The sequence below is a fragment of the Lachnoanaerobaculum saburreum DSM 3986 genome (assembly GCF_000185385.1).
Taxonomy (GTDB): Bacteria; Bacillota; Clostridia; order Lachnospirales; family Lachnospiraceae; genus Lachnoanaerobaculum; species Lachnoanaerobaculum saburreum.
The window spans coordinates 1,403,949-1,461,619 of record NZ_GL622296.1; the positions used below are offsets into that span (position 1 = coordinate 1,403,949).

The following is a 57,671-nucleotide window of genomic DNA, read 5'->3' on the forward strand; positions in this document are numbered from 1 at the left end:
TGTCTTAAGGCTATCTATTTCCCGACAGCCCCTTATAGTTTATGAATTAAAATACTTGCAATTATTTAGTACCTATAAGTGCAGTACCACTTACATACAGTGTATGTCCATTACTTATGATATTTTGTGCATTACCATGGAAGCTTGTCACATAACTGTCAGCAGTTAATGTCCAAGTGCTTGTGTCATCTAATGTAACAGAAACATTTCCAACTTCAGTTGAAACGCTGATGCCGGAAGCATTGCTGATATTACCATCTATTGTACCTTCAAAATTTGAATTAGAACTTAGATTCATGGTGAGAGTTGAATCATTGCCTACTTTTACTAAGCCACTGAGTTTTTGAGATGTAGCATCTAATGTAGCAATATTAGAGCCACCACTCCAACCATCTGCACAAACAGAAAGTAATATATTATTGCTATCTTCATTCTGTATTGTGACATTATTTAGAGTAATGACAGCATCTGTATTTGTAACATGGAATACATGACCACTTTTGCTGGTAATACTTCCACCACTCATGCTAAAGCTACTTGTGCCGCTATTTGCATCTCCGGACATTGACTGGTAAATCATAATAGTATCTAAAAAAGTAGCATTACCATTTTGCTTTGTATTGTTAGCGGTAAGGTCACAGTTTTCAAGCTTTATAGAATTCAGACCCTCTATGCATACACCTTCTGAAAGATTGGATGTTAATGTGGCATTAGATACAGAAATGTCTGCTGTAGAATAAATAGCCGGAGAGCCAAGACCATTTGATGTATATGTACCGCCATCTACAGTGACACTGCCACCGCCTCTATCTGTACGAATAGCAGCAGATGATTGTCCGCTTGTAGTAACATCAAGATTTGATGCTTTTGTCACACCGCCACCTGTGGTCATTATACCACCTGAACCATCTCCTGTAGTAACAATTTTTGTATCGCTAATAGTAACAGTAGTTCCATCACCGCTGGAACCATTTTGTCCACCATTACCACCATAGCTGAATACACCATTTGAACCTTTAGCATCAGAAGTTATGTCACCACCTGTAATAGTAGTATTAGACCCATCTTTTACCAAAACTGCAGCATTCAAACCATAGAAGTTACAATTATCCCCACCATCTGAATCACCTGATTTTGTAACTGTAGGATTAGTGATAGGATAGATACATCATCAGAAGTAGAAACTAAAATAGCACTCTGATCACTTTCACTTGAAGTATAAGTTTTGTCACTTTGAGAGTCCTTCGATGTGATTTCTGTTGCTCCACTGTAGTTAATATCTGCACTACTGCTATTACTTGGAGCACCACTGGGAGCATCTTTTCCATTCGGAGCATTTTTTGGATCTTTAGATTTTGCTGTAGTGTCTGCTGTTGTAGTTGATTCTGTCTTTGTGCTATTTTTGTTGCAAGCGACAACACTCATTGTCATAGCAGATGCTAGTAACATAGCCATCATAAGTTTCTTTTTTCTCATATGTACCTCTTTCAGGTATGAGTTGTGAAAGCAAATCAAAAGATTTACTTTAGAATAAGAACTGATTTTACTATTTATTATGTACAGTTGTCAATTATAGTTTGAAAATTCAAAAAATATTTAACTGTAGTTAAGATTTTACATAAGTATCTATTTATATCTTTTTTATCTGCCTATTGTCTACCTTATATATTGTAAGCAAATCAAATAAAAGATTGCTGTCCTTGGGGTATGAGAGATATCTGGCTTCCCATGACGGTGAAAACTTTTCCTTATATTTTCTCAGTCCACCAAAGGAATAGAAGCGTGTTGCAAAGGTATACACCAAAAAAGCAAGTTTTTCTTCTACAAAGCTGTGGTCATTTTGACCCACATTTGAAAGAGGTGCCATCCCAAGGTCAAAGTATACCACATCATTTTCTTTCATATAAAGAAAAATCTGTACAAACAGATAGTCCATGATTCCGTTTCTTTCAGTCAGTGGGTCATATCTCATTAAGTCTATGCTTGATTCGGTTTTGGTATTACATACCAGAAAGTTTGCAAATGCCTGAACCTTGCCTGATTTATCCAGCACACAGGCAACAGGTGCAAGTGAGAGGTAGTCTCTGTCAAAAAATCCAAGTGAAAATCCCTTTTCCTCTCGACCTGAAAGCCAGTCATTGGAAATATTTTCAAGTTCATCCATAAATTCCTTTGAAAAAGGTGGAGACATTATCTTAAAACTGTAGCCGCTGTTTTCACCTCTGTTTATAACGGCACGAAACTTTCTTCCCGACTTTCCTACCAGTCCGAACTCAGTCAGATTTACTTTAGCAGTTTCTCCGAATTTCATAAACTCATAGCCAAGCTCATGAAGAAGTAAAGTCAATTCCTGTCCGATTTCATAAAATAGCGGGATAAGGTTTTTTGACTCCGCCTCTTTAATAAACTCGTTAATTGCTTTCGGAAAATACTCTTTTGGTCCTATTGGATCTCCCATAACGATAACCTTACCGTCCTCTAAGGCAAACTGGAAAACAACCAAATCTTTTTCATTTTCAATATAGTAATAGAGCAGCTTGTCATTAAGAAAGGCAAGTGAAGCATTCAGGTTTGTATTGTTAAAATTTTTAAGAAAAGTTTCAAATCTGACTTTATCAAACTTCTCTCCGAAGGAAAAATGTCTGTCCCTTGCAAATGACTCCACTACAATATAAAACAGTGCTATTATAGCAAGATAGATAAACAGATGAAAAAAACGGTTTAAAAATATATTAAAAAAATGTACTTTTAAAGAGGTACCGTAACCTGTTCCGCCATGAAAGATAATGTAACCAAGACTTTCATGTCCTGTATTCTCACTTGAAATATACATAAGAAAGAATGTGATAATAAAGCTGCCTGCAATATATCCGATATCCTTTAACCTGTCTTCCACAGGATAGAAAAATGATCTTCTGTCCAAATCCTCTCTCCGTAAAAACACCAAAATAATGAACAGTATAAGGTATATACTGCTAAAAACGGAGACTTCTCCAAGGTTTATATATACCAGACTTATAAAAGACATTATAGCAGCAAATCCAAGTGCAAACTGTGAGCGTCGCTTCAGCAGTCTTCCAAGCAGGAAAAACAAGCTGCCAAGTAAAAAGCTTGGAAACTGAAACAGAAGCTGACCATGTATAGGGTCCATCTTGCCTATAATAGGTATAGAATGTATCTGATCAGGAAGTATGGCGGTTGCCATCAAAAAAAATCCGAAAAAGTTTGACATAAAGTGGCTTACACTCTGCTTTATCAGCTTTGAAAGTTTTTTTGGAATACCTGAAAACTTATCATTGATTTGACCGCCCATACTTTTTAAAAATAATATAAGTCCGATAAAAAACGGAACTATATAATAAAAAATACGAAACAGCAAAAGCCAACTTGCAGCTTCATTGTGATTTATTGACAGGTGCAAAAGTCCGCCAATCATCATCAAATCAAAGCTTCCGAGACTTCCGGGTATCATAGATACCATACCGATACATATGGAAATAAAATACAGTGGAAGTATATTTATCAAGGATATATCGTATCCAAGGGTTTTTCCAACATAGAAGAAAAATATTGAAACAAAGCTCCAGTCAAGAAGAGATGTTAATATAAGTGCAAACATTTTCTTGCCGCTTAGGTTTCCGAAGTAATCCATATTTTTTCTGGTGGAAAGTATCAGCAATATAGGAAGTATAAGTGAAGCGATGATAAGCACGAAACTATAGGGTTTCAGTGTGTCATTTTTATGTGACAGAAAAATTGAAAACACAGACAACAGTGACAGTAAAGACAGTCCTGACATAAAGTACGGCATCACCTTAGAGATGCTTTGCATTGTCTTTCCCTCTTTTTCTTTTTCACTGAAATAGCTGTAGCGAAGTCCCACATCTACAATTCCGGCAAATCCTATAAGATTGTTCAGACTGTTAATAGTCCAGCTGTTTTCTATAAGCTTTCCGACAGAAATTTTCTTGCCGAGTTCTTTGGTCAGTATATAGTCATACAGCACCATCGGAGATACTGCGATTATACCGAAGATAAACAGACCAAATACCTGAAGTGGTGAGAGATGCTCTATTATCTTTTTTACGACACTAAATGATATAGTCTTTCCGATATGGAAAAGTTCTGTAAGTACCAGAATAAGTATGGTTATAAAAAGTATACCCTTTAGGATATTTTGGTATTTTTTTAGGAATGAGATTATACTACGCATCCTGCCTCCTTGAAATATATTTAACTAATCTGTAAACAGTCTTATTAAAGTATCTGCTGTCATTCTTTGGGATATTGTGACCTTGATTTTTTCTTTCTATAAACTTTCCTTTCGGGAAAAGTTTTGAGACAAATATACTATGGCTTCTTTTAATCATATCATACTCGCCTACCATTACAATGACCGGATAGTCTGTATTTGCAAAGGTATCTGCCGATATATCAAGGCTTTCATGGAGCAGGGGAGATACCATAGACTTTCTTTTGAAAACCGGAAAAAATATTCCAAGAGCTTTGTACAAGTATTCTTCAAAAAAGCAGGCATATCTTGGAAGAAACTTTAAACCGTTAAACGAGATATTGCCGCTGTTTGCAATAATACCTGCCACCCTTTTTCCATGCAACTTTGCATACTCTATTGCAAGATTGGCTCCGTCACTGTGACCTACAAGTAAGCATTTTTCTATATTCAGATATGAGAGCAACTCCTCAAGGCTGTCTGCAAGGTATGAGAAACTTACCATTGTAAGCAGGTTGCCTGATTTGCCATGCCCTAAGCTGTCAACAAAGATAAGTTTACAGTATTTACTGAGAATTCTTTGCCTCTTAAAATATCCGCTCTCAAGGTTATTACCATGTAAGAATACAACCGGAAATCCGCTTCCTAAAATCTCATAATGTATATATTCACCGTTCTCTCGATAAAACTTCATATCAGCACACTTTCATAGCTTTATTTATGAACAAGTTCTAGCACAATGAAACAAAAAAGTCAAACAAAAAAGGACTTATATAAAAGTCCTTTAAATAATCAGCTAAAGTTTAGTGCTCTGCCGTTTTTATGTCTAAGCGACAGGGCGGCACCTATAGCACCTGCATATCTGCCAAATGGGTGAGTGTGGATTTTTTTATCAAGTTTAGCTGACATAAGTTCTATAAAGTATGGAGTGAAGCTAAGACCTCCTGTCAACATAACCTCACCTCTTATACCATGTTTTTTCGCCAAAGATACTACCTTATTGGCGACCGAGTCTATGACTCCGGCGGCTATATTTTCTCTTTTTTCACCTGAGCCTATATAGCTTATTACTTCAGATTCCGCAAATACGGTACACATAGAGCTGATAGACAGTGCATTTCCACATGATGCAAGTGCATATAATTCGTCAAAGTCCGTGCCCAGTCTGTTTGCCATAACTTCTATAAACTTTCCTGTACCTGCTGCACATTTGTCATTCATCAAAAAGTCTTTTACCATACCGTCTTCAAGCGTAATAATCTTTGTATCCTGTCCGCCTATATCTATAACAGTACCGTCCACTCCAAACAGTGCATAAGCCCCCTTGCCATGGCAGGTTATCTCTGTGATATTTTTAGCGGCATAGTCTACACATATTCTGCCATAACCGGTGGCTGCACAGGTCATATCTTCGTTAAAGCCTTTTTTTATAAGTTTTTGCATTATAGTTTGGGCAGTTTCCTTACTGTTCCAACCTGTCGGCATACAAAATGAGTCAAGCAACTTTTCATCATCAATAATTACAACCTTGGAAGCGGTAGAACCTATATCTATGCCTATGTAATGTTTACAATCCATCAAGATCCTCTTTATACAGCTATTGTTTCAAGGAATGCCTCAAGTCTGGTATTTATCTGACCTGCATCCGCCTTTGAATAGTCTGTTTCCACCTTCAGATACGGTACTCCTTTTGCAAGCACCGCCTTTTTGATATTGTATGACTCTATAGAAAATGTGTGGCAAGCCTGAAGTATTATTTCAAGTACTCCGTCAACCTGATAATCGTCAATCATATCTGTGATAAACTTTATTCTGTTGGTGTTCGGACTCATAACGGAGCAGTTGATATTCAGATACTTTTTAGCGAGAGCCTTGGTTACAGGCAGTGTGGTATCTACTTTTTCAATCTTTTCTCTATTACTGTTGCAGGCATCAAATGCGACAACATCTGCACCAAGTTCTTCAAGGACTTTGATAGTTTTATCTCTTACCCCGCCGTTTGGACATCCTGTTATCAATATTCTGGGTTTTCTGTTTATCTTACCTTTATAATTAGACTCCCAGTCTGCCTTAACCTCATCTATTCGTTCTCTAAGCTGCTTACAACGTTCTTCCATACTCGGTATAAAGCTCAGTGTATCAAGCTTGGTTCCAAGTTCATAGCCTGAGATAGGAGACGGGTTCAACTTACCAAGGTCAAGATATTCAAGTACAAGGTCTCGTTCGGCATTTTTTATAAGAATTGCTTTTTTAACATCTTCTTCGGTTATGGTGACACCATAGAAGTCTTCAAGCTTTTTCCAAAACCTTTTAATCTCAGATTCCCACATTGTAAGTGCCGCTTCATCTCTTGAAGACGGCAGCTGCATAACATAGGTATCCTTGATGTCGTTCATAAGCTCAAACATCTTCTTTTTGCCGTCACAGGTGGTCTCACCTACTATGAAGTCAGAGAAGTAAAAGTACGGGCAGGTGTCTGTAAGTGCAAAACCGTAGCTCGCTTTGATAAGCGGGCATAGATTACTTGGCAGATGCTCCTCAGCCGCACTGATAGGTTCTTCGCTTGTAGCACAGAGTGTAACAGGGATTGCACCCGCAGCAATAATAAGTTCTGTAGGAATAAATGAGCAGTATGTTCCTACTATTTTGCCTCCATTGTCCTTGTGAGCTTTCATCTTCATAAAGCCTGATTTTCTTGCTTCAGGAAAACTCTCGAAATTTTTTGGGAGTCGTAACATAATGAAATCCTCCATAAAATGATGTATTTGTATAAATTGTATATAAAATAGATAGGATTTACAATAAAAATATTAGAAATATTTATTTTCTGTATAATTAGATAGAGTTTATTTGTTTTCTCAATAGCTATACTTCTATTTTTAAAACTTTATATCTATACTCTTTAAAAAATATTTTATTATAAAGATATTGTAAAATAAGTATTTGTAATATTTGAAAAGTATTCTTTTACTTAATAAAGTATTTATATTATCTTTAAAATATGATAATTTTTATCAAAGTATTAGATTAACAATATATGCAAAAGGTAGAAAATTATGCAATAAACTTGACTTTTGTATATGATTTGTTAAGATTATGCTATATTTTTGATATATAAATGAGGGCAATGATATATAATGGTGATTCGCCATTGCCTTTTTTGTTTGATATATGATATATATTTAGATTCGGCAAAACCGTTGGAGGTATTAAAATGGGATTAATAGAAAATGAATTTATAAAGTTTATGCAAAAGTTTGATGAGCATCCGTTTGAAATTACAATAAATGGAAATAAGCATATGATTGGAGAAGGGGATCCTACATTTTCTATTAAGGTAAATAAAGTACCGTCAGTTGTAGATATGCTTACAAGTACATCTATAACCTTGGGTGAAGCATATATGAACGGTGATATTGAGATAGAAGGCGACCTTTACAAGGCACTGAATATGTTTCTCGGACAGATGGGCAAGTTTTCAACTGATCAAAACAAGCTGAAGAAGCTTATCTTTACTTCACTTTCAAAGAAAAATCAGCAAAAAGAAGTTTCTTCACACTACGATATAGGAAATGACTTCTACAGTCTTTGGCTTGATGAGACTATGAGCTATTCTTGCGGATATTTCAAGAATGAAGATGATACACTTTATCAGGCACAGGTCAATAAGGTTCATCATCTTTTAGACAAGATGCATTTGAAAGAGGGTATGACAATACTTGATATAGGTTGTGGATGGGGATTTTTGCTTATTGAGGCTGCAAAGAAATATAAGGTAAAAGGACTCGGTATCACTTTAAGTCATGAGCAGAAAGCCAAGTTTGAGCAGAAAATCAAAGAAGAAGGTCTTGAGGATTACCTTGAAGTAGAACTTATGGATTACAGAGATCTTTTAAAGACTGACAGAACATTTGACAGTATTGTCAGTGTGGGTATGCTTGAGCATGTGGGTAGAGGTAACTATGCCGAGTATTTGCAATGTGTTAAGTCTGTGCTTGTTCCGGGAGGTATATTTGTGCTTCACTTTATCAGTTCTCTTAAGGAATATCCGGGTGATGCATGGATTAAGAAATACATATTTCCGGGCGGCGTCATACCAAGTCTTCGTGAGATTATATCTGATGCCGGTGACCTAAGACTTTATACAATAGATGTGGAGAGTCTTAGAAGACATTATAATAAGACTTTGCTTTACTGGAATGCAAACTTTCAGGCTCACAGAGATGAGGTCGTTGCAATGTTTGATGAGAGGTTTGCCAGAATGTGGGAGCTGTATCTGTGTAGCTGTGCCGCTACTTTTTGGAACGGAGTTATCGATCTTCATCAGATTATATTTACAAATGATGTCAACAATGAGTTACCGATGACCAGATGGTACTGATATAATAAAGGATTGCAATACAATATTTTGTTGAAAAATTGGAGTAAAAAACTCTCAAACCGGTTTTACCGGAATGAGAGTTTTTAACTTTTTTAAGGGTTGCGGTTTATTTCTTAGGATAGAATCCGCTTGGATTCTCATTAAGATTGATGAGTATGTTCTTCATCTGTGTGTAGTGGTCTAATATAACCTTATGTGTTTCTCTACCGATACCTGATGTTTTATATCCGCCAAACGGAGCACCGGCAGGGATAGCATTGTAAGTATTTACCCAGACTCTACCTGTTTCAATAGCTCTTGATACACGGAATGCACGGTTTAGATCTTTTGTCCATACACCGCCGCCAAGACCGTATACACTTTCATTGGCAAATTTGATTACCTCATCTTCAGTCTTGAACTTTATGATAACTGCAACCGGTCCGAAGATTTCTTCCTGAGCCGCATATGAGTCATTAGTTACATTTGTGATAAGTGTAGGCTTGTAGAATGAACCCTTAGCCAGCTCACCCTCAGTATAGCGTGAGCCTCCGCAGGCAACAGTAGCACCGTCGGCTACAGCTTTGTCTACACAGGCTTGAATCTTAGCCACCTGTCCTTCGTTAATTTGTGAACCCATCTGTGTATTGATATCAAGAGGATTTCCTACCACGATCTTATTGAACTGGTCTACAGCTCTTTTTACAAACTCATCATAGATACCCTCCTGTACAAATACTCTGGAACCTGCACAGCAAACCTGTCCCTGATTAAATAGAATTCCAAGCTGTACACCGTCTATTGCAAGGTCAAGGTCACAGTCATCAAAGAAGATATTTGCCGATTTGCCGCCAAGCTCAAGTGTTGCAGGAATAAGTTTTTCGGCAGCCGCCTTTGCTACAGAGTAGCCTACTTCTGTAGAGCCTGTGAATGCAAGCTTTCTAAATCCGTTGTGATCAAGTATATATTGTCCGGACTTGCTGCCTGCTCCTGAGATAACATTGAATACTCCCTTTGGAATGATATCCTTAACAAGCTTTGCAAGCTCAAGGATGGAGAGCGGAGTGGCAGAGCTGCTCTTAAGTACTGTACAGCATCCTGATGCAAGTACGGGAGCAAGTTTCCAAGCCGCCATAAGGAAAGGAAAGTTCCATGGAACTATCTGTCCTACCACACCAATAGGCTCTCTAAATACAAGAGAGAGTGTATTCGGATCAAGGAAGTTTGAAGTGTCTTCCTCTGTACGGATAGCTGAAGCAAAATATCTGAAGTGATCTGCAGCAAACGGGATATCCACATTTAATGTCTCACGAATAGGCTTACCATTGTCAAGACTCTCAATATAAGCCAAGTCTTCCTTGTTTGCATCTATAACATCTGCAATCTTTAGAAGTATTTCAGCCCTTTTGATCTTATCAAGGTTTTTCCATGAATCAAAAGCCGCCCAGGCAGCATTTACAGCATCATCTACGTCTTCCTTTGTAGCTTCTGCTACACTTGCAATCTTTTCCTTGGTTGCAGGAGAAAATGTATCAAAAAACTTGCCGTCTTTTGAATCTCTGAATTCTCCGTTTATAAAAAGTCCATATTTGTTGTCCGGTTTCTTTGCCATGTTTTACTCCTTTCGAGTTGTTAATCTATAGTAAATTACTATAGATTGATTCTAGCATAAAATAAAAATAAAAGCTATAGTTTTTATAAAAGTAGATAATTTAACAAATATAGATTGCTTACAACCCAATAAAAGAGGCAAGTTTTATATCATATATAAAGAATGTATAATGATATTCGTCATATTTTTATCAAAGAACATAAAGATTGTATAAAATTTAAAAGATTGAATTTATAAAATACCGGTTAATATAAAAATGTATCTGATTTTTTATATCTCTTAAAGTTTTTGTAACTACCATTTTTTTTCATTATGTCGTATATTAATATAACACAAAAGATGGAGGAAGATATGCAAAAGAAATATATTTGGACAGTGATTACACTTAGTGCATGTATTACAATGGTACATGTGATGCCGGTTTTGGCAGGTAAAATAATAGGACATGCTTCGGCTTCGGCAAACGCAAACTATAATAATACAGTACAGACTGTAAGCACAAATTTTGATTTCTTATCAAGTGAGATGTATACATATCAAAAGATGGAAAGTGATATAGAACTTTTAAAACAAAGATATGAGGGAGTTACTTCAGATTCTATCGGTACAACAACGGACGGCAGAAATCTATACAGAATAGTTATCGGTAATAAAGATGCAAAGAAGAAAATTTTGGTAGTCGGTGCAATACATGCCAGAGAGTATATCACCACTCCGCTTGTAATGCGTCAGATAAAAGAGATGCTTGACAAAAGAGCGGACGGCGATAAGAGTTTGGATGAGAGCTGTATAGAGTATGTGCCGATGGTAAATCCTGACGGTGTTGCGATATCACAGAGCGGTATAAACGGGCTTAATAAGGAAGAGTCAAAGAAAAAATTGCAAGAGATTATTGACAGTTGGTCGGAATGGGGACTTAAGGAAAATCAGGATAAGTACAACTGGTTTTTGAACAAGTGGAAGAACAATTTAAACGGTGTGGATATCAACCACAATTTTCCGACACAGGGTTGGCCAAACAGAGCGGACAGTAGAAAAAGACCATGTAATGAATTTTACAAGGGGGCAAGTGCGGGTTCTGAGAGTGAAACACAGTATCTTATCACTTTGGTAAATAATGAGAATTTTGATGCGGTGTTAAATTATCATACACAGGGACAGATTATATATTGGTCAAATCAGCATGCATCAGCTGATGTACTTGCCAAAGACAGAGCAATGGCTGATATAGTTGCAGCACATACAGGCTATAAACTTGTAGCACCTGAAGCTGACGGTTCCAAGTATGGTACAGGTTTTAAGGACTGGCTTGACTGGGAAAAAGGTATACCGAATGTTACGGTAGAGGTAGGGATCGGCACTTCACCTGTCCCTGAGACACAGATTGAGAGCATCTGGCAACAAAATACAGGTGTATTGCCTGATATAGTAAAATATATTCTTGGTAAATAAATTTATTATAATTTCAGTAGTTCCATGATATTAATAAGTATATAAGCCCTGTACCGAACATATCTGTCAGTGCATGCATCAAAAAGAACGGCAATAAGTTCTTTACCACATTTTTATACATAAAGTAGTAGAAGAGTCCGAATATGACTCCGATAGCGATTGCCCAAATTATTCCCTGATATGTGTGGAACGATATTCTGACCAAGGTTGAAAATATAAGAGCATACCACTTATTTTCTTCTTTTACGGAAGTTATAAGTCCAAGGAAGAAAAATTCTTCATAAAATCCGTTTAGAAGCCCATATGCAATCGCTATGGGGCTTAGTGCAAAGAACTTGTTTATAATTTCAAGCGGGTTTATGTACTGTATCAGTGACGGGTCAAAATAGTTATATTCTCCGGTTATGGTGGTTAGAAAATCTCCACATAACCCGACTATACAAAAGAGTACAAGCACCCAGATAAGTACTGACAGGTGAAATTTTATCTTTAAAATTTTAAAGTCAAAGTTTCTTATAAGTAGGTACAGCAGTACTATGACAAGCATTATTACTTGAAATGTAAAGTTGCTTGAGTAGGCGGCACCGTCACTTGCAGATGACTGAGTATGAGTTGTGACGGTTTGCAATCCTTCTATAAAAAGTTGTGTTGACCTGACAGCGAAGTAACCGAACATTATGCCTGCAATAATTAAAATATCAAACAGGTTTAAGTATCTAAGCTTTTCTTTCGGATGTATTCTTTCTATAAAATTCATATATATCCTTTCATTATAATTGGTTTATAGGGGAATATAATATATTAGAATTGTGAAAAATAAGTGAATGATATCTTTAAAGAAAGGATTGTTTATGAATTTTATTAAAATTAGAAATATTTTCCTTATATTTATGGCCTGTTCATTTTTGGGCTGGATATATGAAGTATTGGTAGGCATATTTGAGACTCATGTAGGCTATGTAAACAGAGGGTATTTGTTTGGACCGTATCTGCCGATATACGGATTTGGCGGTTTGATGCTTATAGCACTGCTTACCAAGGTACGAGATAAAAAGATTTATATAGGAAGTTTTCCGCTTTCATTTATTTCGGTCTTCTTGATCACAATGTTTATCACTACAGTAATTGAACTCTTCGGAAGCTATTTTATGGAATTTTTGACAGGGGATTGGCTTTGGGACTACAGCAATTATTTTTGCAACTTTGAGGGAAGGATAGCACTTTGGAGCAGTGTAAAGTTCGGCATCGGTGGACTTATAATAATATATATTGTTGAACCTCTGATAAACTTGTGTATCAAAAGAGCCGGTAAAACAGCAATAAATGTATTTTCTTTAGTACTTGCTGTAATTTTTTTGATAGATTTAAGTTTTAGACCATTTTTAGGAAGTAATTTTCTCGGAAAGTGATATAATAAGACATAGCGATGAGGGGATCTTTATTTTTTACAAGTTGTTGTAAATAAACTTAGATCTTTATTTATCAGGTTAAATATATTTTGACACAATATTAATTGATGTTTAAGTAAAGGAGTAAATATGTCTAAAGGTATTGGATTTATTGGTGGCGGAAACATGGCTGCGGGAATCATTGAAGGTCTTATAAAGAGAAGGGTTTTCTTGCCGGAAAATATCTATGTAAAAGAGGCTATTACAAAGAGAGAGTATGAACTTAAAAGGGGATTCGGTATCTCAATAGTAGACAGTGCGGAGGATTTGGCATCCAAGGTAAATTTGATTGTATTTGCGGTAAGACCTCAGGACGGTGAAGCGGCTGCAAAAGAGATTTTGCCATATCTTGATGAGAAGAAGATTATCGTATCTTTACTTGCGGGAATATCAATAGACAAATTACATAAATGGTTTGGAGAAAAGACAAATATAGCCAGAGTGATGCCGAATACAATGATAGAGTCTCAAAGAGGGTACAGTGCTTTGGTATTTGACAAGGAATTTCCAAATGATAAAAAAGAGAAGGTAACCGCTATTGTAGAAGCTATCGGAAAAACTATGGAAATGCAGGAAAACCAACTTGATGCTTTTACAGCCATAGGCTGTGCAGGTCCTGAATGGTTGACACTTATTACAGCTTCCTTGGTAGATGCAGGTGTAAAGATTGGACTTTCAAGAAGTGATTCAAAGCAGATTGTAATAGAAAACTTGATAGCTACAGGAATGGTTTTGGAGAAAACCAAAAAGCATTTTTATCAGATTATTGATGAGATAAATGCACCGGGCGGAATAAGCATTGAGGGCTTACATGTACTTGAAAAAGCCGGGGTACAGGGCAGTATAATGGAAGCTGTAGAGGCTGCATACAAGAAGACAACAGAAATCGGTAAGCAATAGTTTTATACTCCTCAAGGTAAGTACACAGACCTTGAGGATTTTGTTTTAAAAGGAGAGTTTATGAATAGAGTACCTTTTCTTAGCATAATTTTTATGGGAATATCCGCTTTTGCAGGTTTTTTGATACCGATTGTTCTATGTATCTATTTTAAAAAGAAAAAGAGGGCTGATATACCGCCGTTTTTTGTAGGATGCTTTATATTTTTGTTATTTTCTATGATACTTGAAACATTAATTCATAGAGTAGTGTTCAGTTCGGCTGTCGGTACCGGTATAAGGAATAATGTTATATTGTATGCAATATATGGAGGTTTAATGGCCGCCGTATTTGAAGAGTTCGGCAGGCTGTTTGCATTTAAGATAATACTTAAAAAGTATAGAGATAAAAATATAAATGCACTGATGTACGGTGCCGGTCATGGCGGTTTTGAAGCGGCGGCTGTTCTTGGATTTACTATGATAAGCAATCTGATGTTGGCTATGATGATAAACAGCGGCAGGATAGAGTCTCTTTTAGGTACTTTAGCAGGTGGTACACTTACACAGCTTCAAACAAGTATCAGTATATTGACTTTGTCATCACCATATATATTTTTGCTTGGTATAGTGGAGAGGATATGTGCCATAGCCATTCAAATTTCATTGTCGGTATTGGTTTGGTTTTCTTTAAAGAGTAATAAATCATTATTTGTAACGGCATTGTTAATTCATTTTATAGTAGATGCAATTACTGTTGTTCTTGCAGGAATACATATGCCTGCTGTTATAATTGAGGCGGCTTTAGTAATTATAGCAACGGTATTAGCTGTATTTGCAGGAAAAGTATATAGAAAAAATATGGTAAACTTAATGTAATATGATATAAAGGAGCGGGAATGAAGAAGTTTTCATTGACATTATCTGTATTTTATCTTGTTTTTGTATATGGATGGATAGGCTTTGATGTATTTTTATTTAGTCAAATGGGGAGTGAGTCAGGGGTTCATATTCCGGTTTTAATTGTTGTGTTAGTGAATATTTTATTCTTTATGGCACTTATCATATTGTTGATAGTGCAAAGTATAAATATCATATCTGCAACAAGAAATAAGAATATAAATTATTGTATAAACAGCTATCTTTTTTATAAATATACGGCAACTCCGATTATATTGACTGCTATATTTATATCTATATATGTTATGCTTGGAGTGATGATAATAACTCCGATGGCATTTATAATGCCTATGTTATTGATTATATTACCTTTTTTATTGGGTTTTGCATTTATAATACTGCCTATATTATGGATATTTGCGATTATAGCGGATATACCAAGCTTTATAGCGGCTGTTTGTATACTGGTACTTACCAAGAGTGAGAATAAAACAAGTTTCGGGAAATGTATATTGCATTTTATTTTACAGATAATTCCGGTGATAGATATTATAGACGGGTTGTATATAAGCATAAAATATTGGAAGAGAGGTAAGATAGCAGCCGTTATAACGGCAGTTTGTGTGATTTTCGGAATAGCGGTCTATATACTTGTACCGGGAATTACCGGGTAGCGGTATTAAAAAGTTGAAATAATAACTGACTGATTGAATGAGTAACACTCATGCGTTTGTCCCGGTTTTAATGACTTGGGTGTTGTAAAAAACGAAGAATATGCTATAACTTAAGCAAGTAATGTTAGCCGTTTCTCATATGACGGGATATAAAATTATGAGGTGTAATTTAGCCACTTGCCGATGGTGTGGGATATAAATAATTCGGTGTGTAAATGTGGCCACTTGCTATATGGGTGGGATATAAATAATATAGTGTGTAGATCCTTCTAATCAAAATGATAGAGGGATTTTTTTTGGAGGTTTGTATGGAGGTAAAACAAGTGAAATTATCATATCTAATGTATGCACATACTTTAACCTTATATTTTTGATTATTTCAATATTGCTGATAGTGGTCGGATCATTTAGAAATCTTACATTTCTTCCAATTATTATAGGAAATACCGTGATCGGAATAGTGCAGGAGCTGCGTGCAAAAAAGGCACTTGAGAAAATGAGTCTTCTAAATGCTCCACATGCAGATGTAATAAGAGACGGTAAGATTAAAAATATTTTATCACAAGAACTGGTAAAGGATTATATAGTTTTATTATCAGCCGGAAAACAAATCTGTGCGGATGCTACTGTTATAAGTGGGAGCATACAGGTTAATGAATCGCTATTGACAGGTGAGGTGGATGAGATTGAAAAAAACCGGGAAGCACTTTGATGTCCGGAAGTTTTGTAGTATCAGGGGAGTGCTATGCAAGACTTGAAAATGTAGGTGCAGACTCCTATATTTCAAAGCTTAGTATAGAAGCAAAATCTATGAACGGTAAAGAACAGTCACAGATGATACGTCAGATAAACCTTATTGTAAAGACTGTGGGCATTATAATAATACCTATTGCAATAATTTTATTTTGGCAGAGTTTTTATGTAAATGATGATACATTCAGTAAAAGTGTGACATCCACAGTGGCGGCGATTATCGGTATGATTCCTGAGGGGATGTATTTGCTCACTACATTAGCACTTGCAATAAGTACGGTGAAGCTTGCAAGCAAGAAAGTTTTGTTACATGATATGAAGCAATGTCATTTAGGTAAGATTAAATAGGTGGTAAGTTCTTATGGAACAAACCACAGATGGGTTTTAGTGGAACCGTTTTACAGATATGTTTACGATTTATTCATGGAGGAAGGTACGACAAAAAGACAGATTGTAAATCTGCCTCAAAACGGGTTATAATGATAAAGGTGTCTATGCTGCCCGATATATAAAATATCGTGGTCTTCGGAAATGAGCCGTTTGGAGCCTTGGGTATTGGCGTCCATTCCTGATTGGGATCAATTCCTTTTTTGGCAAGGACATCACATCAAAAGTGCCGGAATACAGCTTCCAGTGCCTCGGGTTTGAGTTTTGCCCGCTGCTGGCTGAGAGCAGAAGCGGTTGGCATGAAAGAATCCAGCCCCCAGAAGTCAATCATTTCAACCCTGGTGGATGATGAGCCTTGTGAAACGAGAAAGGAAATAAGCTTCTGAGCAGAGATTTTTTTGCTTCTCCGGAAATCAGAATCGGGATGGACAGCATACTGTGAAATATCAGAAACAACGTGTTCCACAGCAGAAAAAAACAGGTTTTTGATTTGTTGATGGTTCATAATCATGTGACTCCTTGAAAAAGTTATATACTACTAATTCAAGTGGCAGCTCTCTATGTCAACCCCCTTTAGTAACTTTTTTTGAAAAAATTTGGGTTAGACCCCCGGTTCGAATCTAACCCTGTAACTTAACTAAATGATATTGTGTAGTAAATTAGAACAATTAGGAGTAATTAGGCAGGTAGAGGTAATTTAGTATGAAATATTTTTTTATGATTGTTGATTATATTACACCTATTCTAATGATTATTTCACCTCCATGGTGGAAAAAAATAGCCAATGGTGGTATTAACAGGTATTCAGGAATGAGGACTTCTTTGTCAATGAAAAACGAAGAAAACTGGAAGAAAGCCAATTTGTTATGTGGAAAATATTATTTTAGAGTGGGGATAGTTTTATTTATTTTGGTTTTTTTAATAAGATACATTAAAGTAGTTCCTATGGAATGGAATTCTCTGATTACTACATCTATTTGTATTGTTAGTATAATTGCATTAACGGTGTTTGTAAATAATAAGATTAAAGAAGGGTAGTTTTGTATTAAATGTGATTACTGATTTTTGAAGATAATTAATAGGATTTTGTATCAAAGCATTATATGGAAGGTGATGATTAAACTGTGAGAAACAAAATTGAAAAATATAGAAAACCACTAGGGTTATCACAACATCGGTTGGGGAAAAAGGTAGGAGTTTCCAGAGTGAGCATAAATAAAATAGAAACTGGTAAAGTTATTCCGAGCTTGAAACTAGACCATGATATATCAGAAGCACTAGGCGTGTGTATTTATAAAATATTTGATTTGGATGGGAAAGAAACTTCTTACTTAAAAGCAAAACAAATTAAAAAGAAGTGCAGATTTCAAAAGAAAAATAGAAAAAGGTGGAGTATTTGAAGCCTTTGAAAGAAAAATTACAGTTAGGCAGGAAGATACAAATAACGGTTTAATTTATGCCTATTTAGACTATGTCCTATTGGATAACAGATATAGAGAAAAGCTAAAGGAACTTACAGAAAACAATTTGAAAGATAGAGGAATTGGTATAGAAGAAGCTGAAAATCCTGATGATGAAAATGACAACTTAGATAATCTAAAAGAGGAAAACTTAACGGTGCAAAGTGAAAAGATTTTTAACACTTTGCTTTTTTGTGGATTTAAAAAATCTACAAAAAAGCAAAGTATACAGGGGTTAAAGGGGGAGTAGCCCCCTTTAATTCAAACAGGATTTATCCTATTGGATTTCTTAGCGAAGCGATAGGCTTTCCGCAGGAACGCAAAGAACCGTAGTCAAACGGTATATCCTTGCGCCCTTGTAAACAAGGGAGCGAAGGTACCTATCATCATAAGGATACTAAAATATGAAAACTAAATATCAGATAAAGATTAGCAGATAGAAAATTTTGGTCGTCTTTTCTTTTTTTCTTTGTTAAAACGTAGAAAATAATTATAAGTTTTGTCTGTATTGTAAAACTGTCTTTCCAGTCCATATTTTAAATGCACGCTGAAAGGAATTTATCTCGCTGTAGGAGAGTAGAAATGCAATTTCTTCTGCTGAGAAGTTAGTGTTTTTTATGTAATGAATAGCCAAGCTTTTTCTTACGGAGTTAAGCTGCTTTTGAAAACTTGTATTTTCTTCTTGAAGTTTTCTTTGAAGGTTGCGCTTTGATATGTTAAGTTTTTTGGCAACTTCATCAATACTTGAATTTCCGCCTGATAAAATCTCAGAAAGTACAGTACGAACTTTGCCTGATACAGACTCATCAAGCTCCAAGTCTGACAGCCTTTTGTTAAGTTCAGGTTCCATGTATTCAAACAGTGAGGAATTCTCACTTATAAATGGCTTTTCCAAATCAGACTTTACAAATACAATAGCATTGTCGGCACCAGAAATTATATTACATTTTGAATACTCTGAAAATAGTGTATCATCTTTTGCCTTTTGCATATATATAACTTTCGGAATAATATCCTTCAAAGTAGAGCGCCTTAACAGTGCAATAAGAAATAAAAACTCCGATTTAACAAAAAACATAGGTAATATATCGTTTTCGTCACAATCAAGTGATATAGATACTTCAGTATCAGATTCAGATATTGACCAGTTGACCGGCCCTATCAGTTTTTTATATGTGGAAAGTCGCCTAATACATTGCAAACCGTCTTTACTGCAACTTGCGGCAAATATCGGAGGAGAAGATGTGGTGATACTTTCTTTTGTAGCAAGTTTTATGAGTGCGTCATCTGATAAAACTTCACCAAGTGCATTACAAAAACTGTAATATTGATTCTTTTTCATTGTGACAGGTTCAAAGTCGAAAATATCCGGAGGAAGCTTTGCCTTTTTTAGTATCATAGGCAGTGAATATCCGTTTGAATCCAGTATTTTCTTATACTGCACATCTACAATAAAATTTGTCATATTATTTTGTCTTTTGCTGCTCATATACAAAGTCAAGCATCGGTGTTTTAGGCATAATAGGCATTAGCGGATATCCTATCTTTTGTACTCCTGCAAGTCCGCTTATAACATTAAGTTTTCCTTTCAGCATACCCATATATCCTGCGAGTGCTACCGCCATAGGATCAACGGCATGTGCAAACAGCGGAGTTTTGTCAAGTCCGCCTGCCTGTATAAATCCGGTCTGCATAGCGCCCGGCATCAGTGCGGTCACCGTTACACCTGTTCCTTTAAGTTCTCTCCATATGGCATTGCTCACACTTGTAAGGTAAGCTTTGGTAGCATAGTAGACTGCCTGTAGAGGTCCCGGCATATTTGCGGCGGTTGAGCTTACATTCAAAACTTTTCCTGAACCTCTTTTTACCATATCAGGAAGGAAAAGATTCATAAGTCTTGTAGGAGTCTCCATATTCACTCTCATCATCTGTATATCCTGCTCAAGTGTTCTTTCTCTTGTAAAGTCACCCTGACCGCCAAATCCTGCGTTGTTTATAAGATAGTCAACAGTCCAACTGTTTCTCTTGCACTCATCATATATTGCCTGTGGTGCATCTTCATTAGACAAGTCGGCTTCAATACATTCTATTTGTATATTATATTTTTTTGAAGTTCGCTTTTTTGTTTTTCAAGCTTTTTTATACTTCTTCCGACCAGTATAAGGTCACCTCCGCGCTTTGCATGTATCTTTGCAAGGCATGAACCCAGACCGCCATATGAACCTGTAAGTAACGCTGTATTTTTTCATTTTTATTCTCCTTTATTAACTAAATAAAAGTCTTTTGATATGTGGATACTATACCTTAAAGTAAAAGATTATACAACATCAATTCGTGCCGACTGAAAATCAAATTACGCCAAAGATATTCAAATAATCATAGTATAAAGTTAAGATGTATTTTTATAGGGGACGTGTTATAATTTTGGCAGATAAGCAGTAGGGATTTTGAAACTGATAAAAATTGGAACCGGATATGAGTGAAGATATGGATTTTGAGAAAAAAGATGATATTGAAGTAAAAGAGATTTTGGATGATATGAACAGCAATGTTCAAGTGAAAAAAAGTAAACTGCCGATTATATTGTTGGCACTGCTATACGGAATGGCATTGTATGGTTTTATATTTTCGTTTATAGCAAACATTATATTGTTAGGTTTGGTAATGGCCTTTGCAGTTACTTTATTTATAATGTTTTTTGTTGTTATGATATTACAGGTGCAAGGTATTGAATATGCTAAAAAGATAGAAGATATAGATTATTGCCTGAATACATACTTTCTATATAAGTATATAACGGCTCCCTTTATATGGAGTTGTGGAATAATAGTGGCATCTATGGTTTTAATAACCGTTAAGTCGACGGATGATCCTATAGGTATTGCTGCAGCTTTTGGTTTATTACTTGTACCTTATATATTTACAGTATCTGTCTTAATAGGTTTGCCATGTATTATAACCATAAATTTCGCCTTGGATATTGCAAGAAAAAAATTCGGAATGAGTTCTTTTAAAAAGATGATACATTTTTTCTTGCAACTGATACCGATATTGGATCTTATAGATGGGTTGTATATAAGTATAAAATATTGGAAGAGAGGTAAGGTCGCAGCTGTTATAACTGCTCTTTGTGCAATTGTCGGTATGGCAGCATATTTTATTGTACCAGTATTGTAGGTCAGTAGTATTTTTGAAACTGATAAAAATTGGAACGGGATATGAGTGAAGTATGGATTTTGAGAAAAAAGATGATATTGATACAAAAGAGATTTTAGAGGATAAGAACAGTGATGTTCAAGTGAAAAAAAGTAAACTGCTTCCTATATTGTTAGCACTGCTATACGGAACAGCATTATATGGTTTTGTATTTTTTATTATAGAAAATAATAGGTTGGGCGGATCGGCGATAGTTGTTGCACTTGCTTTATTTATAATGATTTTTGTTGTTATGATATTACAAATTCGAGGTGTTTTATCTGCTGCAAAGATAGAAGATATAGATTATTGCCTGAATACATATTTTCTATATAAGTATATAACAGCGCCTTTTATATGTGGATGTGGAGGAACACTGACCTATATTATTTTCGAGTGGATTTCAATGACGATTAAATCTAACTATCAATTGGTTACGTTTCTTTTGATATTTTTATTTATTGCGTTTATTGTAGTGATAGTACCATATATATTGGTATCATATGCTTTGATAGGATTGCCATGTACTGTAGCGGTGAATTGTATGCTGGATATTACGAGAAAAAAATATGGAATGAGTTTCGTGATAAGGACGATACATTTTTTCCTGCAAATGATACCGATAGTGAATATTATAGACGCTTTGTATATAAGTATAAAATATTGGAAAAAGGGTATGGTATTGGCTATTTTGACAGTTGTATACAGCTATATCACAATGGCCATATTAGCGTTTACATATTTGGTAATAAAGTCTTTAGGGTGGTAATATTATGGAGAAGATGAGTATCTGTGACGGCATACTTTGTGATATAGTAGGAGATTGGGAGTGCAAGCTTATGAGTATAAACGATGAAGAAATAATATAAAGGACAGTTTTATGGATAGTATTGATGAGAATAATTCCATGCCGGTCGGGCTTACCGGGGCGGAAGTAGCAGTCAGAGTGGATAGCGGTAAGGTAAATAAGGCGGATATAGGGACAGATAAGACAAAAAGGGAAATTATCATATCTAATGTATGCACATACTTTAACCTTATATTTTTGATTATTTCAATATTGCTGATAGTGGTCGGATCATTTAGAAACCTTACGTTTCTTCCGATTATTATAGGAAATACAGTGATTGGGATAGTACAGGAGCTTCGTGCAAAAAAGACACTTGAGAAGATGAGCCTTCTAAATGCTCCACTTGCAGATGTAATAAGAGACGGTAAGCTTAAAAATATTTTATCACAAGAACTGGTAAAGGATGATATAGTTTTATTATCAGCAGGAAAACAAATCTGTGCGGATGCTACTGTTATAAGTGGAAACATACAGGTTAATGAATCACTCTTGACAGGTGAGGTGGATGAGATTGAAAAAAAAACGGGAAGCACTTTGATGTCCGGAAGCTTTGTAGTATCGGGGGAGTGCTATGCAAGACTTGAAAATGTAGGTACAGACTCCTATATTTCAAAGCTTAGTATAGAAGCAAAGTCTATGAACGGTAAAGAACAGTCACAGATGATACGCCAGATAAACCTTATTGTAAAGACTGTGGGCATTATAATAATACCTATTGCAATAATTTTATTTTGGCAGAGTTTTTATGTAAATGATGATACATTCAGTAAAAGTGTGACATCCACAGTTGCGGCGATTATCGGTATGATTCCAGAGGGGCTGTATTTGCTCACTACATTAGCACTTGCAATAAGTACGGTGAAGCTTGCAAGCAAGAAAGTTTTGTTACATGATATGAAGAGTATTGAGACTTTGGCAAGAGTTGATGTACTATGTGTGGACAAGACGGGAACCATTACAGAACCTGATATGAAGGTGGAAAATGTTTTTTTATGTAAAGCGAACAATACAAAACTGTATGAGGAAGATTTTAAGAGATTACTGGCTGATTATGCATTTGCTTCTAAGGATAATAATGCAACAATGAAAGCATTAAAGTCATATGCAAGTAATATAAAGATATATGGAAAAAAAGTACCGCTTAAGATACTGGCATTTTCATCTACACTCAAATATGGAAGTATCACCTTTGATGAGGGTTGCTATGTACTTGGAGCACCTGAGTTTATTTTAAAAGATAATATAACAAAATATGAAAATGATATTTTGCCATACAGTGAGAAAGGCAGTCGTGTATTGCTTTTTGCAAAGTATGAAGGTGATGATATTGAAAACGGAATTGTAGGAAATGTAATTCCTCTTGGATTTATAGCATTTGCCAATCCCGTTAGGGCAAATGCAGTGAAGACTTTTAATTACTTTAAGAGTCAGGATGTAGCTATAAAGGTAATATCGGGTGATAATCCACAGACAGTTTCACAGATTGCCGTTCAGGCGGGGATAGAAAATGCACAGCAGTATATTGATGCATCTTTACTTGACAGCAATAAAAAGATAGAAGAGGCTGTAAATAACTATACTGTTTTTGGGCGTGTGACACCGAAGCAAAAGCAATTACTTGTAAAGGCATTGCAAAATGGCGGTCACACTGTAGCTATGACCGGTGACGGTGTAAATGATATTCTGGCTATGAAGGATGCCGATTGCAGTGTAGCAATGGCATCAGGAAGTGAGGCCGCCGCACAGGCTGCACAGGTTGTACTTTTGGATTCGGACTTTGCACATATGCCGGAACTTGTATATGAGGGTAGAAGAGTTGTCAACAATATTGAGCGTTCAGCCAGTTTATTTCTTGTAAAGAATATATTTTCACTGCTTTTATCAGTGCTTTCCGCTGTATTTATGTTTACATATCCTCTTGAGCCTGCACAGATTTCATTTGTAAGTATGTTTACTATAGGTATTCCGGGATTTTTGCTGGCACTTGAACCTAATAAACATAGAATTAAGGGTGATTTTCTTAAGAATGTTCTGATAAAGGCATTGCCGGGAGGTCTGACAGATGTTATTGCAGTGTTTGCAATAGTAATGTGTGGAAGTGTTTTTGATATATCTAATGACAGTATCGGAACTGTTGCGACTATGATAATGTCTGTTGTAGGATTTATGATTTTATGCAAGATTAGTGAGCCTTTTAATACAAGAAAGTATATAATAATAGGGGGAAATATATTCGGATTTATATTTGCAGGGATTTTCTTTAGGAAGTTGTTTGCACTTACAGATCTCTCAGGAGTAAGTATTTTGTTGATGGTTATTTTCGGATTCGGAGCGGAATCTGTATTTAGAAATCTTACTATATTGGTAGAAAATATACAGATACTATATGTTAAGACTAAAGAAAGAAAATAAAAGCAATATAATAAGAAGTTGTAATATTATATAGTGAAAATAAACTTCTTATTTTGGATATGTACTTAAATATCAGAAATATGTATATTTTCATTCCATTTCTGTAGCTGTTATGATATTATATAGAAAGTGTTTTGTAGTGAAAATTTGGAATAATATAAAGACAGGAGATTATATACATGCAAGGCTTAAGAAGCAGTGAAGAAGAAGATTTTGAAAAGTTCTTTAGTATTGTAGAGGAAGAGGCAAAAAAACTTGGAGGTGTCTTTTTTTGTGATACTTTTGAGGGAAGAGATCTTGTATTAAATAATATGAAGGTTTGTGACCTTGGCGGATGGCTTGTACCGGCAAGTGATGTTGAGGATTTTGAGTCTATTTATGTGGCAGGTAAGGATGATGAACTTTGGGAGAATGATAAATGGTATGATATGTATATCTTTGTAAACTATTCTCTTGGTGATAATAATGAGTTGACTCTCAAATTTGATAAGAAATAGTAAAATAAAAATATTGACGAATCTGTACTTTATGGTATAATGATATAGATTTTGAATTTCACAACCGGAGGGAGGTTAGATCTTAGATGTCAAACGTGATTGTGAAAGAAAACGAGAGTCTTGACAGTGCGCTTAGAAGATTTAAAAGAAATTGTGCTAAGGCAGGCATTCAACAAGAAATTCGTAAGAGAGAGCATTACGAGAAGCCAAGCGTAAGACGCAAGAAAAAGTCTGAAGCAGCTAGAAAGCGTAAGTTTAATTAATTGCGTGTTTTCACAACCTCGGTCATTTGACCGGGGTTTTCTTTTTAAACAGATATTTTAAGGAGAAAATATTGAGCATTATTGAAAATATTATAGATATACCTATGGAACATGAAAGGAATGTCTGTGGTGAATTTGATATATATTTAAAAAAGATTGAGAGGACTCTTAAGGTCAGTATGATTGCCAGAGACGGCAGTATAAAGATAATAGGCCCTAAAACCTATGTGGATAAGGCAAAGTCCGTATTTAACAATCTTATTGAACTGTCAAAAAGAGGGAATCAGATAACAGAACAAAATATAGATTATGCACTTTCATTGTCATTTACAGCAGAAGACGATAAAATACTTGAAATAGATAAGGATGTTATAGCAAAAACTGTTTTGGGCAAGCCAATCAAGCCGAAGACCTTAGGACAAAAGCAATATGTAGACCTTATCAGAGGGAAAATGATAGTTTTCGGAGTAGGTCCTGCCGGCACAGGTAAGACATATCTGGCTATGGCAATGGCTATACAGGCTTTCAAAGAGGGCAGTGTAAACAGAATTATTCTTACAAGACCTGCTATTGAGGCGGGTGAAAAGCTTGGGTTTTTGCCGGGAGATTTGCAAAGTAAGATTGACCCGTATTTAAGACCGCTTTATGATGCACTTTATCAGATAATGGGTGCGGACAGTTTTCTGCACAATCAGGAAAAGGGACTTATAGAGGTGGCTCCGCTTGCGTATATGAGAGGCAGGACTCTTGATAATGCTTTTATAATACTTGATGAGGCACAGAATACCACTCCGGCACAGATGAAGATGTTTTTAACCAGAATAGGTTTCGGTTCAAAGGTAATAGTAACCGGAGATCAGAGCCAGAAAGATTTACCGCAGGGGCAGACTTCAGGACTTGACAGCGCACTTAAAATACTTAAGAATATTGATGATATAGGTATTTGTATGCTTACAAATAAGGATGTTGTGCGTCATCCGCTGGTACAAAAAATTGTAGAGGCATATGATATATATGAAAAGAAAAATATATCAAAGGATGACAGGAAAAGGTTTAGAAAATAGATATTTTATAAAATGAATGTAATATAGCTTAGGCTGATTATATAATGGTGAGGAGTATGACTGTAGAGATAAGCTATGAGTCTGAAAAAAGTCTTGATATACCGTATGAAGATATAATAAACAAAATGGTAGCGGCATCACTGGATTTTGAAAATTGTCCATATGAAGCGGAAGTATCTGTAACTATTGTGGATGATGAAGAAATAAGAAAGATAAACAGTGAATATAGAGGAATTGACAAGTCAACAGATGTATTGTCATTTCCCTTTAATGAATTTGAAAGCCCCGGAAACTTTGATGATATTGAAGAGAGTGTGGATGCTTTTAATCCTGAAAGCGGAGAGTTGCTTTTGGGTGATATAATACTTTCAACAGAGCATATAATTGAACAGGCAAGGGAATACGGACATAGTGAAACCAGAGAACTCGCATTTTTGGTTGTTCATTCCATGCTTCATTTGATGGGGTATGATCATATAGCGGATGAGGATAGAGTGATTATGGAAGACAGGCAAAGAAAAATTTTAGATCTTGAAGGGATTAGCAGATAATGCCGGGTAAAAATAAAAAGAGTGAATCTAATGATTTTTTGATTCAGGGAGCCATATTGGCAATTGCAGGGATTTTGGTCAGACTGATAGGACTTGCATACAGAGTTCCACTTCTTAGAATAATAGGAGCGGAGGGAATGGGCTACTATTCCACTGCATACAATCTATATGCAATAATCCTTTTACTTTCCTCGTATTCATTGCCTCTTGCGGTCAGTAAGATGGTTTCAGCCAGAATTGCAAAGAATGAATATAGGAATGCGAGCAAGATACTTAGAGCCGCTCTAATCTATGCGACTATTGTAGGCGGGATCGGATTTGGTATAATATTCTTCGGTGCGAATTTTTTTGCAAGCAGTCTATATCAAATTCCGCCGGCAAAGTATGCCTTAAAGAGCCTTGCACCTACTATCTGGATTATGGCGTATCTTGGAGTACTTCGCGGATATTTCCAGGGGCATTCAACTATGGTGCCTACCGCCCTCTCACAGATATTTGAACAGATAGTAAATGCGGTTGTATCTGTAGGTGCTGCATATTATTTGTGTGAAATGGCGGTTAGAGGTGCGAAGGGAGACGAAGTAAGAGCTGCTTTCGGTGCCGCCGGCGGAACTATAGGTACAGGTGCCGGAACTGTTATAGCTTTATTTGTTATGCTGATATGCTTTTGCTTTACTGCAAAGGACAGAATAAAAGAAATAAAAGGTGACAGATTATCAAAAAAAGAGAGCTTTTCCGTTATTACAAGAATACTTATACTTACTGTAATACCTGTAATAGCCTCCACAGCGATTTATAATATAAATTCGGTTTTGGACGGAATGGTATTTGGACAGAGTATGAAAGCTTTGGGATTGGAAGAGGAAACCTCGAAGCTTTACGGTATATATACAGGAGGATATCTGGTGCTTGTAAATGTGCCTGTAGCTATAGCAAATGCAATGTCATCATCGCTTATTCCGACTGTTTCAAAAAGTTTCAGCAGGGGTGACAAGGGGGATGTGAATTTAAAGATTTCAACGGTAATCAGATTTGCAACTATAGTAAGTTTCCCATGTGCTATAGGGCTTGCAGTTATTTCAATACCTGTGATGAAAATATTGTTTACAAATACCGAAGATGCTATGTTGGCATCATATTTAATGATCATAGGTTCAGGCATTGTGGTACTGTATTCCGTTTCAACGGTTACAAATGCTATCCTACAGGGAACAAATCTTATAAATAAGCCTGTTAAGAATGCATTTATCTCTTTGATAATACATTTTATAATATTGTATATATTATTATTTACACTTAAGCTCAATATAATAGGTCTGGTTTTCGGGAATATGGTATTTGCCCTGTCTATGTGTATTTTAAATGCAAGAAGTATAAGGAAAAATTTATATTATAAACAGGAGATTATAAAAACATTTTTGATGCCTTTTATCTGTGCAGGGGTCATGGGAATAATTGTATATATGGTATATTGTTATACATCTGTTAAAACAAACAGCAGACTTATGCAGACTGCAATACCTATTTTAGTGGGCGCACCTGTATATGCAATACTTTTAATCGTTACAAAAACTATAACAAAGAATGAAATATTGCAGATGCCGATGGGCAGAAGGATGGTTAATATTTTACAGAAAGTCAGGCTTTTGAAATGAAAGTTGGGATTATCGGCGGTGGAGCAGCAGGTATCATGTCTGCTCTATTTGCGTGTAAGGGAAAAAATGAAGTCACTGTTATAGAACATAATGACAAGCTTTTAAAGAAGATACTTTCAACCGGAAACGGTAAATGTAATTTTACAAACACCGAACTGAAAGCTGAAGATTTCCATAATAATTATAAGGTGATTGAATTTACAGACAGATTCAGTCAGTTTGATGCTGTAAAGTTTTTCAATAATATAGGAGTGGTAGAGTATATAAGAGACGGATATGTGTATCCGAATTCGGAACAGGCCACCTCTATCAGAAATGCACTTTTGATGGAACTTAACAGGTATGATGTGAATATACTTTTAAATACATATGTAAAGGATATAAAATTATTTAATAATATCTTTGAGTTGGATACCTGCAATACAGACAGAAAGTCATGTAAACTGTATTTTGATAAGCTGATAGTGGCTACAGGGCTTAAAGCGTCTCCAAAACTTGGCAGTGACGGTTCGTTTTTACCGGTACTTGATAAGCTTCATATAGAGTATAGAGTTCCTTTACCTGCACTTTGCGGTATTAAACTTGACAATAAAAAATTTTTCAAAATGACTTCAGGAGTCAGGGCAAAGGGTAAAATAGCTGTATATATTGATGATAAGAAAACAGCAGGTAACTTTGGAGAATTGCAGTTTGTCGACAGCGGTATCTCAGGGATACCGGCTTTTCAAGTGAGCAGATATGTCAGTATTGCACTGTATGAAAATAGAAGTGTAAATATAAGACTTGATATGTTTTCACATCTTGGGGATATAGAAAATCTGCTAAACAGTAGAAAAAATATATTATCCTTTGTAACAATGGGGGATTTAGGTAACGGTCTGATAAACTCTAAGCTCTGGCTTGGAATACTTGAAATTGCAAAAATAAGTCCGGAACTGAAAATAAAAAAGATTGATAACAAAAGTTTTGACAGACTGGTTTTAATTTGTAAGAATTTGAGCTTTACTGCAAAAGGTATCGGTGATTTTGATAAGTCACAGGTATGTACCGGAGGTATTCCTCTAAAAGATGTGGATGAAAATCTTATGTATAAGGATATAAAGAATCTGTACTTTGCAGGTGAAATACTTGATGTTGACGGAATATGCGGAGGTTATAACCTGCAATGGGCATGGACATCAGGGTATATAGCAGGAAACGGATTATAAGGGTGATAATATGTTACATATAAATTCTTTGCAACTTGATGTACATCATGATGAAATTGATTTGAAGAAAAAAACGGCAAAGATTATCGGTTGCAATATAAATGAAATAAAAAATATAGAAATAAGAAAAAGGTCTATAGATGCCAGAAAAAAGCCGAAAATTTTTTATTCATATTCTATAGATGTAAGTCTTGTCAATGAAGATAAGTATTTGAAAAGAAATAAGAGCTTAAGCCTTGCAAAGCCTGTGATATATGCCTATAAGAATACTAAAAATCTTAGTGTAAAGGATAGTAAAAGACCGCTTGTGGTAGGCTTCGGTCCGGCAGGTATATTTGCAGCACTGTTACTGGCTAAAAACGGTTTAAGACCTATAGTGGTAGAGCGTGGTGAATGTGTAGAGGAAAGAAAAGAAAGTGTAAACAGATTTTGGAATAAAGGTAAGCTGAATACAGAGTCAAATGTCTCATTCGGTGAAGGCGGTGCAGGTACATTTTCAGACGGCAAACTGAATACTTTGGTAAAGGATACATTTGGCAGAAACAAATTTGTATTGGAAACTTTGGTAGAACACGGTGCTCCAAAAGAGATACTATATGACAACAAACCGCATATAGGAACCGACCTTTTGACCGGAATAGTCAAATCTATCAGAGAAGAGATAATAAAACTTGGCGGTGAAGTCAGATTTGATACCAAACTTATAGATATAGAAGATATAAATAAATCAAGTAAACAGGTAAAGATATTAAATACAAAAACCAATCAGACAGAAAAAATTGTTTGTGAAGATATAATCCTTGCGCTCGGTCACAGTGCAAGAGATACCTTTAAGCTTTTAAAAGAGCTGGGTATATATATGGAACCTAAAGCTTTTGCACTTGGAATCAGAGTTTCACATTCACAGTATTTGATAGATGTTTCACAGTACGGAGAAAATGAAGCAAAATTTTTATCTCCGGCATCATATAAACTTACATTCAGGTCAAGTTATGGCAGAGGTGTGTACTCATTTTGCATGTGTCCCGGAGGCTTTATAGTGAATGCTTCTACAGAAGATAACAGAACAGCTGTCAACGGTATGAGTTATCATAATAGAGACTCGGGTGAGGCTGATTCGGCCATAATAGTAAGTGTATCTGAAGAAGACTTTGATAAATACGGTGACAAGGACGACCCTTTAAAGGGAATAGAGTTTCAAAGGCGACTTGAAGAGAAGGCATATAAGATGGGAGAGGGCAAGGTGCCTGTGCAAAGACTGGTAGATTTTTTGAACGGTGTAGAAAGCACAGACTTTGAAACTACAGGCCTTAAGATAAAGGGAGCTACAAAGATATCAAGAGTTGATAAGCTTTTTCCTAAAGAAATATATGAGAGTATAAAAGAGGCTTTTAAGGATTTTGACAGAAAGATAAAAGGCTTTATAAATGAGGATGCCTATGTAGCGGCCATAGAGTCAAGGACTTCTTCGCCGGTAAGAATAAGCAGAAATGAGTTGCTAAAGTCAAATATTGCAGGAATATATCCTTGTGGTGAGGGTGCAGGATATGCAGGCGGTATAATGAGTGCGGCTATGGACGGGTTGAAAGTGGCGGAAAAAATTATTGAAAGTTGCAAGGAGTAATGATGGATATAAGAGTAAAGGTTAGAGATGCCGAAAGGATTGTTATAAAGATCGGCTCTTCAAGTATTACACATAGTGAGACAGGAGAGTTAAATCTTTCAAAGATAGAAAAACTTATAAGACAGATAGCTGATTTGAAGGGAGCCGGCAAGGAAGTAATGTTGGTTTCATCAGGTGCTATTTCAACAGGCAGACATGCACTTGGAATTAAAGAAAAGCCGTCTACTCTTTGTGAGAAGCAGGCACTTGCCGCAATCGGTCAGGCAAGACTTATTATGGAGTACAGGAAGCTTTTTTCAGAGTACAGTATCAGAATAGCACAGATTTTGATGACAAAGACTACCATAACAGATGATAATTACCGTGAAAATGCAAAGGCCACTTTTACACAGCTTTTGGATTACGGTGCAGTACCGATAGTAAATGAAAATGACACTATTTCAACATATGAGATACAGTTTGGTGATAATGACAGATTGTCAGCTTTGGTAAGTACTTTGACGGAAGCGGATCTTCTTATACTCTTATCTGATATTGACGGACTCTATACTGATGACCCGAATACAAACAAGGATGCAAAGTTTGTAGACTATGTGGATGATGTGGACAAATATATGAGCATGGGCAAGTCCACTTCAAAGTCGGACTTTGGAACTGGAGGTATGTATACAAAGCTTTTGGCGGCACAGATTGCAACCAATTCAGGAACCGATATGGTAATTGCAAGTGCTGAAGATATGAGTATAATAGAAAATATTGCAAGAGGTGAAAAAATAGGAACATATTTCCCGGCTAAACAAAATAAGGATTTTGATTGGTTAAATTATCTGGAATAAGAGGTGTAAGATGGATAATATAAAGATTGACAGAATAAATACATTGGCACATAAACAAAAAAGTGTGGGACTTAGCGAAGAAGAAAAGAAGGAACAGGCAGCGCTTAGAAAAGAGTATTTGGAGGCTGTGAAAGAAAACCTAAGAGCAAGCCTTAATAATGTATCAATAAAGGAGGCTGACGGCAGTATTACAGATCTTGGCAAGAAGTTTGGAAATAAAGATGATAAAAATGACTAAAAAAATGACTAAAAAAGAAGCCAGAGAACTTTTATTGAAAAAAAGAAACTCACTGACAAAAAAGGAGGTGAAATCGGCAAGTGAAAGTATAATAAAAGATATAGATATTATTATAAGAGAGTCAAAAAACATATTGATTCTCGGATTTATGCCGATTGGAAATGAGATAGATTTAAGGCCGCTGTTTGATAGAATTTTAAGCGGATATTACAGTGAAAATTATAATATAGATGCAGTTTTGGGACTTCCAAGAGTCTGTGGCGGTGATATGAAGTTTTTTAGAGTCCGTTCACTTGACAATCTTGAGAGGTCGAAGTTTGGAATATTGGAGCCTAAGTCTGACAGTGAAGAAATCATTCCGACAGGTGCGAAGGTTTTGGTTCCGCTTATCGGAGTAAATAAGAATAATCAAAGACTTGGTTTTGGTGCCGGATACTATGACAGATACTTTGGAATACATAAAGATAACATGCTTATAGGACCGGCGTATGATTTTCAGACCTGTATAGATTTTGAAGCAAATGAATATGATATTGTGATAAATCATGTTTTGGTGGCAAGATAGAAAGAGGATTATGGAGAGTTTAATACCGACTGATGAACCTTTAAGACAGGAATATTTTATGTCTGAGGTCAATGATATAATACACACAGGGGCGATAGACAGGGGGAAATATCCAACTTATAAGGTTGTAACCTTCGGATGCCAGATGAATGCCAGAGATTCCGAAAAGCTTTCAGGAATACTTAGCGGAATCGGTTATACAGAGGCGAAAAGTGAAGAGGATGCCGACCTTGTACTGTTTAATACTTGTACTGTCAGAGAAAATGCAAATGACAGACTCTATGGCAGAGTGGGACAGTTAAAAAAAAGCAAAGAGAAAAATCCTGATATGATTATAGGTATATGCGGGTGTATGATGCAGGAAGCGGAGGAAGTGGAAAAGATAAAAAAATCCTACAGGCATGTGGATCTGGTCTTTGGAACTCACAATATCTATAAACTTGCGGAAATACTTTTTGATCATCTGAAGACTAAAAAACAGATAGTGGATGTGATGGAAAGTGCCGATATGATTGTGGAAAAGCTTCCAAATAAGAGACAGTATGCTTTCAAATCAGGTGTCAACATTACTTTTGGATGTAATAACTTTTGCAGCTATTGTATTGTGCCGTATGTAAGAGGCAAAGAGAGATCAAGAAAGCCTGAGGAAATAACAGATGAGATAAAAGGCTTAGTGGCTGACGGAGTAAAGGAAGTTATGCTGCTCGGTCAGAATGTAAACTCCTACGGTAAAGGACTTGATGAAAAGACAAACTTTGCAATGCTCTTGGATGAGGTTGCAAAGATTGACGGACTTGAGAGATTAAGATTTATGACACCTCATCCTAAAGATCTTTCAGATGAAGTTATAGAAGTTATGAAAAATAATAAAAAGATATGCAAACATCTGCATCTGCCTTTGCAGTCGGGAAGCTCTGCGATTTTGAAAAAGATGAACAGAGTCTATACCAAGGAGAGTTATCTTGATTTGGTAAAAAGAATCAAGGCGGCTATTCCTGATATTTCACTTACAACCGATATTATCGTCGGCTTTCCCGGCGAAACCGAAGAAGATTTCCTTGACACCTTGGATGTGGTAAAGCAAGTCAGATATGACTCCGCATTCACATTTATATATTCAAAGCGTTCCGGAACACCTGCCGCAAAGATGGAAGAGCAGATAGATCCTGATATAATCAAGGACAGATTTGACAGACTTTTAAAGACTGTTCAGGATATAGCGGCAGAGAACACAAAGAAAAATGAGGGAAAATGTATGCCTGTTTTGGTAGAAAACAATGATGAACATCTTGAAGGATATCTTACCGGAAAACTTGAAAACAACTTAACAGTACACTTTAAGGGTGGGAAAAGACTGATAGGTGAAATAGTTGATGTCGTTTTAGATGAGGCAAAGGGTTTTTACTATATGGGACATATACAGACAAGTGAGGAATAAATGGCACTATCTCCAATGATGTCAAAATATCTGGAGACTAAGAACGAGTATCCGGATTGTATACTTTTTTATCGCCTGGGCGATTTTTATGAGATGTTTTTTGATGATGCGACTATGGTGGCAAAGGAGCTTGAGCTTACTCTTACAGGAAAGGACTGCGGATTAAAGGAGAGAGCCCCTATGTGCGGAGTTCCGTATCATGCGGCGGAAACCTATATAAACAGACTTGTGCAAAACGGTCACAAGGTAGCTATAGCGGAGCAGATGGAGGACCCCAAGCTTGCAAAAGGACTTGTAAAAAGAGAGGTTGTAAGGATTGTTACTCCCGGTACTATAACAAGCAGCGGAGTACTTGCAGATGATAAGAACAATTATATCATTTCAATATTTTATATTGATGAGAGATTCGGGCTGAGTATCTGTGATATATCTACAGGTGATTTCTTTGTTACGGAGCTTATTACAAGCAGAGAACTCTTTGATGAGATACAAAAGTATCAGCCTACAGAGATTATATGTAATCATGCTTTTGAAATCAGCGGTATTTCATTAGAGGAGTTAAAGAAAAAATATAATATAACAATAACTCCGCTTGATAATTCATATTTCGGTGAAAAAAGCGGGATTGATATATTAAAGAAACATTTCAAAGTATCAAGTGTGGAGGCGCTGGGACTCTCGGAGTTTACTTATGCAACCATTGCTTCAGGTGCTATGTTAAGATACCTCTATGAAATGCAAAAAAGCTCATGTGCACAGATAGTGAGTATATCCGCCTATAAAAACGGTGATTATATGATAGTGGATACAAGCTCAAGAAGAAATCTTGAACTTGTAGAGACCATGAGAGAAAAAAAGAAAAACGGCTCTTTGCTTGGTGTACTTGATAAGACAAGTACTGCAATGGGTGCAAGAATGCTTAGAAGTTTTTTGGAACAACCGCTTATAAACAGAGAGAGAATACTTAACAGACAGGAGGCTGTAGCGGAGCTTTTTGAAAGATATATAGACAGAGAGGAGTTAAGAGAGTATCTGAGTCCCGTCTATGACCTTGAAAGACTGATGGCAAGGGTTGTAACAAAGAATGCAAATACAAGAGATCTTTTATCACTTTCAGCTTCTATGAAGATGATCGCTCCTATAAAGGAGGTTTTAAATAACTGTACATCAGGTGAGATAGTAAAGATAAATGAAGGCTTAGACAGACTTGAGGATATTATAGACATTATAGACAGAGCTGTAAATGAGGACAGTCCGCTTTCACTGAAAGAAGGCAATATCATAAAGACAGGTTATAATGTCGAGATTGACAAGCTCAGGCAGGCAAAGACCGAGGGCAAGAACTGGCTGGCTTCGCTTGAGGCGGATGAAAAGGAAAAGACAGGTATTAAAAACCTTAAGATAAAGTACAATAAAGTTTTCGGATACTATTTTGAGGTAACCAATTCATTTAAAGACATGGTACCTGATTACTTTGTGAGAAAGCAGACACTTACAAATGCTGAAAGATATACTACAGATAAGTTAAAGGAGCTTGAAAATATAATATTGGGTGCCGAGGACAAACTGAATAACCTTGAGTATGAAGTATTTACAGAGGTCAGAGATACTGTTGCAGACAATGTAAACAGAATACAGTCAAGTGCCAAATCACTTGCCTATATTGATGCTATATGTTCACTTGCCACTGTTGCCTACAACAATAATTATACCAGACCGCAGATAAATACAAACGGAGTCATCGACATAAAGGACGGCAGGCATCCGGTGGTTGAAAGCATGCTTGGTGACGATTCATTTATAGCAAATGATACATATCTTGATCAGAATAAAAAAAGGATGTCTATAATCACAGGACCCAATATGGCAGGTAAGTCAACATATATGAGGCAGACCGCTCTTATATGTATGATGGCTCAGATAGGAAGCTTTGTACCGGCAAGTCAGGCAAGTCTATGTGTATGTGACAGGATATTTACAAGAGTGGGGGCTTCAGATGATCTTGCAAGCGGTCAATCCACATTTATGGTGGAGATGACTGAGGTGGCAAATATTCTAAGAAACGCTACAAGAAATTCACTTGTGATATTAGATGAGATCGGAAGAGGTACATCAACCTTTGACGGGCTTGCTATTGCTTGGGCGGTGGTGGAACATATATCAAATATAAAACTGATAGGTGCAAAAACTCTTTTTGCGACACATTACCATGAACTGTCAGAGCTTGAGGGAACACTTCCCGGAGTGAACAACTACTGTATCTTGGTCAAGGAAAGGGGAGATAATATAGTATTCCTAAGAAAGATAGTAACAGGCGGTGCAGATAAGAGTTATGGTATACAGGTGGCTAAACTGGCAGGAGTACCTGAGAGTGTGACTGAAAGGGCAAAAGAGCTTATAGAAGAGCTTTCAGGTGCAGATATTGCCACAAGGGCAAGAGAGATTGCCGAGGCTGCCGTTTCAAAGAGGAAGCCTGTGAAAAGACCTGATGAGGTTGAGTCGGGTCAGCTTTCTTTATTTGATGCGGTGAACAATGATTCAATTATAGAAGAAATATCAAAAATAGATATCACTTCTATGACTCCTATGGATGCATTAAATACATTGTATGCCTTACAGAATAAGATAAAGAACAGGATATAAATATTTTTGAATTCGGTTTGTCAAAAGGAGACTTATGATAAATATACTTGATAAGAATACTGTTGATAAGATTGCCGCCGGTGAGGTGGTGGAGCGACCTGCCTCAATAGTCAAAGAAATTTTGGAAAATTCAATAGATGCGGGAAGTTCTTTGATTACAGTGGAAATAAAAAACGGCGGAACAGATCTTATCAGAATTACAGACAACGGGTGTGGAATAGCTGCAAGTGAGGTAAAGAAAGCATTTTTAAGGCATGCAACCTCAAAGATAATCAGTGATAAGGATCTTATCTCTATAAAGAGTCTTGGATTTCGAGGCGAGGCACTCTCAAGTATTGCAGCTGTTTCAAGATGTGAGATGATCACCAAGACCAAAGATGAACTTACAGGAGTCAGGTACTGCATAGAAGGCGGTACTGAGGTGGAATATGAAGAGATTGGTGCGCCGGACGGTACAAGTATAATTATCAGGGATATTTTTTATAATACTCCTGCAAGAAGAAAATTTCTAAAGTCGGCATCTACAGAGGGCGCACATATCAGTGAATTGGTAGAAAAGCTTGCTATGTCAAATACAAATATTGCATTTAAGTTTATTTCAAACGGCCAAATCAAATTGCAGACAAACGGAAGCGGCAATCTTAAGGACATAGTCTATCAACTCTATGGAAAAGAAATTTCAAAAGCACTTTGTAATGTAGACTATAAAAAAGACGGAATAAAGATAAGCGGTGTGGTTGCAAGACCTGAGGTTACAAGGAGTTCAAGAAATCTTGAAAATATCTTTGTAAACGGAAGGTATATAAAGGACAATATAATCTCAAAAGCTATAGAAGACGGCTTTGGCGACAGACTGATGCAACATCAGTATCCGTTTTGTGCATTGAAATTTGAACTTGACGGAGTGGATGTGAATGTTCATCCAAGAAAGATGGAAGTCAGATTTTCCGATAGAAATTTTGTATATGACAATACAAAGGAAGCTGTAGAAGAGATTTTTACGGCACAGAGTGCGATAAGGGAAGTGCCTATAGGCAAGAGTTCCAATGAAAAAAAGATATTTGTAAGTACTCCTGAGCCTTTTGAAAATAAAAGAAGGGATTTGACAGGAGAATTTCAAAATACCTTTAAGGATAAAAAAACATATAAGTCTTCGGATGATGAGATAAATTGGACTGTTCCAAAGGAAAATATGTACAATCCAAGAGATGATATGTCACTGATAAAAGATGAAAAATCAAACAGTATGTACCTTGATATAAATGATTTTAATATTTTGAATACGGATATCAGTGACACAAAATCAGATACTTCTGTAAGTACAGATAATGCTGTTTGTAATAAGAATTTTGAGGTCGGCAATGTTTCAAATAATATAAAGCCTTCACAACTTTCATTTTTTGACAGTGAGTCAAAAAAGTATATGAAAGTGGTCGGTCAGGTTTTTGACACATACTGGATTGTACAGCTTGAAAAAGAATTGTATATTATAGATCAGCATGCTGCACATGAAAAGGTGATGTATGAGAGATTATTGAAAGAAAGCAAAGAAAACAGGCTTTCTTCTCAGATGATCAATCCTCCCGTTATAGTGACATTAACAGACATAGAGCAAAATGTTTTGAAGGATCATATGGATGAGTTTAGAAAAATCGGTTTTGATATTGAAGAATTTGGAGGAAAAGAATATAAAATAAATTCGATTCCGAATATTTTTCCGTCCATACCTAAGGCTGAACTCTTTAATGAGATGCTTTCAGACAGCACAAATTATGATATTATATCACCTTCAGAACTGATACTTGCAAAAGTGGCATCTATGGCCTGTAAGGCGGCTATTAAGGGAAATATGAGGATTTCTTTATTAGAGGCAAATGAACTTTTTGATGAGCTTTTGTCACTTGACAATCCTTATAATTGTCCACATGGCAGACCGACTGTAATAAAAATGACTAAGCAGGAGATTGAAAAGAAGTTCAAAAGGATAGTATGATAAAGGATAAATTGATAATCTTAGCCGGTCCTACCGCATCCGGAAAGACCGCGGTATCCGTTGATTTGGCAAAAAGAATCGGCGGTGAGATAATAAGTGCGGACTCCATGCAGATATATAGGGGTATGGATATAGGAACTGCAAAGATAACTGCTGATGAAATGCAGGGGGTTAAACATTATTTAATAAATGTATCGGATCCGAAAGAAGATTTTAATATCGTAAAGTTCCAAAATATGGTAAAATGTTCCATAGAGGAAATCAAAAAGAACGGTCATATACCTATATTGGTAGGAGGAACCGGATTCTATATACAATCTATTATTTACGATATCAATTTTGATAAGGAAGACGACAACGGCAGTATCAGAAAAGTGCTTGAAGAAGAATATGACAAGATGGGTGCCGACTTTATGTATGAAAAACTAAAAAAAATAGACAGTATTTCGGCAGAGAATATCCACAAAAACAATAAAAAAAGAATAATAAGGGCAATAGAATATTTTTTAATAAATAATGCTTTAATATCTGAACATAATGAGTTACAGAGAAAAAAAACTTCACCCTATGACTTCAGATTCTTTGTATTAAATCCGAAAAGAGATATACTCTATGACAGGATAAATAAAAGAGTTGATAAAATGGTTGAGAAGGGACTTGTAGATGAAGTGAAAAGTCTGATTGAAAGCGGGCTTTCAATTGACAATATTTCTATGCAGGGTATAGGATATAAGGAGATAGTTGAATATCTTGAAGGTAATATTCCTTTAGATAAAGCTGTAGAGAATATAAAACAAAATACAAGACATATGGCAAAGAGACAGGTTACATGGTTTAAGAGAGAAAGGGATGTAATATATATTGATCCTTTTGAGTTTGAAAATAATGAAAAAATAGTTGACTATATGGTTGAAAAAATCGGTATAAAAAATAATTACGGGAAAATCGTTATGGAAAGAAAAGATAATGAATGATTTGAATAATATATATGAGAACTTCACAATTTCAAAAAAGGTTTTGGAACTTTCAGATAAGGTGTTAAAATCTTTGGAAAGCAGGTTCCTTGAGATTGATAAGAATGCAGAGTACAATCAAATGAAGGTTTTGGCCGCGATGCAAAAACATAAAGTAAGTGATATACACTTTGCCGCTACTACCGGATATGGGTACAATGATTTGGGCAGAGATGTATTGGAGGATGTATATGCCGACACTTTCAGAGGAGAGTCGGCACTGGTCAGACCGCAGTTGGTCAGCGGTACTCATGCACTTCATATAGCACTGTCCGGGAATTTAAGACCGGGAGATGAACTTCTTTCGCCGGTCGGAAAGCCATATGATACCTTGGAGGAGGTTATCGGAATAAGAGAGTCAAGGGGATCACTAAAAGAGTATGGTATAAGTTATGCACAGGTTGATTTACTTTCAGACGGTTCATTTGACTATGAGGGTATAAAAAATGCCATAAATGAGAGAACAAAGCTGGTTACAATACAAAGGTCAAAGGGATATGCTACCAGAAAGACATTGTCGGTAGAACAGATAGGCGAACTGATCAAGTTTGTAAAATCAATAAATCCGAAAATAATATGTATGGTGGATAACTGTTATGGTGAGTTTGTACAGAGAATAGAGCCTCTTGAGGTGGGTGCGGATATGATAGTCGGATCACTTATAAAGAATGCCGGAGGCGGACTGGCTCCCATAGGCGGATATATTGCAGGTACTAAGGAATGTGTGGACAATGCTTCATTCAGACTTTCAGCTCCGGGACTCGGAAAGGAGATTGGCGCAAGCCTTGGTATCAATCAGAGTCTGTTTCAGGGATTTTTCCTTGCACCTACAGTAGTGGCAGGAGCCCTAAAGGGTGCAATATTTGCGGCAAATCTTTATGAGAGTCTTGGATTTGACTGCCATCCGGATGCTGATGAGCCAAGATTTGATATTATTCAAGAGATTACATTAAGAAATCCGAAGGCATTATGTGCATTTTGTGAGGGTATACAGGCGGCAGCTCCCGTAGATTCCTTTGTAAAGCCTGAACCATGGGCAATGCCCGGATATGACAGTGATGTAATTATGGCGGCAGGAGCTTTTGTAGGCGGTTCTTCCATTGAGCTTAGTGCCGACGGACCTATGAAGGAGCCTTATTCCGTATTTTTCCAGGGCGGACTTACATGGTATCATGCAAAACTTGGAATAATGTTATCATTACAGAAGATATATGATGCTGGATTGCTACAATAATATTCATTTTTAATATTCATTTTTTAATTTTACAATCATATATTTTGTGATAAAATATGAATGCCTTTCATGCTTGGAGAGCGGAAAGGAATTTATGGGGAAAATAAAAGAATTGCCGCTTGAACAAAGACCGTATGACAGAGCGGTCGAGTATGGTGTGGAGTCGCTGACAGATGTTGAACTTTTAGCAGTACTGCTTAGAACAGGTACAAAAGATGTAAATGTTGTAAATCTTGCCTACAAGATACTTGAGGGCAATGGTGAAGGCTTCGGAATAAACAGTATCTTTCACCATAATATGGACAGGTTGCTTTCTATAAAGGGTATCGGAAAAGTCAAGGCGGTGCAGATACTTGCACTGGGAGAGTTTTGTAAGAGAGCATGGGAGAGAAAAAATATTAAAAATCGCATCTCTTTCGGTTCACCTGATGTGGTGGCAAACTACTACAAGGAAAGTATCAGACATTTGGAGGTGGAGGAACTTAGGATTGTCTTTTTGGATACCAGGCAAAGACCTATCTCGGATATGGTAATTTCGGTTGGAACTGTGAACTCATCTTTAGTTTCTGTTAGAGAAATTTTAATAGAGAGTTTAAAACATTTGGCAGTGAATGTGATATTATTACATAATCATCCAAGTGGCGACCCGTCACCAAGCAAGGCGGATATAGATATAACAAAGAATATAAATAATGCACTTAATAGCATCGGTATAGAACTTATTGACCACATAGTCATAGGTGATAATTGCTATTACAGCTTTAAGGAACAGGGGATTATTTGATGGAATCTAGGAACAAATTTGTACTGTTGGTTTTGAGTATAATCAGTATTATTCTTATAGGAATAACTTCATTCAATGATTCTATTATTTCACCTTTGAGACAGGCGGTAGGTATTGTCCTGCTGCCTGTACAGTCAGGTGTGAATACAGCCGGTAGGGCAATATATGACAGTATAGAAGAACAAAGAAAGATACATAGTGCAATTACTGAAAATATTGAGCTTAATAAAAAAATAGATGAACTTACACAGGAAAATACCAGACTTATGGCGGACAGCGGTGAGCTTGCCAGACTTAGAGAGTTATATAAGCTTGATGAGAGTTATTCCGACTATACCAAAGTAGGTGCCAGGGTTGTAGCAAAAGACAGTACAAAGTGGTTCTCTACATTTACAATAGATAAGGGCAGTGATGACGGAATAGCGGTAGATATGAATGTTATAGGATACGGCGGACTGATAGGTATAGTGACCGATGTCGGAAAAAATTATGCTACAGTACGCTCCATTATAGATGATATTTCAAGAGTAAGTGCAATGTCTTTAAGAACAGGTTCACTTTGCAGGGTGGACGGCAATCTGGAACAATACAATGAAGGCAGGCTGATTTTAAAGGATGTTAAGTCAGATGCGGATGTAAATGAGGGCGATATGATAGTTACATCCAATGTGTCTACAAAGTATTTGCCGAATATCTTAATAGGCTATGCCAGAGATTTGAAAGATGACTCTTCAAGATTGACAAAGAGCGGATACTTAATACCTGTAGTAAACTTTGACAATATATCCGAAGTGTTAGTTATAACAAAGCTTAAGGAAGTGAGTGACCAATGAGAAGAATAATCGTAAATATAGCTTTTATTATATTTGCATTTGCACTTCAAATATGTATTTTTCCGTTCATACCTTTTTTATATGCGTCGCCAAACCTGCTTATAATACTGACATTCACATATGGGTTCAGCCTTGGTGTGGAAGAGGGTATGATATATGGTTTGATCTGTGGAATTTTGATGGATTTGTATGTTGCCGGACCGTTCGGTTTCTTTACCTTTTTGTTTTTATGGATTGGGTTTATAAATGGCAAACTTTCAACATACTTCTATGAGGAATATATAGTTTTGCCTGTGGCAGTGTGTACGGTAAGTGAAGTTATGTACAATGTATTTATCTACATTTTTAAGTTTATGATAAGAGATAAATTTAATATTGTATTTTATCTGGAAAATATTATAATACCTGAGGTAGTAATAACACTTATATTCACCTTAATACTATACAGATTTTTATTATGGTACAATAAAAAACTCAGGGTATTGGACAGTAGAGGGATAAATCGGTGATAAGGGATTTAAAAGATTTTTTTGGAGAATTTTTTGAAAAGATAAAATCCTCCAGACTATTTATACTTGGTGTAATATATATAATTATGATATTTGTCCTTGGCTCAAAGCTTTTTACAATGCAGATGGTAAACGGTAAAGAGGCACAGGAGAAGTATGTGCAAAAGATAAAGAAAACAGTTACCACTACAGGTGCCAGAGGTAATATATATGATAGAAACGGCAATCTTTTGGCGTATAATAAATTGTCATATACAGTTACCATAACGGATGTCGGCTACTACAAAAAGCCGAATGACAAAAACAATATGTACTATCGTCTGGTACAGATTCTAAGAAAACATGATCAGAAGATAGGCGGAGATTTTTTGGTGGAGGTTGATGACAACGGAGAGTTTTATTATACAACCAAGTCGGATTCTGCCAGACTGAGATTTATTGCGGATATGTATGGATTAAAGTCAACCGATGAGTTGGATGATAAGGCGGGGAAGTATCCTTCAAATATCACGGCACAGGAGATGGTTGACAAAAAAGCAAAGACATATGGACTTGATAAGATGAAGGATGAAGCCGGTAATCTTATGCAGTTGACAAATCAAGATAAGCTTGACCTTATAAATGTCAGATATGAAATGGGTAAGAAACTTTATAGAAGATTTGAACCGACTGTAATAGCAAGTAATGTCACAGAAGAAACTAAGGTAGATATCATGGAAAATGCCGCATCACTGATTGGAGTAGATGTGGAAAATGATACTTACAGAGTCTACAATGATGCCGTATATTTTTCAGATATTATAGGATACACCGGGAAGATGCCGGATGATAAACTTGATGAGTTGTTAAAAGAAAGACCGGATTATACACTTAATGATATAGTCGGTCGAACCGGTATAGAAGAGAGCCTGGACAGTACCTTGCAAGGTTCCAAGGGTTCCAAGACTATGATAGTGGACAATGTAGGTCGTATTATGCAGACGATAAGTGAAGTCGAATCTTCAGCAGGTAATGATGTATATCTTACTATCGATAAGAATTTGCAGATAGCGACATATCGTCTGATAGAGCAGCAACTTGCAGGAATACTTTCAAGTAAGATTGTAAATGAGGACAATCCAAACGGTGAGGGAACGGACTCAACACGAAGACGTATACCTGTAAAAGATGCGTATTATCAGCTTATCGGCAATAATGTACTGGATATAACGAGATTTTCAAAGGAAGGTGCTTCCGCTATAGAGCAAGGTCTTAATGCAAAACTTAATGCTCAAAAAGAAAATGTCATAGTATCAATAAACAATGAGTTGACATCAGGTGCACCTACCGTGATGAATGCTCTGCCTGAGGATACAAAGGAATATATGAATTATATTCATACGGCACTTTCTAAAAAGAATATTATAAAGAATGACAATATAGATACTAAGTCCGAGGTTTATCAGGCGTGGAAGAATGAGACAACCACTCTGAGAGATTATCTTTTTATCGGAATATCAAGCGGATATATTGAGACATCCATATTCTCAGATGATACAACTTATTCAAGTGCGGAAGAGATATACAGTAAACTTGTAGAGTATATTGTAAATATGTTAAAGGATGATCCGGAGTTTGATAAACTGCTTTACAAGTATTTGATCAAAAATAATGTTGTAACAGGTAGGGAGCTTTGCCTTGCACTGTTTGATCAGGGAATCCTTAATATGGATGAAAATGCATATAATCTGTTGATGACAGGGAATGAAGGCTTTGCCTTTAGTTTTTTTGTTGACAAGATATCAAGGATAGAGATAACACCGGCACAGCTGGCACTTGACCCATGTTCGGCAGGGGCAGTGGTCACAGATGTCAACACCGGAGAGGTGAGAGCGCTTGTTTCATATCCCGGTTATGATAACAACAGACTTGCAAACTCAATGGATGTGGCATACTTTAATAAATTACTTGTAGATGAGAGTTTGCCGTTATATAATAATGCAACTCAGACCAAGAAGGCTCCGGGTTCCACCTTTAAGCCTATTACAGCTATAGCCGGTCTTGAAGAGCATGTTATAACACCTAATGATACGATAGTATGTACCGGTATATATGATACTATCAATCCTGCAATAAAATGCTGGGTATACCCGGGAAGTCATGGAAGTGAAAACGTGGTAAAGGCTATACAGGATTCATGTAATGTTTATTTTGCAGAGACGGGACATAGACTTTCTACAGATGAAAACGGAGTATATTCTTCAGAACTTGGTATAGAAAGGCTTAGAAAGTATGCTTCAATGTTTGGACTTGACCGCAAGTCAGGTATTGAGATAGAGGAAAATGAACCGCAGATTTCAGATATCAACCCTGAGCAGTCATCACTTGGACAGGGTAATCACTCATTTGCCAATATACAACTTGCAAGGTATGTTTCAACTATCGCAAATCAAGGTACAGTGTTTGAACTGAGCCTTTTGGACAAGGTATGTGACCAGTATGGAAATGTAGTAAAGGATTACACTCCGGAGTCAAAGGCTCATGTAGATATAAGTCCTGATACATGGGCAAATGTAAAGGCCGGTATGAACAGGGTTATAAAAGAAGGATCCGCCAGAAGGGTATTTACAGATCTGAATATAAATATTGCAGGAAAGACAGGTACTGCACAGGAGTCAAAAACAAGAGCCAACCATGCATTCTTCATTTCCTTTGCACCTTTTGAAAGTCCGGAGATAGCGGTTACCGTAAATATACCTTACGGATATTCATCTACAAATGCGGCAGTTATCGCAAAGAATATTTACAAATACTATTATAATCAAATTAGTTTAGACTATATTTTGAATAATAGTGCACTTGATGTAAGTGAGGTCAGAATTGGCGACTGATTTCTGTAGAGGAAAGAACAATTTTCAAAAAACACTGGATTTTTTTACTAAATTCGTGTAGAATTTGGAGAGTAGAGAATGTTAGACGCTTATAAACTTAGATATTATCCATTTAGACTATTATTTTATATTTTGGTACTGAATGTTATAGGAGTATTGGCTATTTATAGTGCTACAGGTGGAGACAAAAGTATGGTAGCTAAACAAATTTTCGGTATTGTACTTGGACTTGTGGTGGTGGTATTAATCTCCTTTATACATTATAGAAGTATAACGGATCTGATGTGGATTATATATGGAATATGTATTGTCTTATTGCTTTCGGTATTACTGTTCGGTTATTCACCGGAGGGTGCCGGAGCTGTAAGATGGATTAAAGTACCGGTGATTGGACAGTCGCAGCCTTCTGAGATTGTCAAAATAGGCATGATTGTATGTGTTTCCGCTTTTTTGGGCAAGCATCAAGAAGACGTTGACAGAATTTCTTTCTTACTTGTATTTGCAGTGATTGCCGCCATACCATGTATTTTAATACTTAAGGAACCTGACTTATCAACTACTGTAGTGGTATTTATTATGGTACTCAGTATGTTATTTATATCAGGTATCAGCTACAAATGGGTTCTTGGCAGTCTTGCATTTGTTATACCGTCAGCAGCATTATTCATATTTTTGCTGCTCAGTAATTCGGTACCTTTCTTAAGAGGGTATCAGGCAAACAGAATACTTGGATGGATATATCCGAATAAGTATGCAGACATAAATGTACAGCAAGACAACTCTATTATGGCTATTTCATCAGGTCAGTTGATGGGAAAGGGACTAAATAACAATACTTTTGCTTCAGTAAAAAACGGCAACTTTGTGTCTCAGGATCAGACAGACTTTATATTTGCCATTATTGGAGAAGAACTTGGATTTGTGGGCAGTATGGTGGTAGTAGTGCTTTTTGCACTTATAGTTATTGAATGTTTTCGCCTTGCCTCTAAGGCTAAAGATTTAGAGGGAAAGTTGATTTGTGTAGGCTTTGCGGCTTTAGTAGGTTTTCAAAGCTTCACAAATATATCAGTTGCAACAGGACTGTTTCCTAACACGGGATTGCCGCTTCCTTTTATCAGCTATGGGGTGAGTTCGCTTTTAAGCTTATATCTGGGTGTAGGTTTGGTTGCAAGTGTGGCTGTAAGACAGGGTAAGAACTAGAAATTTGGAGGTAAAGATGAATATAGGTTTGATCGCACATGATGCTAAAAAGAAGCTCATGCAGAATTTTTGTATCGCATACAGGGGTATTTTATCAAAACACAATTTGTCGGCAACAGGAACAACAGGAAGATTGGTAGAAGAGGTTACCAACTTAAATATACATAGATTTTTGGCAGGTCATTTAGGTGGAGAGCAGCAACTTGGTGCTCAAATAGAGAATAATGATATAGATTTGGTTATTTTTTTAAGGGATCCGCTTACAAGAAAAAATCATGAGCCTGATGCCGATAAGGTTATGAGACTTTGTGATATGCACAATATACCGCTTGCAACCAATCTTGCAACTGCGGAACTTCTTATAATGGCACTTGACAGAGGCGACTTTGAGTTTAGAGAGGCTTACAGATAATCTCATGTCGGATTATATAAAAAGAGGGAAAAAACCGGTCGGCAGATTATATCTCCTTATTCCTGTTATGATAGTGATTGCTCTGATTTTGGGCGGTACATATTACTGTCGGTTTATGATGACGGAATATGACTTTGCGACGAGACTGTCAAGTCTGGATATAGATATACAGATAGCGCCGATAGCTAAGAATCTGGCATTGCCAAGTGATGATGAGGTCAATGCAGATGATATATCTGCACAGGCTGCTATAATAGTAAAAGATGACGGCAGTCTCTTAGCTTCAAAGGCCGCTACAAAAAAAATGTATCCTGCCAGCACTACAAAGGTTATGACGGCACTTCTTGCATTAAAGTACAGCAATCTTTCAGATGAAGTAGTAGTGCCTGATGAGAGTGTGATAGATGAGGCAGGTGCCAGTCTTGCAGGTATACATCCCGGTGATAAGCTTACACTTGATGAACTTTTATATGGACTTATGTTACCTTCAGGAAATGATGCCGCCAATGCAATCGCTGTACATATAGGCGGAAGCGTGGAAAGCTTTGTAAAAATGATGAATGAAGAGGCTAAAAGGATAGGTGCTGTAGATACAAATTTTGTAAATGCAAACGGTCTTTCAGATGACAATCATTATACAACCGCATATGACCTGTATTTGATTTTAAATGAGGCTATGAAAGACTCCAGATTTGTAAATTATGCCGGAGCCGCTTCATACAGTGTAACATATACGGCTGCGGACGGAAGTCAGATTACAAAGAACTGGAAAAATGGAAATAAATATATAACAGGTCAGGAAGTGATTCCAAAAGGCGTGAGTGTAGAGGCGGGTAAGACCGGAACCACATTTGCGGCAGGAAGCTGTCTTGTACTTGCCGGTAAAAATGCTGATGGGAACAGATATATTTCAGTAGTTTTAAAGGCACAGAACAGAGCAGGTCTCTATGACAATATGTCTAAACTTCTTTTGAAAATTGATTAATAGCATTGCACTATTCCTATTAATATTTTATAATATCATTATAATGATTTATACTTGATAACATTAATTTTAAGGAGGGCATTACCATGGTTTCTATTATTGCAGGAGAAAAGGGTAAGGGGAAAACAAAAATTTTACTTGAAAAGGCTAATGAGGCTGTTTCAAAGGCAAACGGTTCGGTTATTTATCTTGATAAGAGTTCAAAACATATGTATGAACTGAACAACAGGATAAGACTTGTTAATGTCAGTGAATTTCCTATAATATCGGCAGACGGATTTATAGGATTTCTATCAGGTCTCATTTCATCAGACCATGATATCGAGGCTGTATTTTTAGACAGTTTTTTAAAACTTGCGGTTCTTGAAGGAGTCGATATCACTTCAACTATCGACCGTATAGAGACATTGGGTGAGAAGTATGGCATCACATTTGTTTTAAGCGTTTCAATGGATGCATCTGATTTGCCTGAAAATGCAAAAAAGAATGTTACTGTAGCATTATAAAGATGAAAATACCATATGATTTCAGACTTAGTATATACAGAGATTATTTGATTTAAATATATGATGGCAGGTTTCATTTTAGAGCCTGTCATTTTAAAATCAATTGAAAAATTCATCTTTGTGAAGTATAATGTGTAAGCTTGCGTTTGTGTAGGCATGAGTCTATTTGCATTTTAAGGAGAATAAATTGGCTGAATCAAAAAAAATTATTCCCTATAAAAAGAGAAGAGATTTGAATGTGGGTATAATAATCTTTCTGGTAATTTCATTATATATATTTGTCAATGTTGTGAGAGGTTATACAAAGAGGCAGGTAAGATATTATGAAATAGTGGAAGGAAGTATGTCGGAAGATAAAACTCACACAGGACTTATACTTAGAGATGAAAGTGTTCAGGCAGCACCTTCAACAGGTTATATAAACACCTATATGAGGGACGGAAAGAGAGCATATGTGGGAGGCAGGGTATATTCACTGGATGCAACAGGAGATTTGAAAAAATTGATTGAAGCATCTGCAGGTAAAGATGACAGTATATCGGACGCTAATGTCGGCGAGATAAAGAAAAAATTATCTAATTTTACAGCAAACTATTCCGATTCAAATTTTGAATATGTTTACAGTACGAAATATCTGTTGGATAATGCGGCCGGTGAGTATTCAAATATTGTAAATATAGAAAATATTGATGCTATTTCAAATGAAAACGGCTTAAACTTAGATATAGTTACTTCACCCGGTTCAGGAGAAATATCATATGCAATAGATGATATTGCAGAGAAGAAAGAAGAAGATTTGACTAAGGCTGATTTTGATTCTACCAATCATCCTGTAAACTATATAAAAAATGAACAATTAGTAGAAACCGATACAAAAGTTTATAGAATTGTAAACAGTGAGGCTTGGAGCATATACTTTGAATTTGATAAAGGTGAAGAAGAGCTGTATGCGGAAAAGAAAGCACTGACTGTAAAATTCAAATCAAACGGCTTGGAACTTACCGGAGACTATTCTGTTATAGATACAAAGGACGGTTATCGTTTGGGAAAGCTGACATTTGATAAGTATATGGTTCAATTTATTGCAAACAGATATGCCGACTTTGATATAGAGTCATCTTCTGTGAGCGGCTTGAAAATACCGGTTAAGTCTGTTATTGAAAAAGACTTTTTTACTATACCTATAGAGTTTATTTCAAAAGGAGGTGATGGAGTCAGTGACGGATTTTATAAATCTGTAGATAAAGACGGTGTCAGTTCTACCGTATTTGTGCCTGCCGATATAGTGAAGATAACCGATACAAACTGTTATATCAGTGCTGAAGGTAAGGATATAGTATCAGGAGATAAGCTGATAAAACCTGATTCAAATGAAACCTATGAGATTTCAAACAAGGAAAAACTGTTAGGAGTATATAATATAAACAAGGGGTATACTGTATTTAAAACTATTGATATATTGAGTTCAAACAAAGAGTTCTATATAATAGATAAAGGAACGAAGTATGGCTTAAAGGTATACGATCATATTTTACTTAATCCTGAAAGTTTTAAAGAAGGGGATTTTATTTATCAATAGGAGAAAAGATGGTTAAAGAAAACTTGGAAAATGTCGAAAGAAATATAAAGCTTGCCTGTGAGAAGAGTGGAAGAGATATAAATGATGTCACACTTATTGCGGTGAGCAAGACAAAACCTAATGAACTTATTATGGAGGCTTATGAAGCCGGAATAAGAGATTTTGGAGAGAACAAGGTACAGGAACTTGTGAGAAAGTGTGAGGAACTGCCAAAGGATATCAGATGGCATATGATTGGTCACTTACAGACAAATAAAGTAAGACAGCTTTTGGGCAATACAGTTTTGATACATTCAATTGACAGTATAAGATTGGCGGATACAATAGATACTGAAGCTATAAAAAAAGGTATACATGTGGACGGTCTGCTTGAAATCAATGTCGCAAAAGAAGCTTCAAAATATGGCTTTGTGGAAGAAGAATTGGAAGAAATTTTACCTCTGTTCGGCAGATATAAAAATTTGCACATCAAGGGACTTATGACAATAGCTCCTGATGTGGATGATGCGGAAAAAAACAGAAAAATTTTCAAGAAATTAAAAAAATTGTATGTTGACATAAATGAGAAAAACTATGATAATATAGAGGTAAAATTTTTGTCAATGGGAATGACCGGCGATTATACGGTGGCAGTTGAGGAAGGTGCCGGTTTTGTAAGAGTTGGTACAGGAATATTTGGAAAAAGATAAGATTGGAGATCGTGTTATGATGGATTTCATTGAAAAGATCAAGGGGTATTTGCGAGTTGACGGCAATGATGACGAATCAGGCTATGATGATGTAAATGATACCGAAGATTACTATGATGATGACAACACAGAAATTAAAAACACAAGCAAAGTGGTAGAAGAGGAAGAAGAAGAGGAGCCTGCAAGACCCAGAGTTGCTTCAAGAAACACAAGGGTGAATAAGGTTATACCTATCAGAAAGGATCTGGAGGTTACTATGTTCAGACCTACTTCTGTTGAAGAGTCAAGACTTGTGGTTGACAGTTTAAAAGAAGGTAAGGCTGTTGTGCTTAATCTTGATGATGTAAGAACGGCTATTGCACAGAGAATAGTTGACTTCATCTGTGGTGCGGCATATGATATGGAAGGAAATCTTCAGAGCATATCAGACAGCATATTTATTGTTACACCTCCGAATATCGGTTTATCAGGTGAGTTTACAGATCTTTTAGGCGGATCAGGACTGGGACAGAATAGTGCAGATGCTTCAGGATATGGTATGAGGTTATAGTTTTGGAAAAAGAAGAACTGATTCTAAGAAATAAGTTTTTAGATTTAGCGAGAAACGCATATTTTAAGAACATTGTGACACATTCCACATTCTTAAATTTATATGAGCAGACAATATTCGAGATGATTCAAAATGAATTGCCGAACATAAAAAGTGTTATGTTTGGGGGTTATTCTGAAGCAGAAAGAAAAATTGTCTGCTTTTATTGTGACAAAAAGCCTGATTTTGATATGCTTGAATGTATAAGTATTGCTCCAAGCAATAAAAAATTTGCAGAGGAGCTGTCACATAGAGACTTTCTGGGAGCAATTATGAATCTCGGGATAGAAAGACATATGATTGGTGATATATGTGTTGTGGATAATATTGCACATATTATCACATTTAAGAGTATGTCCGATACAATAATAAATGAGCTTGGTACGGTAAAACATACTAAGGTGGTGCTTAATAAAGAGAGTATAGATTATTTAAAGACTGTAAACCGGTCAGAGTATAAGAAGATAAATATTCCTTCCGAGAGACTTGATTCTGTTATAGGTTCAATTTACAATATTTCAAGAAGTAAGGTTAATATGTATATTGATGCAGGCAGAGTATTTATCAATTCAAAACAATGCCTTTCGCATTCAATGAAGGTAAAGAATGGAGATATCATTACAGTTAGAGGACTTGGAAGAGCCAGATTTCTTTGCATAAGCTCAATGTCAAGAAAAGGCAGATTGTTTGCGGAGACGGAGGTTTTCAGATAAAGGTATATAAATGTATATAGATAGATTAGATGTAAATTTTGAAAATAAACCTTGTTATGAAATTGTTATTTCAGATGATTTTAGCAATTTGAGAGAAGAACTTGGTAAACTTGATATAGAGAAGAAAAAAATTTGTATTGTCAGTGACACAAATGTGGCTTCTCTATACCTTGAAACTGTAAAAAGAGAACTTAACGACCTGAATGTTTTTGTACATATATTTGATGCAGGTGAGAGAAATAAGCATCTTGGAACTGTTTCCGATATATATGATACCTTGATTTATAACAGATTTGACAGAAAAGATATATTATTGGCACTTGGAGGAGGGGTTTTAGGAGATATATGCGGTTTTGCGGCTGCTACATATCTTAGAGGTATTGACTTTGTACAGATTCCTACCACACTGCTTTCGCAGGTTGATTCAAGTATCGGAGGAAAGACAGGTGTAGACTTCAAGCATTACAAAAATATGGTAGGCGCTTTCTATATGCCGAAGCTTGTATATGTAAATATAAATACGCTAAATACCTTACCTGCTACAGAGTTCACTTCAGGAATGGGTGAGGTGATAAAGCATGGATTAATATTTGACAGAGAGTACTATTACCGGCTTTTTGAAAACAGTGAGAAAATACTTGAAGGAGATCCCAAAGAGTTGGCATATATGGTACTTGTCAGCCAGAAAATTAAGAAGCAGGTGGTAGAAAATGATCCTTATGAAAAGGGACAAAGAGCGATACTGAACTTCGGTCATACTTTAGGACATGCAATTGAAAGGGAAAAAAATTTTATTCTCTCACATGGTCAGTGTGTAGGGCTTGGGATGCTTGCTGCTTTTGATATATGTATCAGAAAAAACAAGCTGACAGAAGCTGACAGAAAATTTTTAAAAGAGCTGTTGCATGTCTATTCATTTGATACAGATACCGAGATGGATGTGGAAAAGGTTCTTGAAGCCACCTTAAATGATAAGAAAATGGAAGCCGGAAAGATAAAGTTCATATTATTAGACGGTATAGGAAAGGCTTTTATTGATAGAGAAGTGTCAAAAATTGATATGTTGGAGGCGTTGGACAGTATATGCAAAAGAGTATAAATAAATTTATTTTATTTTTGATAACGGCAGCGGTATTGGTAGGAGTGGATCAGTGGAGCAAATATGAAGCAATGACAAAACTTGGAAGAAGTGATGCTTATCCTCTTATAAAAAATGTACTTTATTTTTGGTATTCGGAGAATGCCGGAGCGGCTTTCGGAATACTACAGGGCAAGCATATTTTCTTCTTTATAATAACTATAGCAGTTTTGACAGGAATACTGTATTTACTTTTTAAACTGCCGAATGACAGACATTATTTGCCTTTGCTTTTTTGCGGCAGCCTGATTTTTGCAGGTGCAATTGGAAATTTTATAGATAGAGTTGTAAGAAATTATGTGGTGGATTTTATATATTTTAAGCCCGTCAATTTTCCGATATTCAACTTTGCGGATATCTGTGTTACCGTAGGGACATTCTTACTGTTTTTATGCCTAACATTTATATATAAGGAAGCGGAATTGGAATTTTATAAGAAATAGTTTGGAGACAAATGGATACCTTTGAAATAATAGCGGAAGAATCGGATGTTGATAAAAGAATAGATTTATTTTTAGCAAAGAATCTGGAAAGTTTCTCCAGATCATATATCCAGGATTTGATAAAAAAGGGCAAGGTGACTATAAATAATAAGATCATAAAAGCAAACTATAGGCTTAAAGAGGGTGAGTGTGTAGTGCTTGATATACCTAAGCCCGAACCGCTTGAGATTGTGCCTGAAAATATTCCGATAGATATACTTTATGAGGACGAGGATGTTATATTGGTGAACAAACCTAAGGGCATGGTGGTACATCCGGCGGCAGGACATTATAAGGGAACTTTGGTAAATGCGCTTTTGTATCACTGTAAGAGTAATCTTTCAGGTATTAACGGAGTGCTTAGACCGGGAATAGTGCATAGGATTGATATGGACACTACAGGCGTTATCATTATCTGCAAGAATGATATTGCACATCAACATATTGCAAAGCAGCTGGCAAATCACAGCATTACCAGAAAATATGTGGCCATTGTAACAGGCAATATAAAGGAAGATGAAGGTGTGATAGATGCCGCTATTGCAAGGTCAAAAAGTGACAGAAAGAAGATGGCGGTGGATAAAGATGGAAAAAGGGCTGTAACACATTATAAGGTGCTTGAGAGATTAAACGGTTATACCTATATTGAATGTGTGCTTGAGACCGGAAGAACTCATCAGATTAGAGTTCATATGGCATATATACATCATCCGCTTCTTGGAGATGAAGTCTATGCCGGTAAGAGCGGTATGAAATTGCAGGGACAGTGTTTACATGCGATGGTGCTTGGATTTATTCATCCTAAAACTAAAGAGTATATGGAGTTTGAAGCTCCTATACCTGAGTATTTTAATGAAATCTTAAATAAATTTAGGAAAGTTTAAATCAAAATTCAGATATAACGGCATAAACACTAACTAAAAAGCCCGGATTTAATGACAATATATATACATTATGCTTTTTTTGTTATATAATAGCGATACAGGTTATCTGTAGTTTTATTTGACTACAGCAGTAAAGATGTATACATTGATTGTTTAGGAGGTCGATATGGACAAAAGATTAGTTATTACAATTGGTAGACAGTGTGGAAGCGGCGGAAGAAGGATTGGACAGATGCTGGCAGAGCAACTTGGTATCAAGTGCTATGACAAGGAAATCCTTAACAGAGCTGCAAAGGAGAGTGGACTTGCTGCTGAGTTATTTGAAACTCATGACGAGAAGCCGACCAGTTCGTTCTTATACTCTCTTGTTATGGATACATATTCCTTGGGATATACATCATCATCATATATGGATATGCCTATAAATCACAAGATTTTTCTTGCACAGTTTGACACTATAAAAAAACTTGCATCAGAGGAATCATGTATTATAGTAGGTAGATGTGCAGATTATGCTTTGGCGGAGGATCCTAATGCTTTTTCAGTATTTGTTACCGGAGATGATGAGGATAAAATAAAGAGAATTATGGAAACAAATAATATTGATGCCAATAAGGCAAAGGATATTATGATAAAAACAGATAAGAAAAGATCAAGTTATTACAACTATTATTCAAGCAAGAGATGGGCGGATTCAAGAAGCTATGATATGTGTGTAAACAGTACCAAGCTTGGACTTGAGGGCAGTGTAGAGTTTATAAAGACATATGCAAAGTTAAAAGGTTTACTATGAAAAAAAAATTTATTTGTCAGGTAATTATCCTGTCAGGAATATTGACGGCATGCGCCGGTAATGCCGGTAAAAGTAGGGGCATTGATGAAAGCAAAGTCAGTGTGGAAAGCAGTATTACAAGTGCTGAAAGTAAAGAGAGCAGAGAAGCCACCGACTTGAAGGTGGTTAAAAAAAATGTAACCGCATCACAGGAAGAGACAACCGTACCGGAAAGCGCTAAAGAGACTTCCGCAGCACCTGAAACCGCTACAGAGACTGCCAAGGCGAAAGAAGAAAGCACAAAGCCCGCTGAAGAAACTTCAAAAAAAGAAGAAACTTCAAAAAAAGAAGAAAATTTAAAAAAAAAGTGCAGATTCAAATCAGGCAGATTCAAATCAGACAAAAGAGATAGGTCTTGACTCCGGCTGGGAGTATGCTTCATTTTCAAAGATAAATTCCGGAAAGGCTGTATTATATAAGGCAGGTCAAAACGGAAACGGTATCACTATAGCGGTAAATGCAGGACATGGCACTAAGGGGGGTTCGTCACAGAAGACACTTTGTCATCCTGACGGAAGTGCTAAAGTAACAAGCGGTACTACAAAGGCGGGAGCGACTACAGCTATTGCAGTGTCTGAGGGTATGACATTTTCAGACGGTACACCGGAGAGTACCGCTACCTTTGAGATGGCAAAGGTTTTGAAAGATGAGCTGCTCTCAAGAGGATACAATGTACTTATGATTCGTGACGGAAATGATGTTCAGCTTGACAATATTGCAAGAACAGTTATTGCCAATAACAATTCGTCGGCACATATTGCTCTTCACTGGGATTCCACCTCATCAAATAAGGGTGCATTCTATATGGGAGTACCTGATGTGGCTTCATATAAGAGTATGGAACCGGTGGCTTCAAACTGGAAAAAGCATGAGGCACTTGGAAAGTCTTTGATAAACGGGCTTTCACAAAACGGTACCAAGATATTCAGTAAAGGCAGGATGGAGATGGATCTTACACAGACCTCTTATTCAACTATTCCGTCTATAGATATTGAGCTTGGTGACAAGACATCCGATCATGGTAAGGATACACTTAGAATTCTTTCAAAAGGAATAGCAGACGGTATAGACAGTTACTTTGGAAGATAAATAAACAGGAGTATTATGAAAAATAAACTAAAATATTTAATATGTCTACTTGCTTTCGTATTTCTCAGTGCATGTGGCGGAGTTGTAAAAACAGATATGAGTTTTGATGACTCCTTTTCAGGAAGCAGGATAATAACATACACAA

55 protein-coding genes and 2 pseudogenes (1 of these 57 only partly in view) are annotated in these 57,671 nt (G+C 36.3%); 46 read left to right on the forward strand and 11 right to left on the reverse strand.

From position 1 onward, the window contains the following. Positions 1 to 61: 61 nt before the first annotated feature. The 6 genes from HMPREF0381_RS06550 to HMPREF0381_RS06570 form a co-directional block, all read right to left on the reverse strand. Positions 62 to 1,090 carry an autotransporter outer membrane beta-barrel domain-containing protein gene (locus HMPREF0381_RS06550; protein WP_008751142.1) on the reverse strand — a complete coding sequence of 343 codons (1,029 nt, stop codon included), beginning with the start codon at positions 1,088 to 1,090 and terminating at the stop codon, positions 62 to 64. Continuing rightward, positions 1,087 to 1,476 carry a hypothetical protein gene (locus tag HMPREF0381_RS15365; protein ID WP_008751143.1) on the reverse strand — a complete coding sequence of 130 codons (390 nt, stop codon included), beginning with the start codon at positions 1,474 to 1,476 and terminating at the stop codon, positions 1,087 to 1,089. The genes HMPREF0381_RS06550 and HMPREF0381_RS15365 overlap by 4 nt, the downstream gene beginning before the upstream one ends. Before the next feature lie 154 nt (positions 1,477 to 1,630). After that, complete coding sequence (gene mprF / locus HMPREF0381_RS06555; RefSeq protein ID WP_008751144.1) at positions 1,631 to 4,213, reverse strand: bifunctional lysylphosphatidylglycerol flippase/synthetase MprF; 2,583 nt, start codon at positions 4,211 to 4,213, stop codon at positions 1,631 to 1,633. After that, on the reverse strand, positions 4,206 to 4,925 hold the full coding sequence (locus tag HMPREF0381_RS06560; protein WP_008751145.1) for an alpha/beta fold hydrolase: 720 nt from the start codon (positions 4,923 to 4,925) through the stop codon (positions 4,206 to 4,208). Before HMPREF0381_RS06560 ends, mprF begins: the two co-directional genes overlap by 8 nt. Before the next feature lie 98 nt (positions 4,926 to 5,023). Further along, positions 5,024 to 5,809: an acyl-CoA dehydratase activase gene (locus HMPREF0381_RS06565; protein ID WP_008751146.1), complete on the reverse strand. Its 786-nt coding sequence runs from the start codon at positions 5,807 to 5,809 to the stop codon at positions 5,024 to 5,026. Between the two features lie 11 nt (positions 5,810 to 5,820). Then, positions 5,821 to 6,969 (reverse strand): double-cubane-cluster-containing anaerobic reductase, encoded by a 1,149-nt coding sequence (locus HMPREF0381_RS06570; protein WP_040461233.1) that lies wholly within the window; start codon positions 6,967 to 6,969, stop codon positions 5,821 to 5,823. A gap of 476 nt (positions 6,970 to 7,445) precedes the next feature. Here HMPREF0381_RS06570 and HMPREF0381_RS06575 point away from each other — a divergent pair, with 476 nt between their 5' ends. Next, positions 7,446 to 8,612: an SAM-dependent methyltransferase gene (locus HMPREF0381_RS06575; RefSeq protein WP_008751149.1), complete on the forward strand. Its 1,167-nt coding sequence runs from the start codon at positions 7,446 to 7,448 to the stop codon at positions 8,610 to 8,612. A gap of 106 nt (positions 8,613 to 8,718) precedes the next feature. On the opposite strand, the gene HMPREF0381_RS06580 is transcribed toward HMPREF0381_RS06575, so the two are convergent. Further along, positions 8,719 to 10,203, reverse strand: coding sequence for an aldehyde dehydrogenase family protein (locus HMPREF0381_RS06580; RefSeq protein WP_008751150.1), 1,485 nt, complete (start codon positions 10,201 to 10,203; stop codon positions 8,719 to 8,721). Positions 10,204 to 10,554: 351 nt separating this feature from the next. Here HMPREF0381_RS06580 and HMPREF0381_RS06585 point away from each other — a divergent pair, with 351 nt between their 5' ends. Then, the gene (locus HMPREF0381_RS06585) at positions 10,555 to 11,655 is read left to right on the forward strand and encodes a M14 family zinc carboxypeptidase (protein ID WP_040461235.1); all 1,101 of its coding nucleotides are present in this window, start codon (positions 10,555 to 10,557) and stop codon (positions 11,653 to 11,655) included. Positions 11,656 to 11,668: 13 nt separating this feature from the next. Here the strand turns inward: HMPREF0381_RS06585 and HMPREF0381_RS06590 are convergent, their stop codons facing one another. After that, positions 11,669 to 12,412: a CPBP family intramembrane glutamic endopeptidase gene (locus tag HMPREF0381_RS06590; RefSeq protein ID WP_008751152.1), complete on the reverse strand. Its 744-nt coding sequence runs from the start codon at positions 12,410 to 12,412 to the stop codon at positions 11,669 to 11,671. Positions 12,413 to 12,506: 94 nt separating this feature from the next. Here HMPREF0381_RS06590 and HMPREF0381_RS06595 point away from each other — a divergent pair, with 94 nt between their 5' ends. The 5 genes and pseudogenes from HMPREF0381_RS06595 to HMPREF0381_RS14560 form a co-directional block, all read left to right on the forward strand. Beyond that, positions 12,507 to 13,064, forward strand: coding sequence for a putative ABC transporter permease (locus tag HMPREF0381_RS06595; protein WP_040461748.1), 558 nt, complete (start codon positions 12,507 to 12,509; stop codon positions 13,062 to 13,064). A gap of 129 nt (positions 13,065 to 13,193) precedes the next feature. Continuing rightward, entirely contained in the window at positions 13,194 to 14,003 is an 810-nt protein-coding gene (gene proC / locus HMPREF0381_RS06600) for a pyrroline-5-carboxylate reductase (RefSeq protein ID WP_008751154.1), read from the forward strand. A 60-nt stretch (positions 14,004 to 14,063) separates the two neighbouring features. Then, the gene (locus tag HMPREF0381_RS06605; RefSeq protein WP_008751155.1) at positions 14,064 to 14,858 is read left to right on the forward strand and encodes a YhfC family intramembrane metalloprotease; all 795 of its coding nucleotides are present in this window, start codon (positions 14,064 to 14,066) and stop codon (positions 14,856 to 14,858) included. A 20-nt stretch (positions 14,859 to 14,878) separates the two neighbouring features. Next, on the forward strand, positions 14,879 to 15,553 hold the full coding sequence (locus tag HMPREF0381_RS06610) for a hypothetical protein (protein WP_008751156.1): 675 nt from the start codon (positions 14,879 to 14,881) through the stop codon (positions 15,551 to 15,553). Positions 15,554 to 15,872: 319 nt separating this feature from the next. Continuing rightward, positions 15,873 to 16,627 (forward strand): annotated as a pseudogene (locus tag HMPREF0381_RS14560) (HAD-IC family P-type ATPase); the annotation flags it as partial. Between the two features lie 286 nt (positions 16,628 to 16,913). Here HMPREF0381_RS14560 and HMPREF0381_RS06620 read toward each other — a convergent pair. Further along, entirely contained in the window at positions 16,914 to 17,204 is a 291-nt protein-coding gene (locus HMPREF0381_RS06620) for a hypothetical protein (RefSeq protein ID WP_008751159.1), read from the reverse strand. Positions 17,205 to 17,410: 206 nt separating this feature from the next. On the opposite strand from HMPREF0381_RS06620, the gene HMPREF0381_RS06625 reads away from it, so the two are divergent. The 3 genes from HMPREF0381_RS06625 (at position 17,411) to HMPREF0381_RS15710 (ending at position 18,403) form a co-directional block, all read left to right on the forward strand. Beyond that, on the forward strand, positions 17,411 to 17,731 hold the full coding sequence (locus HMPREF0381_RS06625; protein WP_242824400.1) for an SdpI family protein: 321 nt from the start codon (positions 17,411 to 17,413) through the stop codon (positions 17,729 to 17,731). Positions 17,732 to 17,817: 86 nt separating this feature from the next. Further along, positions 17,818 to 18,093, forward strand: a complete 276-nt coding sequence (locus tag HMPREF0381_RS06630; RefSeq protein WP_008751161.1) for a helix-turn-helix transcriptional regulator — start codon at positions 17,818 to 17,820, stop codon at positions 18,091 to 18,093. A gap of 79 nt (positions 18,094 to 18,172) precedes the next feature. Next, on the forward strand, positions 18,173 to 18,403 hold the full coding sequence (locus HMPREF0381_RS15710; protein WP_008751162.1) for a hypothetical protein: 231 nt from the start codon (positions 18,173 to 18,175) through the stop codon (positions 18,401 to 18,403). A 240-nt stretch (positions 18,404 to 18,643) separates the two neighbouring features. Here the strand turns inward: HMPREF0381_RS15710 and HMPREF0381_RS06640 are convergent, their stop codons facing one another. Together HMPREF0381_RS06640 and HMPREF0381_RS06645 are read right to left on the reverse strand one after the other, a co-directional pair. Continuing rightward, on the reverse strand, positions 18,644 to 19,618 hold the full coding sequence (locus HMPREF0381_RS06640) for a helix-turn-helix domain-containing protein (RefSeq protein WP_040461237.1): 975 nt from the start codon (positions 19,616 to 19,618) through the stop codon (positions 18,644 to 18,646). A 1-nt stretch (position 19,619) separates the two neighbouring features. Next, positions 19,620 to 20,222 carry an SDR family NAD(P)-dependent oxidoreductase gene (locus tag HMPREF0381_RS06645; RefSeq protein ID WP_008751164.1) on the reverse strand — a complete coding sequence of 201 codons (603 nt, stop codon included), beginning with the start codon at positions 20,220 to 20,222 and terminating at the stop codon, positions 19,620 to 19,622. Positions 20,223 to 20,628: 406 nt separating this feature from the next. Here HMPREF0381_RS06645 and HMPREF0381_RS06650 point away from each other — a divergent pair, with 406 nt between their 5' ends. The 36 genes and pseudogenes from HMPREF0381_RS06650 to HMPREF0381_RS06830 form a co-directional block, all read left to right on the forward strand. Next, complete coding sequence (locus tag HMPREF0381_RS06650) at positions 20,629 to 21,330, forward strand: hypothetical protein (RefSeq protein WP_008751165.1); 702 nt, start codon at positions 20,629 to 20,631, stop codon at positions 21,328 to 21,330. A 52-nt stretch (positions 21,331 to 21,382) separates the two neighbouring features. Further along, positions 21,383 to 22,117, forward strand: a complete 735-nt coding sequence (locus tag HMPREF0381_RS06655) for a hypothetical protein (RefSeq protein ID WP_008751166.1) — start codon at positions 21,383 to 21,385, stop codon at positions 22,115 to 22,117. A gap of 111 nt (positions 22,118 to 22,228) precedes the next feature. Further along, a complete protein-coding gene (locus HMPREF0381_RS06660) occupies positions 22,229 to 24,610 on the forward strand; it encodes an HAD-IC family P-type ATPase (protein ID WP_008751167.1) in 2,382 nt (793 codons plus the stop codon). 179 nt (positions 24,611 to 24,789) lie between these two features. After that, positions 24,790 to 25,107, forward strand: coding sequence for a hypothetical protein (locus HMPREF0381_RS06665; RefSeq protein ID WP_008751168.1), 318 nt, complete (start codon positions 24,790 to 24,792; stop codon positions 25,105 to 25,107). 86 nt (positions 25,108 to 25,193) lie between these two features. Further along, entirely contained in the window at positions 25,194 to 25,370 is a 177-nt protein-coding gene (gene rpsU, locus HMPREF0381_RS06670) for a 30S ribosomal protein S21 (RefSeq protein WP_005539624.1), read from the forward strand. A gap of 71 nt (positions 25,371 to 25,441) precedes the next feature. Further along, positions 25,442 to 26,434, forward strand: coding sequence for a PhoH family protein (locus HMPREF0381_RS06675; protein WP_040461239.1), 993 nt, complete (start codon positions 25,442 to 25,444; stop codon positions 26,432 to 26,434). Between the two features lie 56 nt (positions 26,435 to 26,490). After that, on the forward strand, positions 26,491 to 26,985 hold the full coding sequence (gene ybeY, locus HMPREF0381_RS06680) for an rRNA maturation RNase YbeY (RefSeq protein ID WP_040461241.1): 495 nt from the start codon (positions 26,491 to 26,493) through the stop codon (positions 26,983 to 26,985). Beyond that, positions 26,985 to 28,640: a putative polysaccharide biosynthesis protein gene (locus HMPREF0381_RS06685; protein ID WP_008751171.1), complete on the forward strand. Its 1,656-nt coding sequence runs from the start codon at positions 26,985 to 26,987 to the stop codon at positions 28,638 to 28,640. Before ybeY ends, HMPREF0381_RS06685 begins: the two co-directional genes overlap by 1 nt. Beyond that, positions 28,637 to 29,848 carry an aminoacetone oxidase family FAD-binding enzyme gene (locus HMPREF0381_RS06690; RefSeq protein WP_008751172.1) on the forward strand — a complete coding sequence of 404 codons (1,212 nt, stop codon included), beginning with the start codon at positions 28,637 to 28,639 and terminating at the stop codon, positions 29,846 to 29,848. The genes HMPREF0381_RS06685 and HMPREF0381_RS06690 overlap by 4 nt, the downstream gene beginning before the upstream one ends. Positions 29,849 to 29,858: 10 nt before the next feature. Beyond that, on the forward strand, positions 29,859 to 31,472 hold the full coding sequence (locus tag HMPREF0381_RS06695; protein ID WP_008751173.1) for an NAD(P)/FAD-dependent oxidoreductase: 1,614 nt from the start codon (positions 29,859 to 29,861) through the stop codon (positions 31,470 to 31,472). 2 nt (positions 31,473 to 31,474) lie between these two features. Next, the gene (proB, locus tag HMPREF0381_RS06700; RefSeq protein ID WP_040461243.1) at positions 31,475 to 32,308 is read left to right on the forward strand and encodes a glutamate 5-kinase; all 834 of its coding nucleotides are present in this window, start codon (positions 31,475 to 31,477) and stop codon (positions 32,306 to 32,308) included. 10 nt (positions 32,309 to 32,318) lie between these two features. Further along, positions 32,319 to 32,546 (forward strand): DUF896 domain-containing protein, encoded by a 228-nt coding sequence (locus HMPREF0381_RS06705; protein WP_008751175.1) that lies wholly within the window; start codon positions 32,319 to 32,321, stop codon positions 32,544 to 32,546. Between the two features lie 4 nt (positions 32,547 to 32,550). Beyond that, positions 32,551 to 33,111 carry a 5-formyltetrahydrofolate cyclo-ligase gene (locus HMPREF0381_RS06710; protein ID WP_034772570.1) on the forward strand — a complete coding sequence of 187 codons (561 nt, stop codon included), beginning with the start codon at positions 32,551 to 32,553 and terminating at the stop codon, positions 33,109 to 33,111. Between the two features lie 10 nt (positions 33,112 to 33,121). Then, positions 33,122 to 34,549 carry a tRNA (N6-isopentenyl adenosine(37)-C2)-methylthiotransferase MiaB gene (gene miaB / locus HMPREF0381_RS06715; RefSeq protein ID WP_040461245.1) on the forward strand — a complete coding sequence of 476 codons (1,428 nt, stop codon included), beginning with the start codon at positions 33,122 to 33,124 and terminating at the stop codon, positions 34,547 to 34,549. Beyond that, positions 34,550 to 37,192, forward strand: a complete 2,643-nt coding sequence (gene mutS, locus HMPREF0381_RS06720; RefSeq protein ID WP_008751178.1) for a DNA mismatch repair protein MutS — start codon at positions 34,550 to 34,552, stop codon at positions 37,190 to 37,192. Between the two features lie 34 nt (positions 37,193 to 37,226). After that, a complete protein-coding gene (mutL, locus tag HMPREF0381_RS06725; RefSeq protein ID WP_008751179.1) occupies positions 37,227 to 39,185 on the forward strand; it encodes a DNA mismatch repair endonuclease MutL in 1,959 nt (652 codons plus the stop codon). Then, the gene (gene miaA / locus HMPREF0381_RS06730; RefSeq protein ID WP_008751180.1) at positions 39,182 to 40,159 is read left to right on the forward strand and encodes a tRNA (adenosine(37)-N6)-dimethylallyltransferase MiaA; all 978 of its coding nucleotides are present in this window, start codon (positions 39,182 to 39,184) and stop codon (positions 40,157 to 40,159) included. Before mutL ends, miaA begins: the two co-directional genes overlap by 4 nt. Next, entirely contained in the window at positions 40,152 to 41,432 is a 1,281-nt protein-coding gene (locus HMPREF0381_RS06735; RefSeq protein ID WP_008751181.1) for a methionine gamma-lyase family protein, read from the forward strand. The genes miaA and HMPREF0381_RS06735 overlap by 8 nt, the downstream gene beginning before the upstream one ends. Positions 41,433 to 41,526: 94 nt before the next feature. Further along, the gene (gene radC, locus HMPREF0381_RS06740) at positions 41,527 to 42,216 is read left to right on the forward strand and encodes a RadC family protein (RefSeq protein ID WP_034772550.1); all 690 of its coding nucleotides are present in this window, start codon (positions 41,527 to 41,529) and stop codon (positions 42,214 to 42,216) included. Continuing rightward, entirely contained in the window at positions 42,216 to 43,049 is an 834-nt protein-coding gene (gene mreC / locus HMPREF0381_RS06745; RefSeq protein WP_008751183.1) for a rod shape-determining protein MreC, read from the forward strand. The genes radC and mreC overlap by 1 nt, the downstream gene beginning before the upstream one ends. Next, positions 43,046 to 43,558 carry a rod shape-determining protein MreD gene (mreD, locus tag HMPREF0381_RS06750; protein WP_008751184.1) on the forward strand — a complete coding sequence of 171 codons (513 nt, stop codon included), beginning with the start codon at positions 43,046 to 43,048 and terminating at the stop codon, positions 43,556 to 43,558. Before mreC ends, mreD begins: the two co-directional genes overlap by 4 nt. Continuing rightward, positions 43,555 to 46,428 (forward strand): penicillin-binding transpeptidase domain-containing protein, encoded by a 2,874-nt coding sequence (locus HMPREF0381_RS06755; RefSeq protein ID WP_008751185.1) that lies wholly within the window; start codon positions 43,555 to 43,557, stop codon positions 46,426 to 46,428. Before mreD ends, HMPREF0381_RS06755 begins: the two co-directional genes overlap by 4 nt. Before the next feature lie 78 nt (positions 46,429 to 46,506). Next, on the forward strand, positions 46,507 to 47,628 hold the full coding sequence (locus HMPREF0381_RS06760; RefSeq protein WP_008751186.1) for an FtsW/RodA/SpoVE family cell cycle protein: 1,122 nt from the start codon (positions 46,507 to 46,509) through the stop codon (positions 47,626 to 47,628). 16 nt (positions 47,629 to 47,644) lie between these two features. Next, entirely contained in the window at positions 47,645 to 48,040 is a 396-nt protein-coding gene (locus HMPREF0381_RS06765) for a methylglyoxal synthase (RefSeq protein WP_008751187.1), read from the forward strand. A gap of 4 nt (positions 48,041 to 48,044) precedes the next feature. Then, a complete protein-coding gene (locus HMPREF0381_RS06770) occupies positions 48,045 to 49,025 on the forward strand; it encodes a D-alanyl-D-alanine carboxypeptidase family protein (protein ID WP_008751188.1) in 981 nt (326 codons plus the stop codon). Positions 49,026 to 49,111: 86 nt separating this feature from the next. Continuing rightward, entirely contained in the window at positions 49,112 to 49,531 is a 420-nt protein-coding gene (locus HMPREF0381_RS06775) for a hypothetical protein (protein ID WP_008751189.1), read from the forward strand. A 187-nt stretch (positions 49,532 to 49,718) separates the two neighbouring features. Beyond that, complete coding sequence (locus tag HMPREF0381_RS06780; protein ID WP_040461247.1) at positions 49,719 to 51,110, forward strand: HlyD family efflux transporter periplasmic adaptor subunit; 1,392 nt, start codon at positions 49,719 to 49,721, stop codon at positions 51,108 to 51,110. 8 nt (positions 51,111 to 51,118) lie between these two features. Further along, a complete protein-coding gene (locus HMPREF0381_RS06785; RefSeq protein ID WP_008751191.1) occupies positions 51,119 to 51,799 on the forward strand; it encodes a YggS family pyridoxal phosphate-dependent enzyme in 681 nt (226 codons plus the stop codon). 16 nt (positions 51,800 to 51,815) lie between these two features. Beyond that, positions 51,816 to 52,349 (forward strand): cell division protein SepF, encoded by a 534-nt coding sequence (locus HMPREF0381_RS06790; protein WP_008753452.1) that lies wholly within the window; start codon positions 51,816 to 51,818, stop codon positions 52,347 to 52,349. Positions 52,350 to 52,351: 2 nt separating this feature from the next. Continuing rightward, positions 52,352 to 53,101 carry a YlmH/Sll1252 family protein gene (locus HMPREF0381_RS06795; protein WP_008751193.1) on the forward strand — a complete coding sequence of 250 codons (750 nt, stop codon included), beginning with the start codon at positions 52,352 to 52,354 and terminating at the stop codon, positions 53,099 to 53,101. 10 nt (positions 53,102 to 53,111) lie between these two features. After that, positions 53,112 to 54,200, forward strand: coding sequence for a 3-dehydroquinate synthase (aroB, locus tag HMPREF0381_RS06800; protein WP_008751194.1), 1,089 nt, complete (start codon positions 53,112 to 53,114; stop codon positions 54,198 to 54,200). Then, complete coding sequence (gene lspA, locus HMPREF0381_RS06805) at positions 54,185 to 54,682, forward strand: signal peptidase II (RefSeq protein WP_008751195.1); 498 nt, start codon at positions 54,185 to 54,187, stop codon at positions 54,680 to 54,682. The genes aroB and lspA overlap by 16 nt, the downstream gene beginning before the upstream one ends. An 11-nt stretch (positions 54,683 to 54,693) precedes the next feature. Continuing rightward, the gene (locus tag HMPREF0381_RS06810; RefSeq protein WP_008751196.1) at positions 54,694 to 55,605 is read left to right on the forward strand and encodes an RluA family pseudouridine synthase; all 912 of its coding nucleotides are present in this window, start codon (positions 54,694 to 54,696) and stop codon (positions 55,603 to 55,605) included. Between the two features lie 166 nt (positions 55,606 to 55,771). Continuing rightward, the gene (locus HMPREF0381_RS06815; protein ID WP_008751197.1) at positions 55,772 to 56,398 is read left to right on the forward strand and encodes a cytidylate kinase-like family protein; all 627 of its coding nucleotides are present in this window, start codon (positions 55,772 to 55,774) and stop codon (positions 56,396 to 56,398) included. Then, positions 56,395 to 57,526: pseudogene (locus HMPREF0381_RS15865) on the forward strand (N-acetylmuramoyl-L-alanine amidase family protein). The gene HMPREF0381_RS06815 and the pseudogene HMPREF0381_RS15865 overlap by 4 nt, the downstream one beginning before the upstream one ends. Before the next feature lie 15 nt (positions 57,527 to 57,541). Next, a protein-coding gene (locus tag HMPREF0381_RS06830) for a zinc ribbon domain-containing protein (RefSeq protein ID WP_008751200.1) crosses the window boundary here: on the forward strand, positions 57,542 to 57,671 show its 5' portion. 1,961 nt of this gene lie beyond the right edge of the window; only the first 130 of its 2,091 coding nucleotides appear in the window; the start codon lies at positions 57,542 to 57,544; the stop codon falls past the right edge of the window.

Excerpts from the sequence above, each read along its gene's own strand:
- proC (WP_008751154.1), top strand. The coding sequence starts at position 13,194 with ATGTCTAAAGGTATTGGATTTATTGGTGGCGGAAACATGGCTGCGGGA.
- miaB (WP_040461245.1), top strand. The coding sequence starts at position 33,122 with ATGGAGAGTTTAATACCGACTGATGAACCTTTAAGACAGGAATATTTT.
- aroB (WP_008751194.1), top strand. The coding sequence starts at position 53,112 with ATGTATATAGATAGATTAGATGTAAATTTTGAAAATAAACCTTGTTAT.
- HMPREF0381_RS06610 (WP_008751156.1), top strand. The coding sequence starts at position 14,879 with ATGAAGAAGTTTTCATTGACATTATCTGTATTTTATCTTGTTTTTGTA.
- HMPREF0381_RS06585 (WP_040461235.1), top strand. The coding sequence starts at position 10,555 with ATGCAAAAGAAATATATTTGGACAGTGATTACACTTAGTGCATGTATT.
- mprF (WP_008751144.1), bottom strand. The coding sequence starts at position 4,213 with ATGCGTAGTATAATCTCATTCCTAAAAAAATACCAAAATATCCTAAAG.
- mutS (WP_008751178.1), top strand. The coding sequence starts at position 34,550 with ATGGCACTATCTCCAATGATGTCAAAATATCTGGAGACTAAGAACGAG.
- HMPREF0381_RS06770 (WP_008751188.1), top strand. The coding sequence starts at position 48,045 with ATGTCGGATTATATAAAAAGAGGGAAAAAACCGGTCGGCAGATTATAT.
- HMPREF0381_RS15365 (WP_008751143.1), bottom strand. The coding sequence starts at position 1,476 with ATGAGAAAAAAGAAACTTATGATGGCTATGTTACTAGCATCTGCTATG.
- HMPREF0381_RS06690 (WP_008751172.1), top strand. The coding sequence starts at position 28,637 with ATGAAAGTTGGGATTATCGGCGGTGGAGCAGCAGGTATCATGTCTGCT.
- ybeY (WP_040461241.1), top strand. The coding sequence starts at position 26,491 with ATGACTGTAGAGATAAGCTATGAGTCTGAAAAAAGTCTTGATATACCG.
- HMPREF0381_RS06640 (WP_040461237.1), bottom strand. The coding sequence starts at position 19,618 with ATGACAAATTTTATTGTAGATGTGCAGTATAAGAAAATACTGGATTCA.
- proB (WP_040461243.1), top strand. The coding sequence starts at position 31,475 with ATGGATATAAGAGTAAAGGTTAGAGATGCCGAAAGGATTGTTATAAAG.
- HMPREF0381_RS06575 (WP_008751149.1), top strand. The coding sequence starts at position 7,446 with ATGGGATTAATAGAAAATGAATTTATAAAGTTTATGCAAAAGTTTGAT.
- HMPREF0381_RS06785 (WP_008751191.1), top strand. The coding sequence starts at position 51,119 with ATGGTTAAAGAAAACTTGGAAAATGTCGAAAGAAATATAAAGCTTGCC.
- HMPREF0381_RS06685 (WP_008751171.1), top strand. The coding sequence starts at position 26,985 with ATGCCGGGTAAAAATAAAAAGAGTGAATCTAATGATTTTTTGATTCAG.
- HMPREF0381_RS06695 (WP_008751173.1), top strand. The coding sequence starts at position 29,859 with ATGTTACATATAAATTCTTTGCAACTTGATGTACATCATGATGAAATT.
- HMPREF0381_RS06655 (WP_008751166.1), top strand. The coding sequence starts at position 21,383 with ATGGATTTTGAGAAAAAAGATGATATTGATACAAAAGAGATTTTAGAG.
- HMPREF0381_RS06790 (WP_008753452.1), top strand. The coding sequence starts at position 51,816 with ATGATGGATTTCATTGAAAAGATCAAGGGGTATTTGCGAGTTGACGGC.
- HMPREF0381_RS06565 (WP_008751146.1), bottom strand. The coding sequence starts at position 5,809 with ATGGATTGTAAACATTACATAGGCATAGATATAGGTTCTACCGCTTCC.
- HMPREF0381_RS06660 (WP_008751167.1), top strand. The coding sequence starts at position 22,229 with ATGGATAGTATTGATGAGAATAATTCCATGCCGGTCGGGCTTACCGGG.
- HMPREF0381_RS06810 (WP_008751196.1), top strand. The coding sequence starts at position 54,694 with ATGGATACCTTTGAAATAATAGCGGAAGAATCGGATGTTGATAAAAGA.
- HMPREF0381_RS06560 (WP_008751145.1), bottom strand. The coding sequence starts at position 4,925 with ATGAAGTTTTATCGAGAGAACGGTGAATATATACATTATGAGATTTTA.
- HMPREF0381_RS06775 (WP_008751189.1), top strand. The coding sequence starts at position 49,112 with ATGGTTTCTATTATTGCAGGAGAAAAGGGTAAGGGGAAAACAAAAATT.
- HMPREF0381_RS06590 (WP_008751152.1), bottom strand. The coding sequence starts at position 12,412 with ATGAATTTTATAGAAAGAATACATCCGAAAGAAAAGCTTAGATACTTA.
- mreD (WP_008751184.1), top strand. The coding sequence starts at position 43,046 with ATGAGAAGAATAATCGTAAATATAGCTTTTATTATATTTGCATTTGCA.
- HMPREF0381_RS06595 (WP_040461748.1), top strand. The coding sequence starts at position 12,507 with ATGAATTTTATTAAAATTAGAAATATTTTCCTTATATTTATGGCCTGT.
- miaA (WP_008751180.1), top strand. The coding sequence starts at position 39,182 with ATGATAAAGGATAAATTGATAATCTTAGCCGGTCCTACCGCATCCGGA.
- HMPREF0381_RS06570 (WP_040461233.1), bottom strand. The coding sequence starts at position 6,969 with ATGTTACGACTCCCAAAAAATTTCGAGAGTTTTCCTGAAGCAAGAAAA.
- HMPREF0381_RS06620 (WP_008751159.1), bottom strand. The coding sequence starts at position 17,204 with ATGATTATGAACCATCAACAAATCAAAAACCTGTTTTTTTCTGCTGTG.
- HMPREF0381_RS06580 (WP_008751150.1), bottom strand. The coding sequence starts at position 10,203 with ATGGCAAAGAAACCGGACAACAAATATGGACTTTTTATAAACGGAGAA.
- HMPREF0381_RS06765 (WP_008751187.1), top strand. The coding sequence starts at position 47,645 with ATGAATATAGGTTTGATCGCACATGATGCTAAAAAGAAGCTCATGCAG.
- mutL (WP_008751179.1), top strand. The coding sequence starts at position 37,227 with ATGATAAATATACTTGATAAGAATACTGTTGATAAGATTGCCGCCGGT.
- HMPREF0381_RS06650 (WP_008751165.1), top strand. The coding sequence starts at position 20,629 with ATGAGTGAAGATATGGATTTTGAGAAAAAAGATGATATTGAAGTAAAA.
- HMPREF0381_RS06710 (WP_034772570.1), top strand. The coding sequence starts at position 32,551 with ATGACTAAAAAAGAAGCCAGAGAACTTTTATTGAAAAAAAGAAACTCA.
- HMPREF0381_RS06625 (WP_242824400.1), top strand. The coding sequence starts at position 17,411 with ATGATTGTTGATTATATTACACCTATTCTAATGATTATTTCACCTCCA.
- lspA (WP_008751195.1), top strand. The coding sequence starts at position 54,185 with ATGCAAAAGAGTATAAATAAATTTATTTTATTTTTGATAACGGCAGCG.
- HMPREF0381_RS06665 (WP_008751168.1), top strand. The coding sequence starts at position 24,790 with ATGCAAGGCTTAAGAAGCAGTGAAGAAGAAGATTTTGAAAAGTTCTTT.
- mreC (WP_008751183.1), top strand. The coding sequence starts at position 42,216 with ATGGAATCTAGGAACAAATTTGTACTGTTGGTTTTGAGTATAATCAGT.
- HMPREF0381_RS06815 (WP_008751197.1), top strand. The coding sequence starts at position 55,772 with ATGGACAAAAGATTAGTTATTACAATTGGTAGACAGTGTGGAAGCGGC.
- HMPREF0381_RS06705 (WP_008751175.1), top strand. The coding sequence starts at position 32,319 with ATGGATAATATAAAGATTGACAGAATAAATACATTGGCACATAAACAA.
- rpsU (WP_005539624.1), top strand. The coding sequence starts at position 25,194 with ATGTCAAACGTGATTGTGAAAGAAAACGAGAGTCTTGACAGTGCGCTT.
- HMPREF0381_RS06605 (WP_008751155.1), top strand. The coding sequence starts at position 14,064 with ATGAATAGAGTACCTTTTCTTAGCATAATTTTTATGGGAATATCCGCT.
- radC (WP_034772550.1), top strand. The coding sequence starts at position 41,527 with ATGGGGAAAATAAAAGAATTGCCGCTTGAACAAAGACCGTATGACAGA.
- HMPREF0381_RS06760 (WP_008751186.1), top strand. The coding sequence starts at position 46,507 with ATGTTAGACGCTTATAAACTTAGATATTATCCATTTAGACTATTATTT.
- HMPREF0381_RS06735 (WP_008751181.1), top strand. The coding sequence starts at position 40,152 with ATGAATGATTTGAATAATATATATGAGAACTTCACAATTTCAAAAAAG.